The sequence below is a fragment of the Microcoleus sp. MON1_C1 genome (genome assembly GCF_036701945.1).
Lineage (GTDB): Bacteria > Cyanobacteriota > Cyanobacteriia > Cyanobacteriales > Microcoleaceae > Microcoleus.
On sequence record NZ_JAUBRO010000049.1, the window covers coordinates 1 to 48,572 of the forward strand.

42 protein-coding genes and 1 pseudogene are annotated in these 48,572 nt (G+C 45.5%); 21 read left to right on the plus strand and 22 right to left on the minus strand.

Annotated elements, in window-relative coordinates:
- Positions 1 to 97 precede the first annotated feature (97 nt).
- A pseudogene (locus tag QUA62_RS23115) lies at positions 98 to 344 on the plus strand (IS1 family transposase); the annotation flags it as partial.
- A 4-nt stretch (positions 345 to 348) separates the two neighbouring features.
- Here the strand turns inward: QUA62_RS23115 and QUA62_RS23120 are convergent.
- Together QUA62_RS23120 and QUA62_RS23125 are read right to left on the minus strand one after the other, a co-directional pair.
- Positions 349 to 2,499, minus strand: coding sequence for an O-linked N-acetylglucosamine transferase family protein (locus QUA62_RS23120; protein WP_333407022.1), 2,151 nt, complete (start codon positions 2,497 to 2,499; stop codon positions 349 to 351).
- A gap of 110 nt (positions 2,500 to 2,609) precedes the next feature.
- Entirely contained in the window at positions 2,610 to 2,798 is a 189-nt protein-coding gene (locus tag QUA62_RS23125; protein ID WP_333407023.1) for a hypothetical protein, read from the minus strand.
- A gap of 244 nt (positions 2,799 to 3,042) precedes the next feature.
- Between QUA62_RS23125 and QUA62_RS23130 the strand changes: the two genes are divergently transcribed.
- From QUA62_RS23130 to QUA62_RS23145, 4 genes are all read left to right on the plus strand, one after another.
- On the plus strand, positions 3,043 to 4,365 hold the full coding sequence (locus QUA62_RS23130) for a methyltransferase domain-containing protein (RefSeq protein WP_333407024.1): 1,323 nt from the start codon (positions 3,043 to 3,045) through the stop codon (positions 4,363 to 4,365).
- Between the two features lie 106 nt (positions 4,366 to 4,471).
- On the plus strand, positions 4,472 to 5,020 hold the full coding sequence (locus QUA62_RS23135) for a type IV pilin-like G/H family protein (protein ID WP_333407025.1): 549 nt from the start codon (positions 4,472 to 4,474) through the stop codon (positions 5,018 to 5,020).
- 202 nt (positions 5,021 to 5,222) lie between these two features.
- Complete coding sequence (locus QUA62_RS23140; RefSeq protein WP_333407060.1) at positions 5,223 to 7,397, plus strand: O-linked N-acetylglucosamine transferase family protein; 2,175 nt, start codon at positions 5,223 to 5,225, stop codon at positions 7,395 to 7,397.
- Positions 7,398 to 7,447: 50 nt separating this feature from the next.
- On the plus strand, positions 7,448 to 8,614 hold the full coding sequence (locus QUA62_RS23145; protein ID WP_333407026.1) for a glycosyltransferase family 2 protein: 1,167 nt from the start codon (positions 7,448 to 7,450) through the stop codon (positions 8,612 to 8,614).
- A 24-nt stretch (positions 8,615 to 8,638) separates the two neighbouring features.
- On the opposite strand, the gene QUA62_RS23150 is transcribed toward QUA62_RS23145, so the two are convergent.
- Both QUA62_RS23150 and QUA62_RS23155 read right to left on the minus strand, forming a co-directional pair.
- Positions 8,639 to 11,269: a glycosyltransferase gene (locus tag QUA62_RS23150; RefSeq protein ID WP_333407027.1), complete on the minus strand. Its 2,631-nt coding sequence runs from the start codon at positions 11,267 to 11,269 to the stop codon at positions 8,639 to 8,641.
- Positions 11,270 to 11,400: 131 nt separating this feature from the next.
- Positions 11,401 to 11,871 carry a tetratricopeptide repeat protein gene (locus tag QUA62_RS23155; RefSeq protein WP_333407028.1) on the minus strand — a complete coding sequence of 157 codons (471 nt, stop codon included), beginning with the start codon at positions 11,869 to 11,871 and terminating at the stop codon, positions 11,401 to 11,403.
- Between the two features lie 26 nt (positions 11,872 to 11,897).
- On the opposite strand from QUA62_RS23155, the gene QUA62_RS23160 reads away from it, so the two are divergent.
- Positions 11,898 to 12,059 (plus strand): hypothetical protein, encoded by a 162-nt coding sequence (locus QUA62_RS23160; protein ID WP_333407029.1) that lies wholly within the window; start codon positions 11,898 to 11,900, stop codon positions 12,057 to 12,059.
- A 161-nt stretch (positions 12,060 to 12,220) separates the two neighbouring features.
- Here the strand turns inward: QUA62_RS23160 and QUA62_RS23165 are convergent, their stop codons facing one another.
- The 5 genes from QUA62_RS23165 to QUA62_RS23185 form a co-directional block, all read right to left on the minus strand.
- A complete protein-coding gene (locus QUA62_RS23165; protein ID WP_333407030.1) occupies positions 12,221 to 12,832 on the minus strand; it encodes a Uma2 family endonuclease in 612 nt (203 codons plus the stop codon).
- A 115-nt stretch (positions 12,833 to 12,947) separates the two neighbouring features.
- Positions 12,948 to 13,703: a Uma2 family endonuclease gene (locus QUA62_RS23170; RefSeq protein ID WP_333407031.1), complete on the minus strand. Its 756-nt coding sequence runs from the start codon at positions 13,701 to 13,703 to the stop codon at positions 12,948 to 12,950.
- Between the two features lie 180 nt (positions 13,704 to 13,883).
- A complete protein-coding gene (locus QUA62_RS23175; RefSeq protein WP_333407032.1) occupies positions 13,884 to 15,407 on the minus strand; it encodes an MlaD family protein in 1,524 nt (507 codons plus the stop codon).
- Between the two features lie 71 nt (positions 15,408 to 15,478).
- Positions 15,479 to 15,844, minus strand: a complete 366-nt coding sequence (locus QUA62_RS23180; RefSeq protein ID WP_333407033.1) for a four helix bundle protein — start codon at positions 15,842 to 15,844, stop codon at positions 15,479 to 15,481.
- A gap of 62 nt (positions 15,845 to 15,906) precedes the next feature.
- Positions 15,907 to 16,689, minus strand: a complete 783-nt coding sequence (locus QUA62_RS23185; RefSeq protein ID WP_190660058.1) for an ATP-binding cassette domain-containing protein — start codon at positions 16,687 to 16,689, stop codon at positions 15,907 to 15,909.
- A gap of 164 nt (positions 16,690 to 16,853) precedes the next feature.
- On the opposite strand from QUA62_RS23185, the gene QUA62_RS23190 reads away from it, so the two are divergent.
- A complete protein-coding gene (locus QUA62_RS23190; protein WP_333407034.1) occupies positions 16,854 to 18,254 on the plus strand; it encodes a gluconeogenesis factor YvcK family protein in 1,401 nt (466 codons plus the stop codon).
- A gap of 120 nt (positions 18,255 to 18,374) precedes the next feature.
- The gene (gene tsaE, locus QUA62_RS23195; protein WP_333407035.1) at positions 18,375 to 18,824 is read left to right on the plus strand and encodes a tRNA (adenosine(37)-N6)-threonylcarbamoyltransferase complex ATPase subunit type 1 TsaE; all 450 of its coding nucleotides are present in this window, start codon (positions 18,375 to 18,377) and stop codon (positions 18,822 to 18,824) included.
- Positions 18,825 to 18,885: 61 nt separating this feature from the next.
- Here tsaE and QUA62_RS23200 read toward each other — a convergent pair whose 3' ends face one another.
- The 3 genes from QUA62_RS23200 to QUA62_RS23210 form a co-directional block, all read right to left on the minus strand.
- Positions 18,886 to 19,224 (minus strand): DUF5615 family PIN-like protein, encoded by a 339-nt coding sequence (locus QUA62_RS23200; RefSeq protein WP_006633191.1) that lies wholly within the window; start codon positions 19,222 to 19,224, stop codon positions 18,886 to 18,888.
- Positions 19,225 to 19,227: 3 nt separating this feature from the next.
- A complete protein-coding gene (locus QUA62_RS23205) occupies positions 19,228 to 19,554 on the minus strand; it encodes a DUF433 domain-containing protein (protein WP_333407036.1) in 327 nt (108 codons plus the stop codon).
- 61 nt (positions 19,555 to 19,615) lie between these two features.
- Positions 19,616 to 20,938, minus strand: a complete 1,323-nt coding sequence (locus QUA62_RS23210) for a dihydroorotase (RefSeq protein ID WP_333407037.1) — start codon at positions 20,936 to 20,938, stop codon at positions 19,616 to 19,618.
- Between the two features lie 89 nt (positions 20,939 to 21,027).
- Between QUA62_RS23210 and lepB the strand changes: the two genes are divergently transcribed.
- The gene (lepB, locus tag QUA62_RS23215; protein WP_190660049.1) at positions 21,028 to 21,636 is read left to right on the plus strand and encodes a signal peptidase I; all 609 of its coding nucleotides are present in this window, start codon (positions 21,028 to 21,030) and stop codon (positions 21,634 to 21,636) included.
- Between the two features lie 107 nt (positions 21,637 to 21,743).
- On the opposite strand, the gene QUA62_RS23220 is transcribed toward lepB, so the two are convergent.
- Positions 21,744 to 23,267 (minus strand): peptide ligase PGM1-related protein, encoded by a 1,524-nt coding sequence (locus QUA62_RS23220; protein WP_333407038.1) that lies wholly within the window; start codon positions 23,265 to 23,267, stop codon positions 21,744 to 21,746.
- A gap of 268 nt (positions 23,268 to 23,535) precedes the next feature.
- Positions 23,536 to 25,149: a glycosyltransferase family 39 protein gene (locus tag QUA62_RS23225; RefSeq protein ID WP_333407039.1), complete on the minus strand. Its 1,614-nt coding sequence runs from the start codon at positions 25,147 to 25,149 to the stop codon at positions 23,536 to 23,538.
- Between the two features lie 318 nt (positions 25,150 to 25,467).
- Between QUA62_RS23225 and recA the strand changes: the two genes are divergently transcribed.
- Complete coding sequence (gene recA, locus QUA62_RS23230; RefSeq protein WP_199292592.1) at positions 25,468 to 26,595, plus strand: recombinase RecA; 1,128 nt, start codon at positions 25,468 to 25,470, stop codon at positions 26,593 to 26,595.
- 292 nt (positions 26,596 to 26,887) lie between these two features.
- On the opposite strand, the gene QUA62_RS23235 is transcribed toward recA, so the two are convergent.
- Positions 26,888 to 27,607 (minus strand): hypothetical protein, encoded by a 720-nt coding sequence (locus tag QUA62_RS23235; RefSeq protein ID WP_333407040.1) that lies wholly within the window; start codon positions 27,605 to 27,607, stop codon positions 26,888 to 26,890.
- Between the two features lie 617 nt (positions 27,608 to 28,224).
- On the opposite strand from QUA62_RS23235, the gene QUA62_RS23240 reads away from it, so the two are divergent.
- On the plus strand, positions 28,225 to 28,698 hold the full coding sequence (locus tag QUA62_RS23240; protein WP_333407041.1) for a Coq4 family protein: 474 nt from the start codon (positions 28,225 to 28,227) through the stop codon (positions 28,696 to 28,698).
- A 29-nt stretch (positions 28,699 to 28,727) separates the two neighbouring features.
- Positions 28,728 to 28,952, plus strand: a complete 225-nt coding sequence (locus QUA62_RS23245; RefSeq protein WP_083888111.1) for a response regulator transcription factor — start codon at positions 28,728 to 28,730, stop codon at positions 28,950 to 28,952.
- A 149-nt stretch (positions 28,953 to 29,101) separates the two neighbouring features.
- Here QUA62_RS23245 and QUA62_RS23250 read toward each other — a convergent pair whose 3' ends face one another.
- The 3 genes from QUA62_RS23250 to QUA62_RS23260 all read right to left on the minus strand — a co-directional run bounded on the left by QUA62_RS23250 (position 29,102) and on the right by QUA62_RS23260 (position 32,066).
- On the minus strand, positions 29,102 to 29,998 hold the full coding sequence (locus tag QUA62_RS23250) for an alpha/beta hydrolase (RefSeq protein WP_333407042.1): 897 nt from the start codon (positions 29,996 to 29,998) through the stop codon (positions 29,102 to 29,104).
- A 217-nt stretch (positions 29,999 to 30,215) separates the two neighbouring features.
- Positions 30,216 to 31,658 (minus strand): D-alanyl-D-alanine carboxypeptidase/D-alanyl-D-alanine endopeptidase, encoded by a 1,443-nt coding sequence (gene dacB / locus QUA62_RS23255; RefSeq protein ID WP_445301703.1) that lies wholly within the window; start codon positions 31,656 to 31,658, stop codon positions 30,216 to 30,218.
- Between the two features lie 81 nt (positions 31,659 to 31,739).
- The gene (locus QUA62_RS23260) at positions 31,740 to 32,066 is read right to left on the minus strand and encodes a (2Fe-2S) ferredoxin domain-containing protein (RefSeq protein WP_333407044.1); all 327 of its coding nucleotides are present in this window, start codon (positions 32,064 to 32,066) and stop codon (positions 31,740 to 31,742) included.
- Between the two features lie 205 nt (positions 32,067 to 32,271).
- Between QUA62_RS23260 and QUA62_RS23265 the strand changes: the two genes are divergently transcribed.
- From QUA62_RS23265 to QUA62_RS23280, 4 genes are all read left to right on the plus strand, one after another.
- Positions 32,272 to 32,772 carry a CBS domain-containing protein gene (locus tag QUA62_RS23265; RefSeq protein ID WP_333407045.1) on the plus strand — a complete coding sequence of 167 codons (501 nt, stop codon included), beginning with the start codon at positions 32,272 to 32,274 and terminating at the stop codon, positions 32,770 to 32,772.
- A gap of 225 nt (positions 32,773 to 32,997) precedes the next feature.
- Entirely contained in the window at positions 32,998 to 33,672 is a 675-nt protein-coding gene (nblB, locus tag QUA62_RS23270; RefSeq protein WP_333285585.1) for a phycobilisome degradation protein NblB, read from the plus strand.
- 511 nt (positions 33,673 to 34,183) lie between these two features.
- The gene (locus tag QUA62_RS23275; RefSeq protein WP_333407046.1) at positions 34,184 to 35,482 is read left to right on the plus strand and encodes a CAP domain-containing protein; all 1,299 of its coding nucleotides are present in this window, start codon (positions 34,184 to 34,186) and stop codon (positions 35,480 to 35,482) included.
- Between the two features lie 171 nt (positions 35,483 to 35,653).
- Positions 35,654 to 36,202, plus strand: coding sequence for an adenylate kinase (locus tag QUA62_RS23280; RefSeq protein ID WP_333407047.1), 549 nt, complete (start codon positions 35,654 to 35,656; stop codon positions 36,200 to 36,202).
- Here QUA62_RS23280 and murQ read toward each other — a convergent pair.
- Together murQ and QUA62_RS23290 are read right to left on the minus strand one after the other, a co-directional pair.
- Positions 36,196 to 37,110: an N-acetylmuramic acid 6-phosphate etherase gene (gene murQ, locus QUA62_RS23285; protein ID WP_333407048.1), complete on the minus strand. Its 915-nt coding sequence runs from the start codon at positions 37,108 to 37,110 to the stop codon at positions 36,196 to 36,198. The genes QUA62_RS23280 and murQ overlap by 7 nt on opposite strands.
- A 226-nt stretch (positions 37,111 to 37,336) precedes the next feature.
- Positions 37,337 to 37,711 carry a DUF3110 domain-containing protein gene (locus tag QUA62_RS23290; protein ID WP_333217859.1) on the minus strand — a complete coding sequence of 125 codons (375 nt, stop codon included), beginning with the start codon at positions 37,709 to 37,711 and terminating at the stop codon, positions 37,337 to 37,339.
- A gap of 454 nt (positions 37,712 to 38,165) precedes the next feature.
- Between QUA62_RS23290 and QUA62_RS23295 the strand changes: the two genes are divergently transcribed.
- From QUA62_RS23295 to QUA62_RS23315, 5 genes are all read left to right on the plus strand, one after another.
- A complete protein-coding gene (locus QUA62_RS23295; protein WP_333407049.1) occupies positions 38,166 to 45,134 on the plus strand; it encodes a translocation/assembly module TamB domain-containing protein in 6,969 nt (2,322 codons plus the stop codon).
- 56 nt (positions 45,135 to 45,190) lie between these two features.
- Entirely contained in the window at positions 45,191 to 46,420 is a 1,230-nt protein-coding gene (locus QUA62_RS23300) for a clostripain-related cysteine peptidase (protein WP_333407050.1), read from the plus strand.
- Positions 46,421 to 46,585: 165 nt separating this feature from the next.
- The gene (locus QUA62_RS23305; protein WP_006633171.1) at positions 46,586 to 46,951 is read left to right on the plus strand and encodes a hypothetical protein; all 366 of its coding nucleotides are present in this window, start codon (positions 46,586 to 46,588) and stop codon (positions 46,949 to 46,951) included.
- Between the two features lie 190 nt (positions 46,952 to 47,141).
- Positions 47,142 to 47,351, plus strand: a complete 210-nt coding sequence (locus QUA62_RS23310; protein ID WP_333407053.1) for a hypothetical protein — start codon at positions 47,142 to 47,144, stop codon at positions 47,349 to 47,351.
- Positions 47,336 to 47,518, plus strand: a complete 183-nt coding sequence (locus QUA62_RS23315) for a DUF4351 domain-containing protein (protein ID WP_333407055.1) — start codon at positions 47,336 to 47,338, stop codon at positions 47,516 to 47,518. The genes QUA62_RS23310 and QUA62_RS23315 overlap by 16 nt, the downstream gene beginning before the upstream one ends.
- A gap of 71 nt (positions 47,519 to 47,589) precedes the next feature.
- Here the strand turns inward: QUA62_RS23315 and QUA62_RS23320 are convergent, their stop codons facing one another.
- Positions 47,590 to 48,093, minus strand: coding sequence for a DUF2243 domain-containing protein (locus tag QUA62_RS23320; protein WP_333407056.1), 504 nt, complete (start codon positions 48,091 to 48,093; stop codon positions 47,590 to 47,592).
- 201 nt (positions 48,094 to 48,294) lie between these two features.
- Positions 48,295 to 48,534 carry a YgiT-type zinc finger protein gene (locus tag QUA62_RS23325; RefSeq protein WP_333407058.1) on the minus strand — a complete coding sequence of 80 codons (240 nt, stop codon included), beginning with the start codon at positions 48,532 to 48,534 and terminating at the stop codon, positions 48,295 to 48,297.
- Positions 48,535 to 48,572 lie beyond the last annotated feature (38 nt).

The following is a 48,572-nucleotide window of genomic DNA, read 5'->3' on the forward strand; positions in this document are numbered from 1 at the left end:
CTGGTTGCCAGACCCACAACTCACGAGCCGTTGCCAGTCCGTACCCCATGTGACAGTTGGGGTGCGGAATGTGGGTTTGTGGCGGATTGTCAAGTGTTGGCAATGTTTCTTTTATGTTACTGACGGCTGGCCAGTATATCCAATTTTTATCGAAGATGCCGACCACATTGTCAGTAAGACGTATATGACAAGGGTGGAAGGAGAAAACACTAGACTAAGACATTATCTAGCTCGACTACATCGCAAAACAAGAGTGCTACTCCAAGTCGGTTGAGATGTTGAAGTTTTCCCTACGGTTATTGCTGCACTATCTGAAATATCAAACTATTCCTTTACCGACTTAAATCATTACCCTTTCAGCAACGCCGAATTCTTGTTACCTTCAAGTCTTTCCCGAACAACTTCTTGATAAAAAGCCTCTAAAGCTGTCACGCAAATTTTATCGTCAAACAGATCACCTTGTCGCTGACTCATGCGTTGTGCAATGTCTCGGCGCCACTTTGAATCTATACCCAACTTGACAGCAATTTCAATATATTCTTCTTCATTTGTGGCGATTGTGTCTGTTACTCCCAGCATTTTGAGAAAGCTATAAGCATGAAGTCCCCGCATAAATTCTCCCGGACAAGTTACTATGGGTAAATTGCAAGCGATCGCCTCCAAAGACGTATTCCCCCCCGACCAAGTAAAAGTATCTAAAAAAACATCAGACAGAAAGTTAATTGCTATGTAATCTTGTCGAGTTGGAATAGTTCGGAACAGACAGTAATCTTCACTGTCGAGATTCACAGCAGCAAAAGCACGCTTTAACCGTTCCCGAAGCAATTCGCCGCGCGGAAAAATAAACTGAGCTTGCGGAATGCGGCGGGCAATTTCTGCTAAAATAAAATCATATTGTGGTAAGTATTTGAAAGGAGCTTGGCAGCACAAATAAATAACGGCATCTTCTCGCAGGTTAAAATCTGAGCGAGTTTGGGTTAATTGACCAACAATCGGTTTTGGGTAGGCAACGCCAATATTAGGCAACTTAATTAAGGTTTCTGAGTAGTGCAACTGTGCATTTTCCGGTTCCATCAATTCACTGGAAATAAAATAATCAATCGTCGGTAAACCAGAGGTTACAGGATGTCCCCACGCCGAACATTGCACGGGGGCAAGGCGCAAAGCTGCTATTTGTATAGTTGGTGCGTCCATGCCGATTTCTGGGAAGACCAGGATATGCAATTTGTCATCAATAATTTGTTGACATACGGCTTCTAGGTTGTGAGGAATGTGGTGAAATCGATCGCTGTATTGGCGAAATTGTTCTGTAATTGGATCTGGCTCGTTCCCCGTATAGTAACAGTAAATTTCAAATTGTTGGTGGTTGCAATAACGCAACCAGCCAGTCAACCATAAAGTGCCACTGTAAGAATGTAAGTAACTAGAAATATAACCGACTCTAATTTTACCATTTTCCAGCAGTGGAGGCATTGATTGCGGTTGCACCCACTGGGGATAGTTAGCGGCCATAACTTGATGGACTAAATTAGCATACTTTGATTGCGATTCCACAACATTGTGAGCCTGATATGCTAGGTAAAAATTAGTGAAACTACTAAAACCCCGCAAAGCATTAATTTTGTCTTCGGGAGTTTTTAGGGAGGTTTGCTGAATTAATTTTTCTAATTCTAGGACAAATCTTTCCCTGTAAAATTTGATTTCATCTGATGTGTTATAAACAATCGGCAAGGTTAAGTGTTTGAATAGTTGAAAAACATATTCATTGGGCAGTATTTCCGTTGCTATTTCTGCACTTGATATAGCTTTTTGAGTGCGTCCGTTTTGCTGGAAAATTTTGATAATTTGAAAGTGCAGTTGTCCTGCTGTTGGGTAATGGTCGATGCCTGAGTCAAGAATCCCGATCGCTTCTTCGATTCTGTTGAGGTTTCTTAAACACTCGCTTAAGTTACCATACAGTTCTATATCTCCTATCTGGGATACTAAAAACCTTTGATAGTGCTTAATGGCTGCATCGTATTTTCCTTGAAAGTAGAGTTGGTTGCCGAATTCTTTCAAAATTAATGCTTGGGAATCAAGGGTGATATTGCTAAGTTGTTCCTGTTGCACTACTGGAATTTGTGCCGTTCCAGACTCTGCTATTGCTTGGTGATTTTCCGCATTCAACTTAATTCGATATTTAATCTGTGGTAAAATATCCAGCCACTGGCTGCGAGTGAGGTTTTCTAATAAAATAATTTCGGGTTCGCAGCTAGTATCTAAATCTTCTTCTATGAAAAGATTCATGACAATTGCTGATAAAATTAGATTGGGATCTAACTCGGACTTGTCTAAAGGTTCGCTCACATCTATTAAAAGAGTTAGGAAATCGCGATCGGGGTGACTTACCATACTTCTAATAATTAGTTCTAACTCTAAATAAAGTGATTCTTCGGGTTGGTTCCAATCAGGAAAAATCAGAAAATTTAAGGGTTTTAGATTTAAGGTGGCTAGATCCATGTGATTGTCTGTCTCATTTATATTGCTGGGCAGGCAGGGGTTTGGGTGTGAGTGTTCGATCGCGCTTGGCTTAATTTAACTCATCTTTGGGGGCTATCGCCCTCCATCCCCTATCTTGGCTGTTGGCGCGATCGCAAGCCGAGGATGGCAGCTAGGATGATACTGGGGGTAAAGACAGCGATTACGGCGATGACTGCGGTTGAGGGTATAGAGATAATGGGGCCACCGTACTTGATGATGAGGGAGATTACAGCCGAGATCAGGAATACTTTCAGGATAAATCCGGTGTTGGTGTTCATAGAATTGGTCTTTGGTTATATACTCTGGTTTAGGGAGGGAGAAGAGGGGCGCTTCATTTCGGGATAGCTTCGGTCGCGCGGACTTGGCTAATATGCCGAGAAGCCATCGAGACACCATTATTGCAGGATCTCGGAGGATTGGGGGGCGATCAATTTTTCCCCAGATAGCGCGGCTCAGATGCATTTCCATTCTAGAATAGGAATGTGCCATCAGCTAATTTACTAATATTAGGCTTGAGAGAGAATGGATAAGCAAGAATCAGACTTGATAGAGAAAATTCGTCAACAATTTGACAATGCTCCTTACCCTAAATTTGCCCTCGATTACTCTCCCAAAACAGACTATCAATCTCTCTACATTCATAATCTGGTAACAGCTTACTATTTAAGAAATCAAAAAGTTATAGAGACTGAAGGTAAAGTTATTTTAGACGCTGGCTGCGGCACTGGCTATAAATCCTTAATTTTGGCAGAGGCAAATCCCGGAGCAACAATTGTTGGCATAGACCTTTCTGAAGAATCTGTTAACTTAGCTCAAAAACGGCTGCGACATCACGGATTTGAAAATGCAGAGTTTCATGTTTTAGCCATCGAAGACTTACCCAGCTTGAATCTCACATTTGACTACATTAATAACGACGAGGTGCTTTATATTTTACCTGACATAGCGGTGGGATTGCAAGCGATGAAATCAGTCCTCAAATCCGAGGGGATCATCCGTACCAACCTGCACAGTTCTCTTCAGCGCACTAACTTTTACCGCGCCCAAGCACTTTTCAGGATGATGGGGTTGATGGATGAAAATCCGCAAGAAATGGAGATCCAATTAACCCGTGATATTATGAATGCTTTGAAAGATGACGTAAGACTTAAAGTAACTACCTGGGACGGTAACCTTGCTGAAAAGGAACAGTCCATACTGATGAATTATTTGTTTCAAGGTGATAAAGGCTATACGATTTCTGAAATGTTCGCGGCGCTGAGAGTTGCTGATTTAGAGTTTGTGAGCATGGTGAATTGGCGACACTGGGAATTGACGGACTTGTTCAAAGATCCAGATAACTTACCTGCATTTCTGGAGATGAGTTTGCCAGAAGTTTCTATAGAAGAGAGGCTGCATATGTTTGAACTGTTACAACCAGTTCATCGTTTAATTGACTTTTGGTGCGCTCATCCCGCGCGAGAGCCGTTGTTACCTGTTTCGGAATGGACTCTTGCTGATTGGCAGACTGCACGGGTGTATCTGCATCCCCAGCTAAGGACTGCTCAGGTACAAGAAGACTTGATTAACTGTATCAATGGTTACAGACCATTCGAGATCAGCAGTTATGTGCGTTTGCCAACCAAAGTTCCTATCCTAATAGAGAGTATTAAGGCTGCTTGTTTGCTGCCGCTTTGGGAAGGAGGTTGTTCTGTCACCGACCTAGCCGAACGCTGGCTAAAGCTCAGACCCATCCATCCCGTTACCCTAGAGCCGGCGAGTCACGAGACAGCGTTTGAGGAGGTCAAGGAACTTTTGAAAATGCTAGAAGCTTTTATATACGTGCTTTTGGAGCGATCGGCTTGAGAACGAAAAAAAAAATCCAGCGAGTGATATGAAGACTGTCAGAAGTGGGTAAGTTATCTCTAAGAGTTAGAAATCAAGCATCCCACCCCTCTAGGAGAAACAACCAATGAAAACTGAATTTAAAGCCAGATTCCTGCAACACCTCAATCAAAAAAGACAGGATAAGGGTTTCACCCTGATTGAACTGCTGGTCGTTATTATCATCATCGGTATTTTGTCTGCGATTGCTCTGCCTTCCTTCCTCAGCCAAGCCAACAAAGCCAAGCAGTCAGAAGCCAAGCAGTATATCGGTTCCATGAACAGAGCTCAGCAAGCTAAATATGCAGAGGATAATGGCTTTGTAAAGGAGGTTAATGATTTGGGTTTGGGCATCAAAACTCAAACTACTAACTATATATACTCAGTCCAACAAGCAGGTTTTGCATCCGATACAAAAGTGACCAACTACGCAACACCTGTAAATAAAAAGGCCCTCCAATTATATGCTGGTGGGGTAGCTATAGGTGCAGAAGGTGGAGCAGGGGCGGCTACACAGGACAAAACCACGTCAGCAGTTTTATGTGCATATGATGGTGAGGCTGCTGATTATAAGCCAGATCCGAACGCGGCGATCAATTCTCGGTGTCCGACGGGTGGTACAGAAGTCGCCAAGTAAAAAAGGTATTACGGCTAGGAAGGTTCGATCAATCTAGTCTGAACTTTTTCCAAAAGTGGGTAGTGTTTGTATACACTACCCATTTGCATAGTTTCTAGAAATATTAGTTTTCCATATTAAAAATTTGACACCCTCTAACTTTTTAGACAACCCGGGATTGCCTGAACTACAAACTTTTCAGCAGCAAGCAGATAAATATGCAATGCAGGGACATTATGCTCAAGCAGCAAATTTGTACGAGCAAGCAATAGAAGTTAATCCAGACACCAAATCTAATTACTGGCATTTGGGCTTGATGTTTCTGTTGCAGGAACAAGAAGCAGAAGCTCAAACTACTTGGCTGCTAGGCATGGCAGAAGGGGAACCAGAACAAGTCGAGGAGTGGACAGCAGAACTGATACAAGTGTTGCAAGCGGAAGCAGAGCGACGTAGAGGTATAGCAGACTATTCAGTAGCTTGGGTAATTCGGCAGCACATCCGAGAAATTAATCCCGCAGATATTAGCAACCTCTTGCACTTGATTGGCTTGTGCATCCTGCTTGAGACCTATACAGGGGAGGAACTGAATGCTCTGGGCTTAATCGATCATCTCCAGTCCGAGCAACTCGCAGAGGCAGACTCTGAGCTATTAATGCAAGTGCTCAACAGTGTTTTACATTATGCTCCCCTGCACCCTTCGTCGCTCGAACTAGCGGAAGCCTGTCTAGCCCATGTCCGGGAACCTCTAGTTTTTATTGAAATTGTCATCGCAGCGTCGGTGGAAATTGCTCACTCGGCATTGATGCCGGGACTAGCAATAAGCTTTGCAGAGTTAGCTCGCACTTTAGATGTTAATAATCTCGGAATTTTGCTACAGTTAGGTACTTATTATCAAAATGCTCAGCAATATGCTCGGGGTATAGAAATTGCCAAATTGCGCTATTCCTTATCCAAGCAACTAGCAGATAAAGTTTTTTCTAATCATCAAATTATGCGGGGATTGATGAGTGCAGGTGGATATTGGGAACAGGTATTACCGGTAATCCAGAGACACAAATCACTGTTGGAGTCACTGCTCGGCGAACAACCAACATCACTTCACGCGACTACAGTCCAAAATCTGTTTCTTACTACCTTCTTTTTACCGTACTTTGAAGACAGTCCAAAAATTAATAAACCCATTCAAAATCAAGTCTCTCAGTTATGTCAAACTAATGTTGAAACCTATGCCAAGGAGCAGGCAGATCGATACAGACAGCGAGTGGCACCCAGTAAAAGCAATGGTACTGCTACTAAGCGTTTGAAGATTGGTTATGTATCGCATTGCCTGAGAAGACATTCAGTTGGCTGGCTAGCACGATGGCTTTTCCAGCATCATGATCACGCTCAATTTGAAATACACGGTTATTTCCTGATCTATAGAAAGACGGAGGACTCTTTACAGGAATGGTTTGTCAATCATGTTGATAAAGCCCACAAAGGCGGTTTTTACGGTACTGAAGTGGCCGAGCAAATTTATCACGATGAGATTGATATTCTGATCGATCTCGACAGCATCACACTCGATGTGACTTGTGAGGTGATGGCACTCAAGCCTGCACCCGTTCAAGTCACTTGGCTGGGTTGGGATGCTTCTGGGTTGCCGGCGGTTGACTATTTTATTGCCGATCCCTATGTTTTGCCGGAGTCTGCTGAGGAATATTACAGTGAAAAAATTTGGCGTTTGCCTCAAACTTATATAGCTGTGGATGGTTTTGAGGTGGGTATTCCAGATTTGAGGCGCGATAGGTTGGGTATTCCGAGTGATGCTGTTGTATATCTTAGTGCTCAGAGGGGCTATAAACGCCATCCAGATACAGCGCGACTACAGATAAAAATTATTGCAGAAGTACCGAATAGTTACTTTTTAATCAAAGGTTCTGCTGATGAAGAATCAATTAAAAACTTCTTTTTTCAGTTAGCAGAAGAAGAAGGTGTGGCGGGCGATCGCCTGCGTTTTTTGCCAGAGGTAGGAGCCGAATCGGTTCACAGAGCAAACTTAGGGATTGCAGATGTAGTTCTTGATACTTATCCTTACAACGGTGCTACAACTACCCTAGAAACTTTGTGGATGGGCATTCCCCTCGTGACGCGGGTAGGACAGCAATTTGCGGCTCGCAACAGTTACACGATGATGATCAATGCTGGTATAACTGAGGGAATAGCTTGGACGGATGAGGAATATGTCGAGTGGGGGATACGCTTAGGGAAAGATACGGCTATGAGGCAACAAATTGCTTGGAAATTGCGACATTCGAGGCAAACTGCTCCCCTGTGGAATGCTAAGCAGTTTACGCTAGAGATGGAGAAAGCTTACCAACAAATGTGGCAAATGTATATGGAGAAACATCATTCGTAAAACGACTGATAGCAATGTATGACATAAGTTGAAATGTGGAGGATAGTTAAGTGAGTGATGCTTTAGATGAGGTGATTGCGCCTCGATTGTCCCTTTGCATGATTGTTAAAGATGAAAAAAAGAATTTACCGAGATGCTTAGAGAGCGCTAAACCTTACGTTGATGAAATGATAGTGGTAGATACTGGCTCTCAGGATGGTACGCCGGAGATTGCTCTTCAATATGGAGCAAAAGTCGATTACTTCAAATGGTGCGATGATTTTGCAGCCGCTCGAAATTTTTCTCTTTCCTTAGCATCGGGCGACTGGATTTTAGTTTTGGATGCTGATGAAGAATTAGTTGTTAATACTGATGCGTTGAAAGAGGAATTAACTTCAAAAACGGAAGTCATAGCCTATTTACTGATGCTAAGCGAAGCCAATGCTGTAGAGGGGACAACCCCATTACACACACCCAGGCTATTTCGCAATCTTCCAGAACTTAGATATGTAAGTCGCCTACACGAATATATAGACTTAAAAAAATGGTACGGTCGTCCAAACTTTTTAACTGACTTAAAAAGTTTGAAAATTCTGCACCATCCCAAAACCGATCCTCAAGAAATCCAGCAAGAATTGATAGAGCGTGACATTGCTATTTTGGAACGAATCCAGCAAGAGGAAGGTATTAGCTTAAGACTCCTTTACAGCCTTGCTGGTGTTTACGAGGCTACTCAGCAAGCTGAGAAAGCTCAAGAATGCTACGCTGAAGCATTTGAGCGACTTTTCCCACACTTGATGGAAGGGAACCCGCCGGATGATTTTGCTTTTATTCCCTCCCTGATTTTTACATTGGCGGGGCAGTCCTTGCAGAATCAAGATTATGAAACGGCACGGTTAATTACTCAGCGCGGTCTTGAGTGGTGCGCCAACTATCCGCCTATAAATTACATAGCTGGAATGACTTTAATTAGTTTAGGATTTCCTCTGGGCGCTATTGCTTATTTTGATAATTGCTTGCAACTGGGTAAAGATGTCAGTTACTATACAGGAGAGCCTTTTGACATCAGTTTTATGACAACTGATGCGGCCTGTGGTTTAGGTGCTGCGTACATTCAGATGAAGTCCTGGCAAGCCGCTATATATGCTTTTGAACTAGCGCTTGATTTTGATGAAAACTGTACAGACGCTCAAAGAAATTTAGAGGGAATTAAGGCTTTGCTTAATCAAGAAATGTAAGGATGGAGATAGGTGGAGAAGTGGTTAGCTATCCTCTACTTTTATGGCTGATGTGTGTTGGTTAAATTTTTCTAGTTCGTAGCAATTAATACCTTTTGCTTCCCGAAGTGCGATCGCTTCTTTATTCTCCTTTTCCAACAAAATTCGACCGTAAAGTCGAGGTGTCAAAGCTAACCACTGAATTTCGCTCAACTGTCCAATCAGTGTAATTTCTGGGCCCTCGGAAACATCTAAATCTTCTTGCATTAAAAGATTCATCGCCACGCTTGATAAAGCGAGATTAGCATCTTCGTCAGAAATGTTAGTATTGTCTACCAGTAAAGTCATCTTGCTTTTGTCTGGGTGAGTTGCGACCGCCCTCACTACTCGTTCCAATTCTAAACCAAGAGACTCTTCTGGCTGCGTCCAATCTGGAAAAATAATTAGATTAATCTCTTTCAAGTTTAAACGCACTAGAGTTGCGTCAATCAGGGCTGAACTAACCGTTTTCGCCATTTTTGACCAAGAGAACTTTTTGGCTTGTTCCAACCCCGCCGCAATCAATGAGTTGCGAACCTTCGGTTTTTGTACCTCGCAAAGTGCATCGGCTAAACCCTCAACATCCTCATCATCCACATATAAGGCTGCTTCTCCTGCCACTTCAGGAATCGAGGCATTAGGACAAGTAATTACGGGACAACCGCAAGAGAGTGCCTCCAGTACAGGCAAGCCAAATCCTTCATATTTCGATGGATAAACCAGTGCAACTGCACCGGCATAAGCTAATCTCAACTCCTCATCATCAAGTTGAAGCCTGTGAACTACAGTACCTAATGTATAATTTCTAAACTCTCCTTCTAATAAAACTCCACTCCCCGTACATACTATTTCAAAACCTTGTTTACTTGCAAGTTGAGCAAATGCGCGGAAGAATAAAATAGAATTTTTATAACCAGCTCCACCACCAACCGAAATAAAATATGGTTTTGAAATTCCGTACTTTGTTTGAAAACTACTAATCTCTTCTTTACTCGCTGACGAGAAAAGATTTTTAACTCCGCAATGAGCTACAGTTACCGATTCTTGGGCAAGGGCTGGGAAAAACCTTGTTAAGTCCCGTGCTGTACTTTCTGAGATAGCAACATATGCAGAAGCATGGCGGATACCGTGATGCTTTTCCCTCCACATGGCTTCATCTAAATTCGTCGGCAAAACTTCTGGAATCATGTCATATGCCATAAACACCGAAGGTGTTGATAGCGGTGTCGTGTAGTAGGAAGAGATAAATAAAACAGCCTCTTCTTCATCGCAGACTGCTTGCAGCATTTCGCGATCAGCATCGGTTGTTCCGTAGTTATAAGCTGCTATAGTACGGTATCTGATACCCAAGATTTTGGGCGCTGTTCCAGCCCTGTCAAGAACTACAATATGCTTAGCAAAACCATTTTCTGCCCATTCTTCTAACAGTGAGGACCATACACGAGCTATCCCTGTTCTGTAAAGCTGGAAGAATACGCCATCAACAATGATTTTGGGACAAGAATTATAATACTTTCTTATAAAAATTTTTCTATTTTTAAAATGTAAAGCAAGTTGATCTATTCGTCCGTCTCGACCTGTAGCGTTTGTTATATGGCGAATTAACCGGTTTGCATCAGGAACAGGGGTCAATGAATAGCCTGCCAATCTTGCCCGATGAGACAAGTCCACATCATCCCAATATCCAGGCCCATAGTCTTCGCACCATCCTCCCAACGCCTCTAACAAATATCTTTTAATACACAGCGCCCAACCTTCTAAATAAAATTCTCCTAGTTCATTTTGCGCTAAAGGTCCAGCTAAACCTTCGGCAGCCAAATTACACAAATATTCAATTGGTGAATCTATTATTTCCACGTCATTATTTAGGTGAATAATATACTCGCCAGTTGCTACCTTCGCTCCCTGATTGTTTGCTGCCGCAAAGCCTCGATTGGTCTCATTTCGTAGCAGCTTAATCTTCTGTCGCCTGCAAAATTCTTCCAATGCTGTTTTTCCTTTTGGTGCGCTACCATTATCAATAAATATTATTTCGGTATCGGGTAAGTATTTGAGATTTTGTTCCCACAGTTCTAACAATTCACTGTGATCCCACCAAGGTACAACTATGCTCGCTAAACACTTAACGGCGCTCGTGAAGTAACCTTTACTTGCTTCCACCCAAAAGCAACTCTGAGCATGAGACCAGTAATTACTAATATTGATATTGTGAAAACCTGCGGCTTTCAGTAATTGTTGCAATCGAGGCGCAGTAAAGCCCGTCTTGTGAAACTCGCCTGAGTGCGTCTGCAACCCAAATATAGTATCTAATTGCCACCCCCATCGTTGGTCTTCTGGCTTGGCTAACCACTGCTGCATACACCATTCTAGATTTGGTAAGTTCATCACCAATTTACCGTCTGGCTTTAAAACTCTTGCCCATTCTTTAAGAGCTAGTGGCACTTCAAATTTTCCAATATGCTCCAGCATATGTTCTGTAAAAATTTCATCTACAGAGTCACTTTCAAAGGACAGATTAAAGATATCCATTTGAATAACGCCTGAAGCATAAACATATTGGTCTATATTAGAGTATCCCTCCTTGAGGTGTGTCCCACAGCCAATATGTAACTTTACTAAGTTGTCGTTTGGCTTCATAATTTCTTATTTTTTGGAATAACAATTTTTTATCTTTTCTATTCTATTTTTATTGAGTAGGTATGTTTCCCTACTCGAATCAGTCAACTTTCCTTAAAAATCGCTCTCCTCTCGCCCTATTCTCCGCCCTCCTACTTCTTCCCCTTCGCCTGCCCCAACAGCGCCTTATAATCCGCCCGATCGGGATTTAGCTTGACCAACTTCTCCAAAGGCTCGATCGCCCCCACCTTATTATTCATCTGCAACCGCACATTTGCCAACCCCTCCAGAGCTGTCTGATTCTGAGGTTCCCGCTGCAAAACGGTTTCATATCCCCGTTCCTGCGCCGCCAGCAGAGATTCCTGGGAAACAGCCACAGGCGTCTGCTTTTGCTGGTGCTGGCTGCTCAAACCGCTGCTGAACAGACTGAAAATACCAAAAATCGCAGAACCACCAAACGAAACCATTGATACTAAGGCAAAAATCTGCTTAGTTCGATCGCCCTTATTAACTGGACGAGGGCTAGATTTTTTCTGTGTGCTTTCCATTGCTAACTCTTGGCCTCGCTGTTTTCCCGGTACTCGCAAAGCACCTATCTCTAGATTGCCCAAGTTCGATCGCAAAACGATCGCCCTTTGCCATTTAAAATTTGAAACCTATTCTAGCCTTACACACAACACCAGAGATTTGTCAAGGACATTTAGGTAACAATAACACGCGGACGATCGAGATCGGTGAAGGGCGATCGCACCCTTACTTTTTAGCCGTTACTCTCAGGCAATTCCCCAAACCGATATCGGTAACGCGCTAGCAAAGGTTCGAGTTCAGCAGCACGCTGGCGTTCCGCTTCTAGTGCTGAGGGTAATTCATCAGGAAGCAGTAATTTTTATCCATTATCTTCCCGATAAAAACCGATGAGTTTTCCATCTATTTCTAAACGCCGTTGCAGCACTTTACGGCGACTTTTAGTAATTAATTGATAGCTATATTCCTGTTGGTAGTATTGAGATCGCTAGCCCTTTTGAATTCCTTAATTGCCTCAACATGACTCGGCATATTTACACACCTGACGAGTAAACCAATATCGAGTTCGGGGAGCAATTGGGAACTCGCAATCTCTTCGTATGCTTGCTGTCTGAGAGCATACAGAGACAGTCTGCTGTTTTCCCAAAACCAGACTTCAGGGATTTGCAGCCGTTTGTAAGCCTCTAGCTTATCAATTCCGCCGCTAGTGACGACTACTTCGATCGCTAAATCGGGACGTTCTCTATCAGCACCCAATTCGTAAGACTTGTCTGCTTCACACTTCACCAGTCGCGATTCATTTTCTAAAGTCAGAGACTCCGTAGGGGTGAAATCGATTCCTGCCGCCATCATGTAAGTTTCTACCAACGCACCGATACGTCCCTTGGCTGTTTCGTGTTTTCTTCCAGGCATTTTCTGAATCTCCAGTATCCCATCTAAAAAAGACAGCCGAACCCCTGGAATATCCAGCATCGGTTCTAAGGTTTTGAATTGTTCCCACGTTAATCCTGGAAATAGCAACGGCCGATCTAATTTTTCTTCTAATGTTGTTGCTGTCATCCCCATCGCTCCTTAATTGTGGTTATTTTAAATCTCAAACGTCCTTGCTGACTCGATTGTGCAATCAAAATGGGATTGGATTAAGGGCCGAAAGGTCGATCGACCTACCACACCTTCAAATGCCATCAGGATCGATGCCCTGACTTCTCAAGTATGCCATTAGTCGATCGGCCCTCTCGCGTTCCTCTTCGGTCCTCTGGCGTTCCTGTTCCACCCGTTCGGCACCCCACAGCAGCAAATTGCCATTCTCATCCCACCAGCGCAACCAATAACCCGTTCTCTGAGATTTTTCACCTTCCCAAACCCCCAGAAATAAACCCATTGATTCTATCCAGAATCGCTGATTAGCATCCGCTTCTTGCAGTTCGTATTCTCCCGAGTTCGAGAGTCTGTACACTTCCAATACTCCCGATTTAGGTTCAAAAATTACATAAATCGGTACTTGCAAAATTCGCTCGTAAAACCGCCATTTTCCGTAAGGATATGTCGGTTTATTTGAATATTCACTACCGTCAGTATCCGATAAAAATTCCATCACTACTGCGGGTACTTCTCCCTCTGCATTGGGCGTATAACTGCGGCGAACTTCTCCTGGTTCTGCTGGCAATACCGAGGGAACGTAGACCCAATCTGGGGCTTTTACTACTGTTTTGTCGTTGACTTTGGCACACAGTCCAAAATTGGAAGCTATTAGCATTGAAGCTAGGATAAATCCTGCGATATCCAAGGCTTCTCGCAGAGCTGCGGCTAAAAGTGGTTGGTCGATGTTTTCCACGGGATCGTCGGGTAATTTAAAGTCATCTGGCAATTTTTCCCAAGTTACAGTATACTGGTTTTTGGTTTCAGCCGATTTCGATAATGTTTGCGTCATTGGTTTTCCTTGTTGAGATTGAAATGGTTTTTTGTTAATAGGATTGGTACAATAAGTTTAATGGCGGAGTGTGCAGGGCGCACCTTACTAACTAGCTGTAATCGCGGTGTGAATTGCGCCCCTTACTAACTAGAGGAAGTCGCCGCTTTTGCAATGGCGGTTATTCAATAATACCCCGTTTTAAGGGGTATTTTCGGGAGCCACTGGTTCTGCTGACCTGGCAGTTTGAGAAGGTATAACAGGGAATTTTTGCTGTTTGTTCAAGCTGGGGAATCCAGGCTCTACTGATTGATTTTTGGCAGGGGTACTCGCATTTACTTTCTCAGAAATGGGAGCTAATGTTTGAGTCACTTTAACTTGGTGTCGTAGTTGTTCGGTCGAACCCAATAAGCCTCCCAATCCGTTGAACAACCTGCGAATGTTGTTGCGGAAAGCCGGATCTCCTGTCAAATCATCCACGTCGGAAGTAATTTTCTGCACGTTCTGAAATGTAGCTCGTGCAGAATCTAGAGTTTGCTGCAATAATAGCAAAGTGGCGGGATTGTTTACCTGGCTGGATAAATCTCGCAAACTACTAGAAGCTTGGGCAGCATTCGCTGATAAAACTTCTAAATTGTTCAGCAATTGTCCTTGGTTGATTCGATTAATGGTCGGGTTCAAACTGCTGACAGCTACCTGCAGTTCCTGACTGCTTTGATTGATGTTATTCAGAGTTGAGACTAAACTGGCGCGGTTGGTTGTTACTAAAGAATTGACTTGGTTTGCTGTTAAGGTAATTTGATTGGCTGCTTGAGTTACTGAATTAGCAGAATTTATCGCAGCGGCAGATACGGCTTTTGTGGAAGTGTCCGCCGTAGCTGCTACTTTAGAAACATCAGCGGCGACTGCTGATATTTCCGTCGTGAGCGATTGATTTAAGGTGCTTGCTTCTCCCTTTAATGATTGATTTAAACTGCGGGCTTCCCCCTTTAATGATTGATTTAAACTGCGGGCTTCCCCCTTTAATGATTGATTTAAACTTGCTATTTCGGTTTTTACAGATTGATTTAAGCTGCCAATGTCTCCCCTTACAGATTGATTTAAAGTTTTTATTTCCGCTTGGGCAGTTTTAGTTAAAGTCGATAAATCTTGAGTGAGTTTAGCTGCACCTTTAGCGGTGTTGGCTGTATTCTCGGCAAGAGATTTAATATTGTTAAACAGCGCGGGGTCAGTGTAGAAGTTAGCTAGGCGAACTGTGGATCGAATAAGTTCGTCGATAGTGACTCCAGCTTGACCTTTTAAGCGCGAATTGTTGCAGATAATCTCAGGGGGACAGTCGGCACTAACGGGATTGGCGGTAAGTAACGATTCTGGCAAAATCGAGTTGGGGGTAATGTCGATCGACGATTCGCCAATTAAACCGGATTTATTCGCTTCGATCGTAACATCCCGGGGAATCACTAAAGTACCGGGGGCAATCTCCAGCGTCACGTCTACGCCGTTGGAACCCGGTTGGAGGGCGGTAATTTTACCGACTGCAACCCCACGATACCTGATGGGCGTGCCTATTTGCATTCCTTGGGCGCTGCCAAATTCTACGGCGAATTTGTAGCTGCGGTTCCCTAGCTGCACGCCCCGCAGCCACAGCACTAAGCCGCCAAATAAACCGATTCCTACTAAAATTAAGAGCCCGACAGAACCTTCTCTTACAGTTCGCGATCGCATATTGCCTCCTTAGTCATTGGTCATTAGTTATGGGTTATTAGTTATGGGTTATTAGTCATTGAGCATCATTTTTAGGGGATGACCCGATAGATTGTAGGTATGAGTTTAATTGAGTGGGCTAAGTCATTAATGATTGCTGTGAATGTATTTACTTGTTGAACGTTTAAAAGGTTTCGAGTGTAAGCTCGTCTCAACCAGTGTTGACTTTCATATAAAGAACCTCTAGCTATCTTGACAAAGCGTCTGTTGTCTTGATAACTGCCTCGTCCCACTCCTTCTGCTATGTTAGCACCGATGCTATCGGCTGAACGGACAATTTGTTTGCCGATAGTATCTTTGGCAAATGGCTCCCAAGTCTTAACAGTTTGCCAAATTTCATCTGCTAGTCGTTCAGATAATTTATAAACTCGCAATTTCTGAAAACTTTTTGTTGCCATATTACCCTCGACATTAATGACTGCTGACTAATGGCTCATGAAAATTGACTAATAACAATTGACTATCCAAGCGCTGGAATTGGCCCAGTAACACTGCCGCTAAAAAATTGTCTGATCAGTAAATTATCTGTCGATGCAATGTCATTGACAGTTCCCTCCCACTGCACTTTGCCTCGATAGAGAAACACGATGCGATCGGCAGTGCGGCGGATGGTACTGTCTTGGTGAGTGACGATCGCATAAGTGCTGCAAACACCGTTAGCCGCCTGCAACTCACGGATTAAATCTTCAATTACCGTCGAAGCGATCGGATCTAAACCCGCCGTCGGTTCGTCGTACAGCAAAACCTCTGGATTATCCCTGTCATTATCAGGATTCGCCATGATAGCGCGGGCAAAACTTACCCGCTTCCTCATTCCCCCAGACAACTGCGCCGGATAGCGTTCGCCAATTCGCGGCAAACCCACCATCTCCAACTTTTCCTCAACCAATTCCCGAATGCGGCGGCGCGGCAGCTTAGAATGCTGGTAAAGTAAAAAACCGACATTCTCCTCCACCGTCAGCGAATCAAACAAAGCCGCTTGCTGAAAAACCATCCCAATTCCGATCGGATCTGCCACGTCGTCCACCCATCCGACCCTGCGCTGTCCCTGAACAAAAACCTCACCGGCATCCGGGGCCAACAAACCCGCAATTATCCGCAGAATCGTAGATTTCCCCGTCCCGGAAGGGCCAATAATTGCCAGGGCCTCTCCCCGATAAATCCTCAGATCGACTCGATCGAGGATCGGGTTCTGGCCGAAGGACTTACTTACCCCCTTGAGTTCGATTAGTGGCTCTGCCATAGGATGTTATCAATAAGTTGTGAGTCCTCAGTCATCAGTCTACCTAATGACTCATGACTCATGACTAATCACTAATTACTTAAATTGACTGCCAGAATCAAAACTCTCTTGTATTGTAAATTTGTCCGGTCGAGCTGTTCCAATACCCTTAAGACTAATTAACCATGTCAATTAGTTCACTTCCTAAAGCCCTCCGCGTCTTGGCTAAAGCCAAGCAGGTTTTTGCCCAATCCAGAAATCCTTACCCCCCTTCTTTGCGGAACGGGCGAGTTCACCAGTGGTTTAAGTGGTTAGCCCCCGGACTGTTAGTGAAACGGTGGCTGCTGATTAGTGCTAGCGGCGTGGTACTTGCCACTTTGGGTTTAGCGATTTGGACTGGGATGACTCCCATTTTCTTCTTATTGCAATTGTTGAGAAATTTTTTGGCGTGGATTGCGGAAGTTATTCCCAATTACGTGTCGGGGCCGATCATCATTGCTGGCGGGATTTTGTTAATTCTGTGGGGTCAAACTCGCAGTTTGAACTCTATTACTCAAGTGCTGATGCCCGAAGGGAATGAGGAATTGGTTGATCGACTCCTCAACCACCGTCGCTTGCACCGCGGCCCGAAAATTGTGGCACTTGGGGGCGGTACGGGTCTTTCTAATTTGCTCAGGGGATTGAAGGATTACAGCGCCAAAATCACTGCTATTGTCACGGTGGCGGATGATGGCGGGTCTTCCGGGCGGCTGCGGCGGGAAATTGGGGTATTGCCGCCGGGAGACATTCGCAATTGTTTGGCTGCTTTGGCAGATGAGGAAAAGTTATTGACTGAGTTATTTCAATATCGTTTCCGGGCTGGTGACGGTTTGGTGGGTCACAGTTTTGGGAATTTGTTTTTGACGGCGATGAGCGATATTGCTGGAGATTTGGAACAGGCGATCGCGGCGAGTTCTAAAGTTTTAGCAGTGAGGGGAGAGGTGCTGCCGGCTACTCTGAGCGATGTTTCTTTGTGGGCAGAACTCGCTGACGGCCGCAGGATTGAGGGGGAGTCCAGCATTACAAAAGCTAACGGGCAAATCCTCAAAATAGGCTGTAATCCTGCTAATCCTCCGGCATTACCTAGGGCTGTGGAAGGTCTTCGGGAAGCGGATTTTATTATTATTGGGCCGGGGAGTCTTTATACGAGTGTCATTCCGAATTTGTTGGTGCCGGAAATTGCTGATGCGATCGCCCACAGCGAAGTTCCGCGAATTTATGTGTGCAATATTATGACTCAGCCGGGGGAAACTGACGGATACAGTGTTGCAGACCACATTCGGGCGATCGACCGCGCTTGCGGCCGGCCGCTGTTCGATGCTGTAGTAGTTCAAGGAAAAGTCCCTTCTGCAAAGGCTTTGATCCGCTATTCTCAGGAGAATTCTTATCCGGTTGTCCTCGATCGAGAAGCCGTGACGCAATTGGGGCGACGAGTTGTCATCGCCAATGTCATGGATGAAGATGAAAATACGGGTTTAATTCGCCACAATTCGCAAAGGTTGGCGGGGATGTTGCTGCGTTGGTACGGCCGCGCGCAGAACATTTAAGCTGCTGACTGTTAACTGTTGACTGTTGACTGTTGACTAATATTATTGGTTATTGGTTATTGGCCGCCGCCAGCGAGTAACAAATAACAAATAACAAATGACTAATGACTAATTATTGAAATGAAAACTTTGCTTCCCGATTCTGAGGCTACGCGCAAGTTTGGTGTTGGGTTAGGTCGATCGCTCCCCGCCGGCACTGTAATCTTATTACAAGGAGATTTAGGTGCGGGCAAAACTACCTTGGTTCAAGGCATCGCTGAAGGTTTAGGAATCTCAGACTCGATCGAAAGTCCTACTTTCACGCTGATTAACGAGTATTTTGGAGGGCGAATTCCGCTGTATCATCTAGATTTGTATCGACTGGAACCCGAAGAAGTGGAGGCTTTGCACTTAGAAAGTTATTGGGACGGGTTAGAAATGGATTTGGGAATTGTGGCGATCGAATGGGCGGAAAGATTGCAGTACAAACCAGAAAATTATTTGCAAATTTCTTTAAGTTATCTAGATAACGGGCGGCAAGCTGAAGTAATTGGTAATGGCGAGTTATTGGATTGGCAATGGGAACATTGAGCGAGTGCGATTCCCTACCCTTCGGGAACCTCTGCGGGAAGATAGCTTCGCTCGCGCGTACTTACTGCGGACGGTTGACACGAATTAATTTGCCTCTCAAACTTTCTTCACCAGCAATAGCATCATTGATGCGTATTGCCAACATTTCTACATTCCGATTTTTGGTACAAACAATAATACCAGAGTGGTCTGGCTGTCGGTTGTGCAGTCCGATAAAATCAAACCGATTTAATGTCAAAACAGCTCTATCTTTGCTTATAGCAAATGCTAGCACCTCTGGATCGGGAATCCCAAGTCCTGCTTTTCCTGCTTCCTGAACAGTCAGGATATTGTGACCAAAAGCGCGCAGCAATTGCACAACGGGCAAAGGAAATTGTTCGTCTGCATACAAATTCAGCATGACTCAGGCTTCCTCATTCTTGCAGATTGCTTCTTCGATTTCCTCCAGATGTGCATCAGCATAAGTCCAAACATTGACTAGATCGGCAGCGCTGAGATGGGGATAAAATTGTAGAAGTTCAGCATCGCTTGAACCTTCACGGCGAAAACTTTCAAGCAGCCAAACTGGGATGCGAGTTTTGGCAATGCAAGCATCGCCACCACACACGTCGGGAGTTTTGGTAATTCCTGGCCAACTATTGTTTAAACTTTGGGCTAAAAGTCTGATGACTTCAGCTTTCTCAGTCGGAGTTAAGGCCAGGAGTTGTGTTTCTAGTTCTTCAAGAAGCATGGGTAAAATCGCCTTTGCGATGCAGGAATACCCAATTATAACACTTGAGTTAAAGTCATGCTTACTCAGCGTCAAATGTCAAGGCTTCTCCCCTCACATTTGTATCCAATTTACCATTTTCAAAAACAACTTTTCCTCCAACAACAGTCACAACTGGCCACCCAGTCAAACTCCAACCTTCAAAGGGACTCCAGCCGCACTTGCTGGCCATCTCTGCTCCGACCACCGGGCGGTATTTCTCCAAATCAACTAAGACTAAATCGGCATCAAAACCCGGAGAAATCGCCCCTTTGTTGGGAATCTTATAAGCCTTAGCAACGGCTGCCGACATCCAATTAGCAACTTGCGCCACTGTACATCTTCCCTCTACTGCTTGCGTCAGCATCAAAGGCAAAGAAGTTTCGACTCCGGGCATTCCAGACGGCGTATTTGGATATTCTTGAGCTTTTTCTGCTAATGTGTGCGGCGCGTGATCCGTGGCGATAAAATCAATTACGCCGTCGAGTAAAGCTTGCCAAAGTATTTCGTTATCGCGGGGCTCGCGCAAAGGCGGATTCATCTGAGCTAAACTGCCAATTTTTTGATAGGCGCTGGTATTTAACAACAAATGCTGCGGGGTCACTTCTGCTGTCACCCAACTCGGTTTTTCCTGGCGCAAAAACTCAGCTTCATCCCCCGTTGAAAGGTGCAGAATGTGCAGACGCCGCTGATATTTATTAGAAAGTTTTACTGCTAGTTGAGTTGCCAATAAAGCTGCTTGATTGTCTTGAATTTGCGAGTGCACGGCAACATCGGAAATCCCGGCAAATTCCTGACGCCTCTGATTGATTCTAGCTTGGTCTTCTGCGTGCACGGCAATTAGTCGATCGCCCTTGGCAAAAATCGCCTCTAAAGTTGCTTCTCCATCCACCAAAAGCTGCCCGTGCATCGAACCCATAAACACCTTAATTCCCGGAGTCGGATTCGCAGTCAACAAATCCGGCAAATTCTCGGGCGTTGCACCAATAAAAAAGCCGTAATTCACCAAACACTTCTCGGCAGCGCGACTTAGTTTATCATCTAAGGCAGCTTGGGTTGTGGTCAGAGGTCGCGTATTCGGCATTTCCAGAAACGATGTCACGCCGCCTTTAGCGCAAGCACAGCTAGCGGTAAATAAGTCTTCCTTGTGTTCTAAACCCGGTTCCCGGAAGTGTACCTGGGGATCAATTACTCCGGGTAACAGAGTTAAGCCTTTGGCATCTATTTCTCGATCGCCCGATTCGACAATTTCCGCAGCAACCTTGACAATTTGGCGATCGCAGATTTGCACATCTCCTACCAAAAACTCACCATTGGGCAAAAGAATGCGAGCGCGACGGATTAACAAACTTGATTTGGGAGTCATAAGATACCATTAATTGAGTAAACAGCGTGCTAGCATGGAAGCATTATTAAGTTTATAATTAGTATCCAGCTCAGTCACTACAATACCCTATGACTCGTCTAGACAAGTCAGCCGACGAAAAACCCCCGCAAGACACCGAAAATCCTTGGATCGAAGGAATTAAGACGATCGGCTTAGCAGCATTTTTAGCCTTTGGTATCCGCACCCTGGTTGCCGAAGCACGCTACATTCCCACGGGCTCGATGCTCCCAACCTTACAAATTAACGATCGATTAATTATAGATAAGGTAAGCTATCGATTCCAAGAGCCCCAGCGAGGAGATATTATCGTATTTATGCCTCCTGACCCGGCTAGTTTGTGTACGGGACAGCCGCCACCGATCAAAGATGCCTATATCAAGCGAGTGATCGGACTGCCGGGGGACAATGTGGAAGTCAAAGAGGGAAAAGTTTTTATTAACAAGCAGCCGCTACAGGAAAAATATATTGAAGAAATTCCGCAGTATCCCTACGGGCCTGTAGTTGTAGCTCCAAATTCTTACTTGGTGCTCGGCGACAACCGCAACGCAAGCTGTGACAGCCATTATTGGGGCTTTGTGCCCAAGCAAAATATCATCGGTAGGGCAATTGTCCGTTTTTGGCCACTCAACCGCACAGGTTCGATCGACCCCACGCCCCTTTATCCCGCTAAAAATTAGCTACAACCTTCAGTAGGGTGCGCCGAGCGCACCTTACTACTACAGATTAATGAACGTCAAAATTTAAAACTGGCTTAACTTCCGATCGTGCTGCCATTCCAGCAGATTTAGTACGACGTTTCGCGATCGAGAACTTTCACCACTTTGTTATACATCTCCTCAGCTTCTTGCTGCGAATTGCCGATACTGGTCAAGCCCAATTTGCCAAACTCCGACAAACAACCCATTAAATGAAACACACTGCCCGTCTCTGTACCGCTGTCAAAGTGCAGTTGATTGTCAGCAATAATATCCATCAAATCGTTCGGTAATAATCCCCGATAGCGCTCTTTTTTCAAATTGTCCGAAGCGACATAATATTTCGGACGGCCCTGCTGGCTGTAAAATAATCCGGTAGTACGATCGTACCGACCGTTTGTTAACAGCTTCAAAGCCATAAACGGATGAGTTGTGCCTCCTTTTCTTAAGTTAATTTCTATTGCTTGAAGATCCCATTTCCCATCGGATTGCTTTACAGCGAGAAAATCTACTCCAAATCTCTCTAAAGCCCCTTTTTTAGCTAAGTTTTTCCCCACTTTCCATCCCAATTCTTGCAACGCCAGCCGGTAAGATTCGTCCGCAGGAAATCGGCAACCCAAGAAAATTTGACCGTCTGGGCCTCCTAAAATCTGGTCGTGAGTGGAGAGAATTTCTACTTCGCCGCTGGGAATAATTCTGCCTTGAACACTGGGCGAGAACTTTTTTTCTCCTTCGATAAATGCTTCGGCAATTGCCCCTAATTCGGGAATGCGGCTGCTAAAATTTTCCCAGGTTTCGCCTGTGGATTGAAAGCGCAAATTATGGAAGCAATCCCCAATTGCCTTCGCTCTTTCTTGAGGCGCTTTACTTGTCAGGGAACGCAGATCTAGAATTGCATTTCCTTCCCCCGAAAAACCTTCATTTAACTTAATTACCATCCGCTGCAAATCCGGCTGCCGTTCCCACAATTGAGCGGCAGCTTCTGCTAAATCTTCCGCATTCCAAACCAACTCGGAACCGTCAGGATAAGGCACGCCACATTCTTTAAAAATTTGCCTGCTACCGCTTTTTGTTCCCCAGTATAACAGATCGGGATCGCTGGCCCACAAAGGAATCCCCAATTTAACAGATAACTCGCGTTCTAAGGGCGTCGAGTTATAACAAACCATATAAGATTTTGTCGGCCGTACTGCTTGACGAATGCGCTCCATCAAGCGGGGGCGATCTAAAATTTTCTGGGTGAGGGATTTGGCAGAAGCATCGTAAGCACTGAACAGCAAAAGCCGATCGCGCGCGTGAGAAAATGGTATTCCCGGCAGCAATTGCAGGTAATAATCCACAATCATCGGGTGCAAGGGCTCCGAGGTAATGTAAATTAAGCGCGTGCGGGGATTTCGCAGGCGAATTAATGAAAATAAATGCCGCTCTTCGTAGTGGTAAGCACCCTCAATTTTCCGCATTTCTTGCTGATCTAAGCTGACAGAAGGAATGATAATAATGTCACAATCCCCGCTGTCGAATTCTTCTATCGCTCGCCAACGTTCGCGTAATTCGGTCTGAAGATTGCGAAACTTCTGCGCCGATTCGGAAGATGAATTATTTAACTCTTGCATTGCGTTTTATCCTAAGTATTCAAATAATTATTGCTGATTATGTCGGGTGTGTCAGCCCCCATAGTGGAGACAACTCAAACAGTTTTTTCTGACCCCGCCCAAAAACCGATACTGTGCCACCTACTCCTGTCGTGAATCTCCAAAAATTTTAGACCCAAGTTTAATCTCCCAGATTCATCTGTGGAATAAATCTAAAATCTAAAATCTAAAATCTAAAATCGACTGACGTACCCTACCGGGGACGATCTTCCATTTCTGTCAATCTGCTCTAAGAAGCTCGCCGCGCTCGAAAAAGTCTGGCATACTGCAAAATTGGCTCTAAGCGGCGTTGATTTTGCTTGAGTGCCGATCGCAATTTTTCCGAAGGGCGGAACACCAGGGGAGCCGAATATTTGTTCAGCATTTCCATATCTGGCGACTGGCTCAGCAGCATCAGCCTCACTTCTTTGTCGAGCAAATAACTCAGAGAAAGCAAATCTCCCATGTTAGTAAAATCGTTGCCGCGATCGCTAATTACAATTGTATCTTTAATGGATCGATTAGCTATCACCTCTTTGTTAATAATTTTCGCAACTTCAGCATTAAAATAGCTCAAGTCTTTGCTCCACCAAGTATCAGAAAAAGCGCTAACTGTACAGGAGGCTACACTTGCTGTAAATACCAAGGCTAAAATGACTTGCCACAACCGCTGCTGAGTTTTCACGTTACTCGCGAGCAAGTAAGCAACTGCTAGCTGCACTCCCGGAAAGCAGGAAATCAGATAGCGGCTGACGGCGGAACGTTTGCCACCTAGAATTAGATCCGGTAATGCCAGTATCAAAAAAGGTACCAAAATAGATGTTACAATAAACAGCCAAGTAGAAGTGCTAACCCTGCGACAGATTGTGTAAAAAGCTGCCGCAATTAATAGCAAAAATGGCAATCTCAGCAGATAAGTCCAAATATTATCCCCGAAGTCAAAGTCAAAAAATAAGGCTGTAAAGCTGAGTGTCCACAATTTGACAAGATACAGCCAACCCGGAGATAGTCGCGTCCAATCTGTCGTAGCTGATGCTCGTTCCAGGTTTGTCGCCAGCAGGTAAATCCAGGGGATATACAATATTAAAGCTGCTGTTACTGCTAAGAAAAATTGGGAATTAGTTACGTGACCTGGCAATTTTGTTTTTTTGACAAACAACCAGTAAGAAATTATAAAAACTCCGTGTCCAATGAGTGTTAAACTGAAGAAAGGGTGAGTGTAGAAACCAACGACGATCGCCAGCGAGTAAAATACCCAATCTTGCCAACCCCGCAACCGCACTGCTCTTAGCAGCAGCCAACTGCTGCCAATAACTGTCGCTGTCAGCAAACTGTACTGCCTTGCTGTCTGAGCAAACAATATATCAAAGGGAGATAAAGCCAAAAGTGCTGTTGCTAATAACGCAGCCAAATTCGAGGCGAAAAGTTCCTGAGCTAAAGCGTACATCAAAGGCAGCGACAGCAAACTCAATAGTGCTGGCCAACTGCGGGAGGCTGTTAGAGAACTGCCAAATTGCTGCATCCACCAACGGGCCATGAGAAAGTATAAAGGCGGATGCTGCGGGTCTTCTAGTGCTAAAGAACGAATTGTGTCTGCTTCTGTACTTCCCGGTTTAATCTGCTGATATTTTTGCAATTCTGGTGCGGGAACAATCCGGTTTTGGAATAGTTCGTCGTCAATTTCTTGGCGGGTGAAACCAGCGGCGCGGATTGATGTGTAAGCTTCGTCGTGCCAGTACAGTTTGCGATCGATCTCGAAAAACCGAAATCCGATACCAAGTAAAATGCCGATCGCCAATAAGTTCATCAGCCAGCGGGAATTTTTGGTATTAACAGATGTGTCTTGATGTGTTGTAGATCCCATGCTTGTCCTAATTGTGGCGATTCCCTCCGGGATAGCTACGCTTCACGGAATTTGGAACTGTAGCCCATCTTAAACCTCACTCCCAGAGCGATCGATACCAACTACATCCCCTAACAGACAATAATTCTACCCTCTGCCGGATGCCGAATATCTTCTCGATTAGAGCCTTCTGAAAGCTGGCTCAGGCTCAACCACCCCCAAAATCAAGAATCTTCAGCCAGATCCTCCCAGAACCTCCAGACCCCAAAAATAACTGCTAACATACGTGTTGTACAGTTAATCAACAAGCTCCGCAAGGGGTCTACCCGCGTACCGCAAATGGCAAAATCAAAAGAAACGTCTATAAAAACTTCCACTGAAAACTCAGAAAAGCAAAAAGCTCTAACTTCGGTACTCTCCCAAATCGAGCGCAGCTTTGGCAAAGGAGCGATCGTCCGATTGGGAGACTCCACTCGCATGAGGGTAGAAACCATTCCCACCGGAGCCCTGACACTGGACATTGCTTTGGGCGGCGGTTTGCCAAAAGGCCGAGTCATTGAAATTTACGGCCCGGAAAGTTCCGGTAAAACCACTCTGGCCCTCCACGCGATCTCCGAAGTCCAAAAATCCGGCGGTATCGCAGCCTTCGTCGATGCCGAACACGCCCTCGATCCCACCTACGCCTCAGCTTTAGGCGTCGATATTGAAAATCTCTTAGTTTCCCAGCCGGATACCGGCGAAATGGCCCTAGAAATAGTCGATCAACTCGTGCGTTCCGTCGCCGTCGATATCGTAGTAATTGACTCCGTAGCCGCCCTCGTCCCCCGCGCCGAAATCGAAGGCGACATGGGCGACTCCCACATGGGTTTGCAAGCGCGCTTGATGAGCCAAGCTTTGCGGAAAATCACCGGCAACATCGGCAAATCCGGCTGTACCGTCATTTTCCTCAACCAATTGCGGCAGAAAATCGGCGTAACTTACGGCAACCCCGAAACCACAACCGGCGGTAACGCACTCAAATTCTACGCCAGCGTGCGGCTCGACATTCGCCGCATTCAAAGCTTGAAAAAAGGTACAGAAGAATACGGCAACCGCACTAAAGTTAAAGTTGCTAAAAATAAAGTTGCTCCGCCTTTCCGTATTGCCGAATTTGACATTGTATTTGGCAAAGGCATTTCTACTTTAGGCTGTCTGACTGACTTGGCCGATGAAATGGGAGTAATTACTAAGAAAGGTTCTTGGTACAGCTACAAGGGCGACAACATTGCTCAAGGACGCGACAACGTAATTCGGCACATGGAGGAAAATACCGAATTTAAAAATGAGATCGAGAAGTTAGTGCGGGAAAAACTTGATACGGGAGCTGTGGTTTCTGCTAATTCTGTCGCTCCGGTCGATCTTGATGTTGATGATGAGGATGAGGATATTGATGACGTTCAGGATGTAGAAGAGTTGGAAGAAGTCTAACTTTTGTAGTGATTTAGCGATTAGTCATTAGTGATTAGTCATTAGTAAAAGTAGGTTGGTTGAACGTAGAGAAACCCAACCTACTTTTGTGCTTTTGTCCTCAAAGATATGCAGGTTATACCATTTTAGATTTGGGAATTACTTACTGGGAGCCTCTCATATTTGTAAAAACACTTCTTCTGGCTCCTTCCTTCTTCCTTCTTCCTCTTTCCTCCTGGCTCCTGGCTCCTGGCTCCCAAATCCAATTTTTAGCTTGGCTGCTTTCATTGAAATGCTCCCTACTTACTATCACTTATTCAGGCATAGAAACGGGCTGAACGTATTGAGAATTAGCCCGCACATAACAGCCTTGTCTTGTCTGCAACCAGGGTTGACCGTTCGCCACCGTAATCGCATTTACTCCCCGGAGTTCAGCAGCAATTGTATCTCTATCAGCGCGGTAAACTTGTTGAATTGCTCCGTTTGGCGTCTTGCGGCAGTTTAGTTGTCCATCTCGCGACGTGACTCGCCAAGCAGGCCAAGTTGCAGAACCAGCAGTTTCAGTCAACCAAGTATTAGAATTGCTAGAAGTATAGTCGCCAATTGCATTAGGACGCGGTAAAGATTCGACTAAATTTACTTTAAATGTCTGGCCAGTAGAAGGACAATTTTCTCCTCCTTTCACCTTCCAAGTAACTTCGGCTCCCAATTGGCTGCTCCTTCCAACTTGACGCCTAACAATGGTAATATCCCCAGAACAAACAATTTTTTGGCCAGGGCCGGTCGTACTGTCTTTGAAAGTCCCATTGTAATAGTAAGAGCCTGCTGCTCCTTCGGAACGGGTAATTTGAATGTTGCCCAAAAAATTCCGATTGCCTACTTTGGTCAAGTAAAAACCTCTGGGATTGTTCCCTTTTTCTGACAGGTTTAAAGTAGTTTTACCGTTAGGGTTAACATAAGTCGTAGCGCTAGCAGCACCGCACCAAATTAATGACAGAACTCCTGGGGACAACAAAATGTAAAGTTTTTTCACAGCAACACCTTGTATGATATGAATCTCTACTTTATTTATAGCGGTTGGTGAAAATACTTGCCCAGTCGCTCAAATGAGTGTCACTCATTTGAGCGACATTCTAACGACATACGGGCAATCCCCCATGATTGCCACTACAAATTCGGCAACCACAGGGGATTGGGACTACTGCGTAATTCCTAAAAATCAACTCTGCATAACTTCACCTTGCTTCACCTTGCTTCAACTCTCTTCACTTGTATGCACCTGCATCACGAGGCCTGCAAGCTTCAACTTCTGACTCATTGCAGGTTCCAATAATTATCGGCAGAATAAATTTATATACGTAAGTAAAGGGGTTCCAGTCACCGCTAAATACTGGGGATTTTACTTATACTTCCCGGTGGGTCAAGTTGCGATTAGAAAAACTAAGGAGATTTTTACAGGTAGCAGATTTCACATCTAAAAATGTTTGTAAAGAAATGTAAAAGCTCCTGATAGCCGATTGGTTTGACAGAAAGTACAATTTTTAAGCTGAGTCGGTAAAAAAAGTCGTCTTGATTCAGCGCAAAAATGAACTTGACAAACACAAATTAATTGGCTCGAAACTTAAATCATTTTTGAAGGGAGAATAAATTATGAGTGACGGTCAATTAGAAGTTATATTAAAGATGGCTCAAACAATTAATCCTCAAATTGAGAGCGATCGACATTTTGAAATAGACTTGGCAAAATTGCGCCAACTGCCAACAGGAACATTAGGGTGCGAAGTGGCGCGATTTCTAGACGAACAAGGCTTTGAGCCGATCGCATCGGGAGACGGGATTCAGCGAAACCACGACGTTTGGCACGTGCTGACGGGTCTTTCAGCTTCAACAGAAGATGAATTGGTACTTCAAGCGTTTACTCGCGCTCAAGTATTTCGTCCTTCCTGTGCGATTTTAGTGTTAGTTGGACTGATCGGCGGCAAATGCGCGATCGGACAAATTATCAAAGGCTTAAAATACGGAAAATTAGCCACTCGGTTAATTGACTGGGACGTTGCATCTGATTGGGAAACTCCTTTATCTGAAGTTCGAGAGAAACTCAGAATTCTACCCTTAATTGATTAGATTTTCACTCGTTACCTCATTGCAAAAGTATGCAAAGCACAAGTTACAAACCGGAAATTAGCCTGAGCCCACGCGAAAGAGCGATCGCGCAATTAGTAGCCCAAGGCCTGCCAAACAAATGTATTGCCAAAAATTTAAATATCAGTCACTGGACAGTTGCTACTTACGTGAGGCGGATTTTTATCAAACTCGGTGTTTGTTCCAGAACTGCGATGATTGCACTGCTGATCCAAGAAAATTTGCTCTGGGACTGATAAATAAGTAGGGTGCGTCAGCTAGCTTTAATTCTCTGGTAATCCAGAAACTCTAGGCACGACCCACCCTAAAAAAAACCTATCCCTAGACAGATGAAAACCCGGTTTAGCTGTAAAACCGGGTTTTAATTTGCAATGTTTAAAACTTTCTATGCCAAAGCCAAAGAAGGAGAAGAATTTCTCAGAAAACTCAGCAATTCTCGATTCACCGTTTGCGGCGCTTCCTGCTGAATCCAGTGGCCGCAGTTAGGAACTAATTTTAACTTAAACGGAGCCGTAATTAATCTGTCTAAACCTTCTACAAGTTTGTGGCTCAAAAACGCATCTTCTTCTCCCCAAAGCACCAAAGTAGGCACTGTCACAGGTTCTAATTTCTCCGCCAAATTCCAAAGCCTCTGCGGGTGAAACATCTGGCGGTAATAATTGATAGCGGCGGCTAATACTCCCGGCTTTTCTAAAGCAGTCTGATAAATCTTAGTTTCCTCAGCGCTAAAAGCTCCTTTGCGAACAGCTTGTCCTTGGAAAACATTGTGAACAAAATCTTTCAAGTTTTGCCGGATCAACCATTCGGGAATGCCGGGAACCTGAAACGCCAAAACGTACCAACTGCGGCGGATTTGATCTAAATTGCTCGCCATTTCCTGCACGAATCGCTGCGGGTGCGGAGCGTTTAAAATTGCCAAGCGGTTGAGTTGTTCGGGGAATTTTTGAGCTAAGTGCCACGCAATCGCGCCTCCCCAATCATGACCTACAACGTGAGCTTTTTTATAACCGAGGTTCGCAATCAAACCGCGAATATCCGCGCTCAGCGTATCTAAATCATAGCCGCTTTCCGGCTTGTCGGAATCGTTGTAGCCCCGCAAATCCGGCACCACAACCTTAAAATGACGCGCTAAAGCAGGAATTTGATGACGCCAAGAGTACCAAAACTCTGGAAACCCATGCAGGAGGAGAACAAGCTCGCCTTCTCCTTGAGAAACGCAGTGCAGGCGGATGTTATTGGTTTCGACGAAGATGTGTTTCTGTTCGGAATCGAAAGAATTCATAGTTGGAAAGTTAGACTTATTTTCGGGAAGTACACAACCCGCCGACTGGTAGCAGGCTAAAACGGCCCAATGGTTTTAATTTTTCTACTTTTATTGTAGCTGCTTTTCGATCCCCGTCGCTGCAATCTAATGAAACTTAAAACTTGTAGGGTTTTTAGGTGTCCGGTTTTTTAGGTGTAACTACTGAGCTTAACTTTCTCACCTTAAATCTGTTGTTTTAACAGCGGCGCAGGCGATTCAATAATAGCACAATTTCGTCCGTTGCCGATCGCATTTTTGCAGTCGATAGGTCAGATTGATTGACGATAATGCTAAACACCAACGGCTCGTAATTCGGAACTTCGATATATCCCGACAGCGCCGAAACTCCGCTCATAGTTCCTGTTTTTGCTTGCAAATTTACGCGATTTGGTGTATTATTAAAGCGATTTTTCAAAGTGCCGCTCTCCCCAGCGATCGGCAGTGACTGGCGGTAAATAGATGCTGCAGGTGAATTGGCCATAACTCTCAAAGTTTGCACCAAGGCTTCTGGACTAATTAAATTGTGCCGAGACAAGCCCGAACCGTCGGCTAATATGTAGCTGTTTGGATTGACTCCTAATTGAGTTAAAACTGTCTTTAACTCTTTCAAACCCATTTCACCTGTATCCTCTGGCGGCAGGGGCATCTTGTCTGTAACTTTTCCCAGCAATCTCAATATAACTTCTGCATAAAGATTGTTGCTTTCGCGATTAGTTTCTCTCACCAATTCCGCCAGAGGCGGCGATTCAACGGTCGCTAATTCTTGATTTAAATTGCGAGAAGCCGAGGCAACTAAAGCCTGTTTAACAGGAATTCCCTCAGCCGCTAGAACTTGCTGAAACTGCTGCAAAAAATTATTAGCGGGGTTGACAACTGCCACATAAGCTGATTCAGGTTCGCCACCAACTTTCAACTGTCCGCTCACTCGAATTATAGGTCGATCGAACTCCCGGCCAACTTCAATAAACTCAGATTCGTTTTGGGCGACAGTTACTGAATTGTTCTGGAGTTGCCACTGATTTGCCTGCTTAGGTTCGGCAAAAGTAACTTTCAGAGGTTGCCCGAGAGCCTGCGGGGACAAGAGAAGGTCGATCGCGTTTTGATTGAAAATTAAACTGTTAATCGGCGCTCCGTAGCCAGCTTGCGCGTCTTCCCATTCCCAATTCGGATTGACTGCACTGCCTTGAAAATAGCTGTCATCGCCAATCAACTCGTTTACTTGACTGATTCCCCGCTGCTTCAACTGCTGCGCCAAAGATTTCAACTGAGCCTCAGCAATGCTCGGATCTCCCCTGCCGGCAACGTACAAACTTCCATTTTCGCCGCTGTAAACCGATGTCTTAATCCGAAAATCTGCACCGAGTTTCTGCAAAGCAGCGGCTGTAGTTAGCAGCTTGGCATTTGATGCTGGAATAAAATATTTGGTGGCGTCGCGGCTGTAGAGAGTAGTAGTAGAAGATAGAGGTTGAATCAAAATGCCCCAGCGCGATCGACTAAATTCGGGACGATTGGCGATCGCATCTACTTGTGCCCCCAATTCCCCAGGACAAATATCCCCAGCAACCGCCGACGTTTGAGCAGCAACCGCCGACGGACGCCCCAGCACCAGCACTAACAAACTAAGCGCAATTCCTTGGATTTTCAAAGTGGCAGTTCCTTAACAATAACTATTAAAATTAGATGCGCCAGAGCTTGGAAGTTTCACCGAATCAAGTCAATATTAATAATAATAACGCGCATGAATTCTCGGATTGAACAGCGCTTCTACAGGTTTTCCCTCTTTGAAATGCTCTTCCACAATTAACGGTACATCACTCGGTTTAACTCGACAATACCAAATTTCGTCCGGCGTAACTCGTACAGTCGGGCCAGTGGTGCACTGTCCCTGACAGCTAGTAGCCTCAACTTTCACCCCTGCAAGTTGTTGAGCTTCAAAAGCAGCTAGCACTGCTGCTGAACCATTTTTCAGGCAAGATAGATACTGGCAAACCAATACACAGCGCGCTTCTGGTTGGCAGTCTGGTTCTCGGGTTGGAGATTCTGGCATTGGTAAGGATTTATCGGCTCTTTAAGATATCTTAACAATCTTGTCAGGTCGATCGCTCGCCGGAGGGAGGCAAACGGCAGAATTTTATAGTGCGATCGAAAAAAACAGCAAAATTCTGGCATTCAAACTTTTTCCTTCCTTCTACCTTCTAACGAATTCCTCCAGCAGAGCTGCCTTTCTTCAGTCTGTGTCACGCTTTCCCGATATGATCGATTTAGAGCAACAACTCAATCAACCGCTAATCATGCCAAAAACAGTAGCCGATGTAATGAGCCGCGAGCCGATTTTGGCGCGACCCGAAATGCCCTTGAACGAAGCGATTAAAATTTTAGCCGCTCGACGCATTAGCGGTCTTCCCGTCGTAGATGAGAATGACGTGTTAGTAGGAGTCATCTCCGAAACCGACTTGATGTGGCGGGAAACCGGCGTAACTCCCCCCGCTTACATCATGGTGCTCGACAGCGTGATTTACTTAGAAAATCCATCTCGTTACGAGCGAGATCTGCACAAGGCTTTAGGACAAACAGTAGGAGAAGCGATGAGTAAAGAACCAGTTACCATCGGGCCCGACAAATCTGTCCAAGAAGCTGCCAAACTGATGCACGATCGCAGTATCCACCGATTGCCGGTGCTTGATACTGCGGGCAAAGTAATCGGCATCCTCACTAGGGGAGATATTATCCGATCGATGGCTGCCGAATCTTAAATTAACTGCTGCAGTTCCAGGACTGTATCAGAAAATGAGTCGATCGCTCTTTCAATCTCGCTGACTTTTTGCAATTACCAATTATCTAGATTCACGACACGGAAGTCAGGAATAGACGCAGAGCTATTTTTTCTTTCTTGCTTCTTCTTCTTCCCTCTTCCTTCTTCCTTCTTCCTTCTTCCTTCTTCCTTCTCCCCAATTACCAATTATCAAATTTAAAATCGAATGAGCATTACCCCTGAGTCTGTCGAACAATTGCTGAATTCCGAGGATTTTGGCGAAAGACTGCGAGCAGTCAACCAACTGCGGCAACTAGAACCCGCGATTGCCTATAAACTGATTCAAATTGCGATCGGCGATCAAAACGTCCGGGTTCGCTACGCCGCAGTCAGCCAGATATCAACCCTCGGTACGCAGAATCTGCCGAACGCTTTAGAGGTACTGCGAAACAGCCTGAACAACGACCCCGAACCCGACGTGCAAGCAGCAGCAGCCGATGCTTTGGGCGCATTGAAATTAACCGATGCTTTAGAAGATTTGCAGCAAGTTTATAGCAGTACCTCTGAATGGCTGGTGCAACTGAGCATCGTTGCGGCTTTGGGAGAAATGGGAGATCCGAAAGCTTTTCCGATGTTAGAAAATGCCCTGACTTCTGAAAACGAATTGATCCAAACAATTGCCATCAGTGCATTAGGTGAATTGGGAGATAAACGCGCGCTGCCGCTGCTGCTTCCCTACGTTTCCAATGCAGATTGGCAGATCCGTTACAGAGTCGCCCAAGCTTTGGGGCGGTTGGGCGGTGCAGAAGCACAGACAGCTTTGGAAATTCTCGCCAAAGATGAGGTTGAACAAGTTGCTCAGGAAGCTAAAGCCGGACAAGAAAATAGTTTGAAATCTTGAGATTGCTTTGGCGATCGCGAACAACCCTGCGCGGTTGTGAATTTTGAATTAATTTAGAATTTTTTGTGCGGGTTCTAGTAACAACTCTGTTCGCGATCGCACACAGAATTCAGAAACCCGGTTTCTTCCTATATTTATTGTTCCTGTCTGCAAAACTTGTAGAAACCGGGTTTCTAGCCAGCCAGCGGGCTGGTTGGGTAGCGCCAACCTTACTAATCAGGAAAAAGCTCAAATCTTAAATCTCAAATTTAAAATTGTATTGATGCGACGGGCGATCGCAAATTCCATTGAAACTCTCCTTAAATTCCAGCGTACTCTTCCCTTTCCCAACCAGAGCCGGGCTCTTGACATCCGCACTTTGACAACAGCTATAATTAGAATAAATAGAGCAGCGGTAGGGATTAACACAATTATTGAATTGTGCCCAGCCAGCTAGGGATCGGGGAAACTATCGTTAAGACGGTAAGCAATCTACCAGCAAAACCAAGTCTTAAAACTGTTTATCATCCCCATGCTTGAACAACTATCAAATTCCGGCTCTCAGTCCTTGGACACTTTAACAGGAGAGCGATCGGCCTCTCAAGTAGCACCAAGCCCAACCAATCAAAACTTTGTTAATAGAGTTTTAGAACTTACCAACATCGAACGCAGCAAATTGAGTTTGTCCCCGCTAACCTTCAATACTCAGTTACTAAATGCGGCGGAAAATCACACCCAAAACATGGCACTGCAAGACTTCTTTTCCCATACCGGAAAAGATGGTTCGTCATTAGGAAGTCGGATTAGTGCAACGGGCTATCAATTCTCAGCGGCTGCAGAAAACATCGCTGCGGGCTCTTCTACACCCGAACAAGTTGTATCATCATGGATGAACAGCAGCGGCCACCGCGCTAACATTCTTAACCCCAATCTCAAAGAAATTGGCATCGGTTACTATTTCTTAGCCGACGATACGGGCACAGAAAATTGGAATCACTATTGGACGCAAGTTTTTGCGACTTCTCTTGACGGTAGTGTCAATCCCGCACCCACACCGACACCCACACCAACTCCCACACCAACTCCCACACCAACTCCCAACACATTGGTATCGATTACTTCGCCAATACCCAATGCTATAGGGGACGGAAGCCCGACGACAGCACCCAAAAATACAGCCAGCGGCGGCAATTATTTCCTATCAGATAGTGCCGATAGTCAAATACCGACAAATGCTGCGGGATTGCCAATTTTTGCCCTTTCCGGCAAAGACAATATCACCGGGGGAGAAGGTACTGATAGCATTAATGGAATGCAAGGTGCGGATACAATTAATGGCGCAGGCGGCAATGACAGCTTATCCGGCGGCAAAGAGTCGGATTCAATTGAGGGCGGTGTTGGCAATGATTTTATCAGCGGCAATAACGATAACGATCGACTAATCGGATCTGACGGTAACAATACTATTCGCGGCGGCAAAGAAGATGATGTCTTGGTTGGCGGTAACAGCGACGATTTGTTGGCGGGCGATCGCGGGCAAGATATGCTGACCGGCGGTGCTGGAAATGATACGTTTATCCTAGCAGGAGGTTTGTCTGCGGCGGCTACTTTAATAAGTGCAGACGTAATCGTCGATTTTGAGGCTGGGGATAAAATTGGTTTGACTGACAGTCTCGGATTTGCCAACTTGACTTTTGAATCTGTGAGTTTGCAGTTGGATGGAGGTGCAAGTGTCGCTTCTACGGCGATTAAGTCGGGGAACAATTATTTGGGAATCGTGCAGGGTGTCAGTCAAAATCAGCTTACCTCAAGCGTTTTTGTGAATGGCTAACGGGGAATGGGTAGTGTAAAATTTCACTTATGCAGCGTGTAAGGTGCGTCAGTTCGTAGGGATTGGATGGGTAGCCCAGATTGTCGCAGCGGACGCACCCTACTACTTCAGTTGTTATAGCAATTCTCCCAAATCTTGCTACAAACTTCATCATTACTAAGAGGGGTAACTATGAAAAAAGTAGCCGTGTTTGGCAACACAGGAGGCGGTAAATCAACTCTAAGCAAGAGATTATCAGAAATTACTGGTTTGCCACTTTACCCCTTGGATAAAATTCAATATCAATCTGGGGGCGCTGAGGTTCCAAATGAAGAATATAAGCATACGCATGAGAAAATTTTGGCTACTGACCGATGGATTATAGACGGTTTTGGTTGCATGGAAACCCTATGGCTTCGACTCCACGAGGCAGATACTCGGGTTTTTGTCGATCTGCCCCTATACGTGCATTTCTGGTGGGTGACTAAACGGCTGATTACAGGTAAGTTTATACCGCCAGAAGGCTGGCCCCAAAAGAGTCCGATCTTGAAGAGTTCAATTAATAGTTACCGTGTTCTTTGGTTGTGTCACAAGTATTTGACTCCCAGATACCGCGAGTATGTCGATCGCGCTCAAAACACCAAAAGTGTTTATCACCTCAGATCCACTGAAGAGATTTCACAATTTTTTGACTCGATGGTGCAAATGACTAACAACTCAAATCAGGTTACTGACTACTGACTAATGGAGGCCACAGCCGATCGCAAATTCCCTTGAAACTCGCCCAGAATTCGATCGCACTCTTCCTTCTCCAAATTAGTCCAGTGCATCATCAAAGCTAATTTTACAGACTTGCCGCTTTTTTCGAGCAAAAAACCCGCCTCCTCCCGGCTTAAATCAGTCAAATCCTGCAACATCCGCACAGCCCGATCGCGCAATTTCTTATTAGTCACCGCCACATCAACCATCCGATTGCCGTAAACCTTCCCCAGCTTCACCATTACCCCAGTCGAAATGATATTTAAAGCCATTTTTGTTACTGTACCCGCTTTCAAGCGCGTCGAACCCGCCACTACCTCCGGGCCAACCAACAACCGAATATCAACATCAGCCTCAAAACTCACTTGTTCGACGGGAACGCAGGCCATAAACACGGTTTTCGCCCCCCGCTGGCGTGCCGCCTGCAAAGCGCCCGCGACAAACGGCGTTGTACCTCCAGCCGTAATCCCGACAACCACATCTAAGTTGGTAATGTGACGGTGGGCGATCGCCTCAGCCCCATCTTCAGCCCGATCCTCCAAATCCTCCGAACTCCGCACCAAAGCCCCCGCACCCCCGGCAATTATGCCCTGTACGAGTTCTGGCGGCGTGCAGAAGGTGGGGGGACACTCGGCGGCATCCAGCACCCCCAAACGCCCGGAAGTACCCGCACCGACGTAAAACAGGCGACCTCCTTGACGCAGAGACTCGGCTGCAATGTCGATCGCTTCGGCTAACTGTTCGCGCGCACGGGCGATCGCGCTTAAGGTTTGGGCGTCTTCCCGGTTGAACAAGTCCACTAATTCGATCGAACTGAGTTGGTCTAAATTCTCGCTGTTGGTATTCACCTGTTCAGTCAGCAGATGGCCCCGTTCTTCCAAATTCTTCATTTTTTCTCAGTTGTTAATTGTCAGTTGTCGGCTTTCAAGCGAAGTCAGGAGACATACAGAGTCCCTGGTTCAGCCTGCAAGCCTGTATCTACAAATGAAGCCCTTGATTGAGTACGCTGGAAGAGATTAAATTTATCCTTCTTCCCTCTTCCTTCTTCACATCGAGCCTCGAATCTCAATATCCACCCGTTACATCCGCTACAGAATCCGTTGCCGAACCTTCCTTTTACAAAAGTCCTTCGAGTCGGCGGCGAATAGAATCCAGTTCGTTTTGGGAAACCTCCGAATCCAGAGCGAGATCCGGCTCCGGCTCCGGCTGCCACTGAGTCTGTGTTACATTGTTTTCTGGCGGAATCTCCAACGCCCCCGCCGGTATGAGTTCCCAATCATAATCAACACTGTTGCAGAAATCCTTAATTTCCTCCTCGTCGATCGCCTCGACAGTGGGTTCGGGGAAATCCTGAGCTTCCAACATCACGCCAAAGCGGGTGGCGTCGTCTTCTGACTCAAACATCAGAACTTTATTGCGATCGCCGAGTTGAATGGTATGAATTCCCTCATTCTCGGTGCGGGCATTGAAGAGTAAGACGAACACTCGCATAAGTTTTAAAGACCTTCTTAACCACCATTTTTTTATCTTAGAAGCGATCGGGCAACCGATTTTAAATTTTATATTTTAGATTTTAGATTGACCAGCGATCCTGCACTGGCGGGATCGAAAGGAATTGGGGCATTTGGACGACTTGGTTTGATATTTTAGATTTTAGATTGACCGCCGATCCTGCACAGCGGGGGAAACCTAGAGGATTTGGGGGAGTTGGAGGACTTGGTTTTAGGTGATGTTGCGTGTTTTGATTAAGTTCGGTAAAGGTTTCTGGAGTCTACCCTGGAGTGGGGGCGTGCCTTCGACCTTCGCTGCGCCCGATCGGCACTTCCGACCTCACTTCTGAGTCTACCAAAGGCAGAAGGCACACTGGCGAATCACAGAAATTATACCTGTCTAAAATTGGCTGATTCCCTTAATTCCTGAATTCTCTGATTTCTGAGAAACACCCATGACTAACTCCGACGATAACAAAAATCAACTCGCACCCCGTCCCCACCGCCGCTGGTGGCGTCTGCTGCTGCTTAGCGGTACGGGATTGGGTATTCTCGCCTTGGTTGGGGCGGCGGTAGGATACCAGTGGGTGCGGGAAAAGTTAGCTCCTTTGGTGGAAACTGAAGTCAGCCAGTTGCTGAAGCGGCCCGTGCAACTCGGACGTTTGGAGGGATTTTCTCTGACAAGTTTGCGGTTTGGCCGATCGACTTTACCTGCAACTCCTACCGATCCGGATTACGCTTCTACAGAAGCAGTTAAAGTAAAGTTTTCGGTTTTGCAACTGCTGTTCACCCGCAATCTCAAATTAGATATTACCTTAGTTAAAGCCAGCGCTTATATCGAACAGGATGCTAAAGGCCGCTGGGTTAATATTCCAACTGCGGAGCAGAAATCTCCGGGTTTATTTAAAACTGAAGTTGAAGCATTTCGAGCTAAAAATTCCGTCGCAGTTTTGGTACCGCGTCCCCCAGTCGGACAGACAACTTCGGCTCCGATTTCTGTAAATTTGAAAAATGGCAGTGCTCTATTTCGCGACCAAAACCAGCGCGTTCTCTACGAAGTAAACGGTCAGTTTACTAATAGCGATAATTTTATACTTAAAGCTGATTCTATGTTACCTGCAGCTCAAACTAACCTGCAGTTGCAAGGTCAAAATTTGCCTTTGCCCGACCTCGCTCGCTTGCTAAGACTTTCCGGCATTTCTTTACAAAAAGGTCTGGCTAATGGCAATTTAACCGTGCAAGTGCGAGAGAATAAAGTATCGGGAATTACTGGAACGGCTAGTTTTGGAGGAGTGCAAGCGAGTATTGCTCCCTTGAAACAAATCATACAAAATAGCAGCGGTCAGTTGCGGTTTCAGGGAACTAATGTGATTGTCGATAGTCTGGCGGCTAATTACGGTCTAATTCCGCTTAGAATAGCCGGAACAGTTGCAACTGGAACTAATTTTAATTTGGAGAACGCTAGCTTCAATCTGACAACTAGCGTGCAACCAGTCGCTTTTGCAAGTGTTGTCACTGCGGTGGAGACAGAGTTAGGACAGAAAGTAGTATTGCCGGTTGCAGTTGCGGGGGAGGTGAAGGCGGAGGTCAAGCTAACTGGAACCGTCGATCAACCGGTGGTGACAGGTGCGATCGCCTCGACAAAACCCGCTACGGTCGATCGACTGCTATTAAACAATATTAGCACTAATTTCAAATTGGAACGCGGGAGAATAGCTAAAACCCCAACTCCCAATTCTAAATCTTCTATTCCCGCGTTTTCCTCTTTAGCTTTGACTTTGAGCGATATTTTGGTAGTGCCTGCGGCGGGGGGTAAAATTGGCGGCAAAGGTGAAGTTGATATTGCTTTAAAAAGTAAGAATTATCCATCTGGTTTGGTGTTTGACTTGCAAGCTGAAAACTTGCCTGCAGATAATCTCGCCCAAATTTACGCTCTCCCAATTCCTGCTACTGTTACAATTGGCAGTGTCTCCGCAAAAGCTCAAATTTTTGGCCCGTTAGACAACATTCAAGCGAGAGTTCAATGGCAAGCACCGCAAGGAACTTTCCCCGCAGCGGGCGAAATTCGAGCCGGAGGCAATTCGGCGGATTTGCAAAATACAGTTGTGAAAATTGGCGACGCTTCTGTTAACGTGGATGCTGCGCTAAAAGACCGTCAGTGGCAAGCTATCATTGAGGGCAATGGCGTGGAACTCAACAGTTTGCGGCAAGTCCTGCCAGACCTTAATTTACCTCCTGAAGTAGCGGGTTTGGTCAGCGGAACCGCCGAAGCTGCGGGAACTCTGGACACTTTGAGTTTAAATGCGATCGCTGCGACGGGCAAAGGAACGCTGAATATTGCTGACAGTATTGTTGATGTTAATGGCGAACTAGAATCGGGTAACTGGCAAGTTTTTGGCAACACTGAAAAACTGGCTATCAATCAATTAATTGATATTGGTTTGCCGTTTTTAGCACGGGAAACGCCAGCCAATCGGGAGAATCTAGAAGCTAAAATCCAAAATCTTAAAACGTTAAACGGACAGCTAGCAGGTAAATTTCAAGCGGCGGGAAATGTTGACGATTTGACTGCTGGCGGAATAAATTTTAGTAGCAACGGTAGGCTCTACTTTGCCGACAGCAATGTCAATTTACAAGGAGAATTGGTAGCGGGAAACTGGCAAGCAACAGCAGAAACAGATCGCACTTCCATCAGCCGCTTGGTAGATTTGACACTGCCGATTTTAGATGTGGCTTCAGCATTCAATCCCGAAAATCAGCAATCTGCCAATCTCAACAATCTAAAATCCAAAATCCAAAATCTAAAATCGATTGACGGACTGCTATCGAGTCAATTTACAGCATCGGGAAGTCTTGACAATTTGACTGCTAGCAGCATCAATGCCAGCGGCAACGGCAGACTAAATCTTGCCGACAGCAATGTCAATTTACAAGGAGAATTGGTAGCGGGAAAGTGGCAGGGAAAGGCAGAAACCGATCGCACTTCCATCAGGCGCTTAGGAGATTTAGGATTGCCCCTGTTAGATGTTGGCTTAGCTTTCGCTGCTGACAATCCTCAAACAGTCGCCAATATCAACAATATAAAATCCAAAATCCAAAATCTCCAATCGCTTGACGGACTGCTATCGAGTCAATTTACAGCATCGGGAAGTCTTGACAATTTGACGGCTAGCAGCATCAATGCCAGCGGCAGTGGCAGACTCAATCTTGCTGGCAGCAGTGTTAATTTAAAAGGAGAATTGGTAGCGGGAAACTGGCAGGGAACTGCAGAAACAGATCGCACTTCCATCAGGCGCTTAGGAGATTTAGGATTGCCCCTGTTAGATGTTGGCTTAGCTTTCGCTGCTGACAATCCCCAAACAGTCGCCAATATCAACAATCTAAAATCCAAAATCCAAAATCTCCAATCGCTTGACGGACAAATATCCAATCAAATTCAAGCCAGCGGCAGTCTTGATAATTCAACCGCCGCCGACATAGGCGTCAGCAGCAGCGGCAAACTCAATATAGGGGACGGTACTCTTGCTTTTAGAAGTAAATTAGAAGGCAGACGCTGGCAAGCTTTCGCCGATGCCGATCGAGTTATTCTCAGTCGCTTAGAACAAACAATCCGCAATACCCAACTGTTTCCGCTGACGGCGACTTTGCCTAAAGGATTTGACGGCAGAGTTAACGGCGAATTCCAAGCAGCGGGCAGTTTGGATAACTTGACAGCCAGGGGAATTAATGGTAGCGGAGAAGGAGTGATTGTGGTCGATCGACTCGGGGCGATCGATACTACGGCCAAATTAGAAAACGGCAACTTGCAAGCATTGCTGGAAACAAACGGAATTGCCGTCAGTAATTTAGAACAAACCCTCAAACAAACAGGTTTGCTGACAGCGGATTTACCGCCAGAAATTAACGGAACCCTCGACGGCCAAGTCCGCATTTTGGGAACAGTAGATAATTTAACCGCCAACGGCATCACCGCCAACGGCGACGGACAAATTCGACTCGCCAACGGCGGAGGAATTGTCAATGCTAAAGGCCGCGTAGAATCGGGGAATTGGCGCGCGTCAATCGAGGGCGAGCAAATTGCTCTAAGTCGCTTCCAGCAAGCCTTTGACTCGCAACGACAAAGCTTGCAAACCGGAGGTGTAGTCTCGGGTACCCAAAATCTCCCCCAGCTTGGAGGACTGTTTAACGGCAATATCAATTTATCCGGCCCGATTGCCGCTTCCCCACAAACAGTTCGCGCCGGTGGCAGTTTCCGCATCTCGGAAGTGCCGTTTTTGAAACAACCTTTTGAGGCAGTATTTAATTGGGACGGCAAACGGGTGGAAATTGAGAACGCCACAACTCCCGGTTTGACAGCAAACGGCTTTGTTAACGTCGAACTCGAAGGTAAAGGAGGGCCCTCAATTTCCAACTTAGATTTGGATGTCAAACTCGCCAACTTTAACCTGGAAGCCTTACCAGCAGAACAACTAGGATTTTTGTCTGCAATTGCGGACAAAAATTCCTCACAGCAAAACCCACCCCTGCGCGGCAATGTCGATTTTACCGGCAGCCTCACCGGAACCCTCGCTGCCCTCAGCTTAGTTGGCGATGTGGAAGTGCGGGATTTAGCAGTAAATCAAATCGCTTTTGACCCGGTACTGGCGGGGAGTGTGAATGCGGATGCTGGGAAAAGTGTAGATTTGCGTTTGGCCGGCGCCAGCGACAAAATTGAAGTAGCTTTAAATCCATCTTTTCTGCCGACATCTTTCTTAATTCAACGCGGGGAATCTGTGGCTAGCGGCCAAACCGAGGGAGAAACTTTGCGAGTTAATTTAAGCGATTTTCCCCTCGCTGCTTTGAATCTCGCACCCGGTAAAGAGGCCGGTTTGGGGCCGATAACCGGTACGGTTTCGGGACAAGTGAATGTGCCCGGTTGGAAGATGCCGTTAAATCCGGCGACTTTGCAAGCAAGCGGACAAATTGCGATCGCCCAACCGGCGATCGGCTACATTAAAGGTGACAGTTTCCAAGCCGAATTCAGCTACGCTAACGGCAGCGCCACTCTCACAAATGGCATATTCCGCCAAGGCAGCGGTCAATACTTAATTTCTGGCAATGTTCAAACAGGCGCAAACCCGCAATTTGCCGGCAAAGTTAACGTACAGCAAGGCAATTTGCAGCAGGTTTTAGCCGCTTTGCAATATTTCAATTTAGGCGACTTGGCTAGAGGCTTAAAACCTCCGGTTTACGCTAGCGCCGCCGACGTGCAAACTGTAGCAGTAGGAGAACCAGAAGCCCCGCTAATTGAACAGTTGCGCCGCTTGGCAGAAATTGAAACTATTTTGCAGCAGCAGCAGCAGGCCGTGGAATCATCAGAAAAATTGCCTCCCTTATCCCAATTGCAAGGCACTTTTGGCGCGGAAATTGCTGTCGCCGGTTCTTTGCAAACAGGTGTGCAAGCTCAATTTAACGTGAAAGGCGATAACTGGCAGTGGGGAGAATATGTCGCTGAAAAGTTCAGCATTGAAGGCAGTTTTCAGGACGGAATTTTAACTGTTTTGCCTTTGGAAATTAGATCGGGCGAAAGTGCGATCGGCTTTTCGGGCCAACTCGGGCAAAAAGCTCAATCCGGGCAGTTGCGGGTAGAAAATGTGCCGCTGGAAGAGTTGGCAAAAGTCGTGGAATTACCTTTTGTGGATGTCACGGGAAATTTGAATTTGCGGGCGAATTTAGCCGGCAGTTTGGAAAACCCGCAAGCTACCGGGGAATTGAGTTTGCTTGAGGGCACGCTAAACGGAGAACCGATTAAACAAGCCGACGGCAGTTTCAGTTACAGCAATGCCCGCCTGAATTTTGGCGGCAGCGCTTTGGTAACTCAAACCGAACCGATTGAAGTGCAGGGAAGTTTGCCTTTTGAGTTGCCGTTTGCAGCGGTGAAGGCCGACAGCGATCAAATTGATTTGAGGGCGAATTTGCAAAATGAAGGTTTAGCAATTATTAATGTATTGACTCCGCAAGTTGCGTGGGTCAGCGGCCAGGGACAGGTGCAAATTCGCGTGGGAGGAACGCTGCAAGACCCTGTAGCGCAAGGAATCGCGAATTTTGAAAATGCAACTGTCCGCGCGCAAGCCTTCCCAGAACCGCTGACAGGGCTGACTGGGACGATGCGCTTTGAGGGCGATCGTATTCGGGTAGAGGGAATTCGGGGACAGTTGAGTCAGGGAGAAGTTGTCGCCGCTGGCGTGATTCCGCTGTCTGTGCCTTTTGCTGAGGGCGATGTCGATGCGGCTAATCCTTTGGCTGTGAATCTCGACAAGTTGGCACTAAACCTCAGAGGATTGTACCGCGGCGGCGTAGTCGGTCAAGTGCTGGCAAGAGGCACGGCTAGGCGCCCGCAGTTGAGCGGTAATATTGAACTGTACAACGGCGAAGTATTTCTCCGGAGTCCCGGCGGCGGCACAACTGAGTTAGCTTCTTCCTCTTCTGCTTCTGATTCTCCTTCGACATCTTCCCCTTCCCCTGCGACTGAGGTTTCTGCTTCCCCGACGACTGAGGTTTCTCCTTCTCCTGCAACTCCGACTGCCCCTTCCTTTGAAGTTGGACTGAACGATTTGCGGCTGAATTTGGGCCGGGGAATTCGGGTAACGAGTGCGCCGATATTGAGTTTTCAGGCGACTGGGGGCTTGACGGTGAATGGAACTTTAGATGACCTTCGCCCTGTCGGTACGATTCGGTTGACTTCCGGGTCGGTGAATTTGTTTACGACAGAGTTTAGACTCGATCGAGGATACGCGCAGACAGCTACCTTTGTACCAGGACAAGGACTCGATCCGACGCTGGATGTGAGATTAGCAACTTCGGTGCAGGAAGTAACGCGGTTCCGCACTCCCGGCACATCTGTAGCCTCTGAAATCGCAGACGAACCGACAAGTTTCGGCAATGTGCGGAGTGTCCGAGTTCAAGCGTTAGTGCAGGGAAGGGCTTCTCAGTTGGCGGAAAGTCTGGAGTTGAGGAGTTCTCCGAGCCGATCGGAAACAGAGATTGTAGCGCTGTTGGGCGGCAGTTTCGTGCAGACTTTGGGACAGGGAGACAGTACGCTGGCGATCGCAAATTTAGCGGGTGCGGGTTTATTGAACAACATTCAATCTGCGATTACTAACGCCACAGGATTGAGCGAATTTCGCTTATTTCCCACTCGGATTAGAGGCAACGAAGTACAAACAGCTAGTTCCAGTTCTGGTGCGGGTTCTCTCGGTTTAGGTTTAGAAGTTGGGTTTGACATCACGCGCAATATTTCAGCATCAATCATTCGAGTTCTGTCAGCAAATCAACCGACAGAATTTACTGTGCGCTATCGATTGAGCGATAAAATTTTACTCAGGGGTTCGAGTAATTTTCAAGGAGACAATCGCGTCACTGCTGAATATGAATTGAGATTTTAGTTAGCAAAAAATACTGTCTACAAAAAACTGACGATCCTCTATCAGGAGCAGAGAACGTGAAAAGAAGAGAAGCAATCAAATTGATAACAGTAAGTATTAGTTCTTTAATAGAGACAATATATTGCTCGGGAGACCAATATATGCTTGGAAGTACGGTCAAAAATCATTATGACTGGGTATTACTATACTGGATGCCCTATGACAATAATCTCTCAAGATTCGGACAACCAATTATTCAAATGCTAAGTAAAGCTGTAAAAAATGACAAGATTTTGGTAGTCGTACAATCAGACTTTAGTGGAGCAGCACAAGTTTCTCGAAGCATCCTTAGCCCAGGTAAAGTTGATACCCAATACTTAGAAACAGCAGATAGTAGTAGTGCAGAAGTCTTGAGTGAGTATCTGACTTGGGCCCACTCTCAATTTCAAGCCAAACGCTGGGTTCTTGTGTTTTTAGGTCATAGTGGAACCCTTATGGAAATAAGCCCCGACGAACACCCTACCTCCCCTTCAATTTCAGAAATTAGATGGATGAATCTTCAAAAAATCAATCAACTTATATTTAATTTTAACCGCTCTGTCAAGGGAAATCTAGAATTATTATTTTTCCAAGATTGTAATAAAGGAAATATTGAAGTACACCATACCTTCCAAAATACTGCTAAGTATACGCTTTCATCTCAACTCCAACTTGGAGTGCCAAATTACTATTATGAGCAATTGTTAAGCCATTTGAGCGATTATCCAGACATTGATGGTTCTCAGCTAGCTAAAAAGATTATGGATTATGAACCGCCTGATATGTACCATAGTTTGACATTAACTAACAATCATTATTTCCGCTACTTTGCCGAAAAAGTTAATGTTGTGATTGATTCTATTTTGCAAGCAGATATTGCGCCAGTGAAAGTTTTTATATCCTCAATTTTAGGGCCTGAAGTCAATTTTTCCAATAACACTACTGTAGTAGTTTATCGTAGCTTTGGAGAAACCTTTGTTGATTTCGCAAATTTTTTACAAAAACTTACCCAATTATCAGGTGCAAGTCCGTCACCTTGTAACGATTTATTGTTATTTTTAAATAATTTTCTCATTCAGAGAGTGCAACAGAATGGTGAATTACTGGACTCAAGAATTAGGCATAAGTATAAAAACTTATCAGGCTTAGGTTTATTCTTACCTAGAAATCGGCAGAAACTGGAAAAGTATTTGTATTTATCGGTTTATTCAGACTTAAAGCTTGTAGAGCTTTTTGAGACAGTTGTATTCGAGACAAAAAACAACTAAAGGTATTGGGGATATTTTACTTTCCCGACTTCACAGAAGCAGTCGGGGAGGTAAAACAACAGCCAGGATTCGCTCCCAATTCCCACTTCCCAATGCTATAATATAAATAGCAGAATTAAAGCCCTGCTGCCAACCCCGCACACAAGGTTAGAGGAGTTAAGTCAGATGGCAAACAAACTCCAAGTCAATACACAGTCGATCGGCTACAGCGACTTTTACTGGAACCGCTTTAGTCCGAGAGTTGCGACTATCAGCAGTGTCCGCAACGCCAATCACTGGGACGGCGGATTTATCACTTATATTGCATTTCCCACAAAAGTAGAAGCTACAGCAGCAATGAAATATTTGCTCTTGAATCAAAAAGCTGCTGATGTCGATATGCGGAAAGCCAAACGAATGAAAGCAAAAGGCATTCGGTGGGAACTCAAAATTCGGGGTTTAGCTTTTAATGAAGTGCTGAAGCTAGCAACAATGGATATAGCTGGAAAGCTAGTTATGTCACCTGCAACTACTACTGAAGCCACAGGCTGATAATTGAAAAACTTCGTAGTTGCGCTAAGGGTGGTAAAGCGCAACTACCAACCTAAAACTCCCTAACATATTGCATTTTCCTTCTTCCTTCTACAATATGCGTTTCATCAGTCCCAAAACAGACTTTGCATTCAAAAAAATATTCTGATATTCCGAACATCCTGAAATTTTAATCAGCTTCCTAAATGCAATGCTGTATAACGGAGAAGCGACCATCCAAGAAATAGAAATCCTTGACCCTTATTCAGCAGGAAGCGTTACAGGCTTGAAAGACACTTACCTGGATGTCAAGGCCAAGATTATCGGCCACAAAACCGTGGTTGTGGAACTTCAGGTACTCAACCCCACCGCCAAGGAATCGAACAGGGAATCGAAAGGGGTAAAATGGAGGGGGAAATAGGATTAATTATGCGTCCGATCGTGCGGCGGGTGGGTGAGGTTACACAGGGAGTTCAAACTCGCAGCCAGGGGTTATCTGCGGAACAGTTAGATGATTTGGGAGAAGCTTTGTTGGATTTTAGGAGTAAGGAGGATTTGATCCTGTGGTTGGAGTCGGCGGCGGGATGAACTGATGAGTTAAAAAGAGAGTGGGGGATTTTTAAGGCGGATTTGGTAAAATTCCCAATCTCTGCATTCATTTAAACTTTAGTATCTGCAGGAACTTCCCTCTGTAGCAGAATCCAACCTAACAGCGCTAAACTAACTCCGAGAGCGAGAAATCCTAAATCCCAAGCTAACTCGTTGATACCGGGTTTGACGTGGTGGATTCCCAAAATTTGATGGTCAACAATGCCTTCAACAAAGTCAAACAATCCAGCACCAATTAATATTGAACCGAAAAAAGTTTGAGTTGACAAAGGAACATCTTTGCGCTTCACCGCACCCCACAAACAGAAGATGCCCGCCACTGTTACCAACCAATCCGCAGCGTGAAACAATCCATCTCCGAGGGTATTTAATTCTAAACCGGCAACGGTAGTATCGGTTTTAACGCTGCTAAACATATGGTGCCACTGCAGGAGTTGGTGCAGCACAATGCCGTCAAAAAAGCCTGATTGACCGATACCGAGGAGAACTCCTGCGATAATTAGAGGTCGGCGGTTGTTAGCTGCGGTGGTTGGTTGGTTGGTGCGATCGTCCAATGGAAAACCTCAGATTATTTAACTGCTGAGCCTGGGTCTGTGAAGGGATTTGCCAGTACATTTTGTAGTTTTGCTGGGGAGAAGGGGCGATCGCATCATCCGCGAGAGAGATTTCTGGAGTGAAGTGCGATCGCGCCTTGATTTTTGATGGATGATGGGAAAGTGCGATCGATCTTTTTAAACAAATTATCCGCCTCTAACTTATCCAACTCGAAAAGATTGCCCCCTCGCTTGAAATTCTTGAGTCTCTTCTCGCTGCAATTGCTGTCTAATTTTGGCAAACTTCCTAACTGTTTCCACAGAGTACAACCGTTCTCCACAGCTTAGGCAAACTTCAGCGGATACTTTTAAGATAGCAGTATGCTTGCCGCCCCGTAAAAGTTTATCGACTTCTTTGATAACTACAGCACTTCCGGATGTTATGAGGTACAGTAGCAGCAATTAGTAAACCAGTTTTTAAGATGTTTCGGATTAATTAA

Bases quoted from the DNA above. Each gene is read 5' to 3' on its own strand.
- QUA62_RS23120 (WP_333407022.1), bottom strand. From the start codon at position 2,499: ATGGATCTAGCCACCTTAAATCTAAAACCCTTAAATTTTCTGATTTTT.
- QUA62_RS23125 (WP_333407023.1), bottom strand. From the start codon at position 2,798: ATGAACACCAACACCGGATTTATCCTGAAAGTATTCCTGATCTCGGCT.
- QUA62_RS23130 (WP_333407024.1), top strand. From the start codon at position 3,043: ATGGATAAGCAAGAATCAGACTTGATAGAGAAAATTCGTCAACAATTT.
- QUA62_RS23135 (WP_333407025.1), top strand. From the start codon at position 4,472: ATGAAAACTGAATTTAAAGCCAGATTCCTGCAACACCTCAATCAAAAA.
- QUA62_RS23140 (WP_333407060.1), top strand. From the start codon at position 5,223: ATGCAGGGACATTATGCTCAAGCAGCAAATTTGTACGAGCAAGCAATA.
- QUA62_RS23150 (WP_333407027.1), bottom strand. From the start codon at position 11,269: ATGAAGCCAAACGACAACTTAGTAAAGTTACATATTGGCTGTGGGACA.
- QUA62_RS23165 (WP_333407030.1), bottom strand. From the start codon at position 12,832: ATGACAGCAACAACATTAGAAGAAAAATTAGATCGGCCGTTGCTATTT.
- QUA62_RS23170 (WP_333407031.1), bottom strand. From the start codon at position 13,703: ATGACGCAAACATTATCGAAATCGGCTGAAACCAAAAACCAGTATACT.
- QUA62_RS23175 (WP_333407032.1), bottom strand. From the start codon at position 15,407: ATGCGATCGCGAACTGTAAGAGAAGGTTCTGTCGGGCTCTTAATTTTA.
- QUA62_RS23180 (WP_333407033.1), bottom strand. From the start codon at position 15,844: ATGGCAACAAAAAGTTTTCAGAAATTGCGAGTTTATAAATTATCTGAA.
- QUA62_RS23185 (WP_190660058.1), bottom strand. From the start codon at position 16,689: ATGGCAGAGCCACTAATCGAACTCAAGGGGGTAAGTAAGTCCTTCGGC.
- QUA62_RS23190 (WP_333407034.1), top strand. From the start codon at position 16,854: ATGTCAATTAGTTCACTTCCTAAAGCCCTCCGCGTCTTGGCTAAAGCC.
- tsaE (WP_333407035.1), top strand. From the start codon at position 18,375: ATGAAAACTTTGCTTCCCGATTCTGAGGCTACGCGCAAGTTTGGTGTT.
- QUA62_RS23200 (WP_006633191.1), bottom strand. From the start codon at position 19,224: ATGCTGAATTTGTATGCAGACGAACAATTTCCTTTGCCCGTTGTGCAA.
- QUA62_RS23205 (WP_333407036.1), bottom strand. From the start codon at position 19,554: ATGCTTCTTGAAGAACTAGAAACACAACTCCTGGCCTTAACTCCGACT.
- QUA62_RS23210 (WP_333407037.1), bottom strand. From the start codon at position 20,938: ATGACTCCCAAATCAAGTTTGTTAATCCGTCGCGCTCGCATTCTTTTG.
- lepB (WP_190660049.1), top strand. From the start codon at position 21,028: ATGACTCGTCTAGACAAGTCAGCCGACGAAAAACCCCCGCAAGACACC.
- QUA62_RS23220 (WP_333407038.1), bottom strand. From the start codon at position 23,267: ATGCAAGAGTTAAATAATTCATCTTCCGAATCGGCGCAGAAGTTTCGC.
- QUA62_RS23225 (WP_333407039.1), bottom strand. From the start codon at position 25,149: ATGGGATCTACAACACATCAAGACACATCTGTTAATACCAAAAATTCC.
- recA (WP_199292592.1), top strand. From the start codon at position 25,468: ATGGCAAAATCAAAAGAAACGTCTATAAAAACTTCCACTGAAAACTCA.
- QUA62_RS23240 (WP_333407041.1), top strand. From the start codon at position 28,225: ATGAGTGACGGTCAATTAGAAGTTATATTAAAGATGGCTCAAACAATT.
- QUA62_RS23245 (WP_083888111.1), top strand. From the start codon at position 28,728: ATGCAAAGCACAAGTTACAAACCGGAAATTAGCCTGAGCCCACGCGAA.
- QUA62_RS23250 (WP_333407042.1), bottom strand. From the start codon at position 29,998: ATGAATTCTTTCGATTCCGAACAGAAACACATCTTCGTCGAAACCAAT.
- QUA62_RS23260 (WP_333407044.1), bottom strand. From the start codon at position 32,066: ATGCCAGAATCTCCAACCCGAGAACCAGACTGCCAACCAGAAGCGCGC.
- QUA62_RS23265 (WP_333407045.1), top strand. From the start codon at position 32,272: ATGATCGATTTAGAGCAACAACTCAATCAACCGCTAATCATGCCAAAA.
- nblB (WP_333285585.1), top strand. From the start codon at position 32,998: ATGAGCATTACCCCTGAGTCTGTCGAACAATTGCTGAATTCCGAGGAT.
- QUA62_RS23275 (WP_333407046.1), top strand. From the start codon at position 34,184: ATGCTTGAACAACTATCAAATTCCGGCTCTCAGTCCTTGGACACTTTA.
- QUA62_RS23280 (WP_333407047.1), top strand. From the start codon at position 35,654: ATGAAAAAAGTAGCCGTGTTTGGCAACACAGGAGGCGGTAAATCAACT.
- murQ (WP_333407048.1), bottom strand. From the start codon at position 37,110: ATGAAGAATTTGGAAGAACGGGGCCATCTGCTGACTGAACAGGTGAAT.
- QUA62_RS23290 (WP_333217859.1), bottom strand. From the start codon at position 37,711: ATGCGAGTGTTCGTCTTACTCTTCAATGCCCGCACCGAGAATGAGGGA.
- QUA62_RS23295 (WP_333407049.1), top strand. From the start codon at position 38,166: ATGACTAACTCCGACGATAACAAAAATCAACTCGCACCCCGTCCCCAC.
- QUA62_RS23305 (WP_006633171.1), top strand. From the start codon at position 46,586: ATGGCAAACAAACTCCAAGTCAATACACAGTCGATCGGCTACAGCGAC.
- QUA62_RS23310 (WP_333407053.1), top strand. From the start codon at position 47,142: ATGCTGTATAACGGAGAAGCGACCATCCAAGAAATAGAAATCCTTGAC.
- QUA62_RS23315 (WP_333407055.1), top strand. From the start codon at position 47,336: ATGGAGGGGGAAATAGGATTAATTATGCGTCCGATCGTGCGGCGGGTG.